This window comes from Endozoicomonas numazuensis, assembly GCF_000722635.1.
In the GTDB taxonomy this organism is placed as follows: domain Bacteria; phylum Pseudomonadota; class Gammaproteobacteria; order Pseudomonadales; family Endozoicomonadaceae; genus Endozoicomonas_A; species Endozoicomonas_A numazuensis.
In genome coordinates this window covers 1-57,671 of record NZ_JOKH01000008.1, presented here as the reverse complement: position 1 = coordinate 57,671, position 57,671 = coordinate 1, and the positions used below count along the sequence as shown (strand labels likewise).

At 48.0% G+C, this 57,671-nt stretch carries 48 protein-coding genes, 5 tRNA genes, 1 pseudogene and 1 riboswitch (1 of these 55 running past the window's edge); of the genes and pseudogenes, 25 read left to right on the top strand and 29 right to left on the bottom strand.

What is annotated here, in order from left to right; genetic code table 11:
* From GZ78_RS23320 to GZ78_RS23290, 7 genes are all read left to right on the top strand, one after another.
* Positions 1 to 946, top strand: partial view of a TRAP transporter substrate-binding protein gene (locus GZ78_RS23320; RefSeq protein ID WP_201772783.1) — the 3' portion only. 125 nt of this gene lie to the left of the window's left edge; only the last 946 of its 1,071 coding nucleotides appear in the window; its start codon lies off the left edge, out of view; the stop codon is at positions 944 to 946.
* Positions 947 to 979: 33 nt separating this feature from the next.
* Positions 980 to 1,528 carry a TRAP transporter small permease gene (locus GZ78_RS23315; protein WP_051786488.1) on the top strand — a complete coding sequence of 183 codons (549 nt, stop codon included), beginning with the start codon at positions 980 to 982 and terminating at the stop codon, positions 1,526 to 1,528.
* Complete coding sequence (locus GZ78_RS23310) at positions 1,525 to 2,829, top strand: TRAP transporter large permease (protein ID WP_034841697.1); 1,305 nt, start codon at positions 1,525 to 1,527, stop codon at positions 2,827 to 2,829. The genes GZ78_RS23315 and GZ78_RS23310 overlap by 4 nt, the downstream gene beginning before the upstream one ends.
* 74 nt (positions 2,830 to 2,903) lie before the next feature.
* A complete protein-coding gene (uxaC, locus tag GZ78_RS23305) occupies positions 2,904 to 4,316 on the top strand; it encodes a glucuronate isomerase (RefSeq protein WP_034841694.1) in 1,413 nt (470 codons plus the stop codon).
* Positions 4,316 to 5,824 (top strand): mannitol dehydrogenase family protein, encoded by a 1,509-nt coding sequence (locus GZ78_RS23300; RefSeq protein ID WP_034841692.1) that lies wholly within the window; start codon positions 4,316 to 4,318, stop codon positions 5,822 to 5,824. Before uxaC ends, GZ78_RS23300 begins: the two co-directional genes overlap by 1 nt.
* Positions 5,821 to 7,035: a mannonate dehydratase gene (gene uxuA / locus GZ78_RS23295; protein WP_330217629.1), complete on the top strand. Its 1,215-nt coding sequence runs from the start codon at positions 5,821 to 5,823 to the stop codon at positions 7,033 to 7,035. Before GZ78_RS23300 ends, uxuA begins: the two co-directional genes overlap by 4 nt.
* A 4-nt stretch (positions 7,036 to 7,039) precedes the next feature.
* Positions 7,040 to 7,993: a sugar kinase gene (locus tag GZ78_RS23290; RefSeq protein WP_034842084.1), complete on the top strand. Its 954-nt coding sequence runs from the start codon at positions 7,040 to 7,042 to the stop codon at positions 7,991 to 7,993.
* On the opposite strand, the gene GZ78_RS23285 is transcribed toward GZ78_RS23290, so the two are convergent.
* The 17 genes from GZ78_RS23285 to birA form a co-directional block, all read right to left on the bottom strand.
* Positions 7,978 to 9,690, bottom strand: coding sequence for a choice-of-anchor I family protein (locus GZ78_RS23285; RefSeq protein ID WP_051786486.1), 1,713 nt, complete (start codon positions 9,688 to 9,690; stop codon positions 7,978 to 7,980). The genes GZ78_RS23290 and GZ78_RS23285 overlap by 16 nt on opposite strands.
* Before the next feature lie 211 nt (positions 9,691 to 9,901).
* On the bottom strand, positions 9,902 to 11,305 hold the full coding sequence (gene nhaA / locus GZ78_RS23280; protein ID WP_081870012.1) for a Na+/H+ antiporter NhaA: 1,404 nt from the start codon (positions 11,303 to 11,305) through the stop codon (positions 9,902 to 9,904).
* Between the two features lie 315 nt (positions 11,306 to 11,620).
* On the bottom strand, positions 11,621 to 15,832 hold the full coding sequence (gene rpoC / locus GZ78_RS23275; protein WP_034841690.1) for a DNA-directed RNA polymerase subunit beta': 4,212 nt from the start codon (positions 15,830 to 15,832) through the stop codon (positions 11,621 to 11,623).
* Between the two features lie 66 nt (positions 15,833 to 15,898).
* A complete protein-coding gene (rpoB, locus tag GZ78_RS23270) occupies positions 15,899 to 19,975 on the bottom strand; it encodes a DNA-directed RNA polymerase subunit beta (protein WP_034841688.1) in 4,077 nt (1,358 codons plus the stop codon).
* Positions 19,976 to 20,383: 408 nt separating this feature from the next.
* Positions 20,384 to 20,761, bottom strand: a complete 378-nt coding sequence (gene rplL / locus GZ78_RS23265; protein WP_034841686.1) for a 50S ribosomal protein L7/L12 — start codon at positions 20,759 to 20,761, stop codon at positions 20,384 to 20,386.
* Positions 20,762 to 20,875: 114 nt separating this feature from the next.
* Complete coding sequence (gene rplJ / locus GZ78_RS23260; RefSeq protein ID WP_034841684.1) at positions 20,876 to 21,406, bottom strand: 50S ribosomal protein L10; 531 nt, start codon at positions 21,404 to 21,406, stop codon at positions 20,876 to 20,878.
* A gap of 346 nt (positions 21,407 to 21,752) precedes the next feature.
* Positions 21,753 to 22,448: a 50S ribosomal protein L1 gene (gene rplA / locus GZ78_RS23255; RefSeq protein ID WP_034841681.1), complete on the bottom strand. Its 696-nt coding sequence runs from the start codon at positions 22,446 to 22,448 to the stop codon at positions 21,753 to 21,755.
* Entirely contained in the window at positions 22,448 to 22,882 is a 435-nt protein-coding gene (gene rplK, locus GZ78_RS23250) for a 50S ribosomal protein L11 (RefSeq protein ID WP_034841678.1), read from the bottom strand. Before rplK ends, rplA begins: the two co-directional genes overlap by 1 nt.
* Positions 22,883 to 23,037: 155 nt before the next feature.
* Positions 23,038 to 23,571 (bottom strand): transcription termination/antitermination protein NusG, encoded by a 534-nt coding sequence (gene nusG / locus GZ78_RS23245; protein ID WP_034841676.1) that lies wholly within the window; start codon positions 23,569 to 23,571, stop codon positions 23,038 to 23,040.
* A gap of 9 nt (positions 23,572 to 23,580) precedes the next feature.
* Positions 23,581 to 23,952 carry a preprotein translocase subunit SecE gene (gene secE / locus GZ78_RS23240; RefSeq protein WP_034841674.1) on the bottom strand — a complete coding sequence of 124 codons (372 nt, stop codon included), beginning with the start codon at positions 23,950 to 23,952 and terminating at the stop codon, positions 23,581 to 23,583.
* A gap of 61 nt (positions 23,953 to 24,013) precedes the next feature.
* A tRNA-Trp gene (locus tag GZ78_RS23235) sits at positions 24,014 to 24,089 on the bottom strand.
* A gap of 146 nt (positions 24,090 to 24,235) precedes the next feature.
* Positions 24,236 to 24,311: transfer RNA gene (locus tag GZ78_RS23230), tRNA-Thr, on the bottom strand.
* Between the two features lie 17 nt (positions 24,312 to 24,328).
* Positions 24,329 to 24,402: transfer RNA gene (locus tag GZ78_RS23225), tRNA-Gly, on the bottom strand.
* Positions 24,403 to 24,469: 67 nt separating this feature from the next.
* Positions 24,470 to 24,553 (bottom strand) — tRNA-Tyr (locus GZ78_RS23220).
* A gap of 108 nt (positions 24,554 to 24,661) precedes the next feature.
* Entirely contained in the window at positions 24,662 to 25,360 is a 699-nt protein-coding gene (locus GZ78_RS23215) for an SPOR domain-containing protein (RefSeq protein ID WP_051786485.1), read from the bottom strand.
* A 231-nt stretch (positions 25,361 to 25,591) separates the two neighbouring features.
* Positions 25,592 to 26,332 (bottom strand): type III pantothenate kinase, encoded by a 741-nt coding sequence (locus tag GZ78_RS23210; protein WP_161787478.1) that lies wholly within the window; start codon positions 26,330 to 26,332, stop codon positions 25,592 to 25,594.
* 8 nt (positions 26,333 to 26,340) lie between these two features.
* Positions 26,341 to 27,345 carry a bifunctional biotin--[acetyl-CoA-carboxylase] ligase/biotin operon repressor BirA gene (gene birA / locus GZ78_RS23205; RefSeq protein WP_081870011.1) on the bottom strand — a complete coding sequence of 335 codons (1,005 nt, stop codon included), beginning with the start codon at positions 27,343 to 27,345 and terminating at the stop codon, positions 26,341 to 26,343.
* 235 nt (positions 27,346 to 27,580) lie between these two features.
* On the opposite strand from birA, the gene GZ78_RS23200 reads away from it, so the two are divergent.
* From GZ78_RS23200 to GZ78_RS23190, 3 genes are all read left to right on the top strand, one after another.
* Entirely contained in the window at positions 27,581 to 28,918 is a 1,338-nt protein-coding gene (locus tag GZ78_RS23200; protein ID WP_034831824.1) for an IS1380 family transposase, read from the top strand.
* A 294-nt stretch (positions 28,919 to 29,212) separates the two neighbouring features.
* Positions 29,213 to 29,458, top strand: a complete 246-nt coding sequence (locus GZ78_RS29680) for a hypothetical protein (protein WP_161787477.1) — start codon at positions 29,213 to 29,215, stop codon at positions 29,456 to 29,458.
* 341 nt (positions 29,459 to 29,799) lie between these two features.
* Positions 29,800 to 30,852, top strand: coding sequence for a pyridoxal phosphate-dependent aminotransferase (locus tag GZ78_RS23190; RefSeq protein ID WP_034841669.1), 1,053 nt, complete (start codon positions 29,800 to 29,802; stop codon positions 30,850 to 30,852).
* 10 nt (positions 30,853 to 30,862) lie between these two features.
* Here the strand turns inward: GZ78_RS23190 and GZ78_RS23185 are convergent, their stop codons facing one another.
* The 4 genes from GZ78_RS23185 to GZ78_RS23170 all read right to left on the bottom strand — a co-directional run bounded on the left by GZ78_RS23185 (position 30,863) and on the right by GZ78_RS23170 (position 39,681).
* Entirely contained in the window at positions 30,863 to 36,403 is a 5,541-nt protein-coding gene (locus tag GZ78_RS23185; protein WP_034841666.1) for a DUF2608 domain-containing protein, read from the bottom strand.
* 123 nt (positions 36,404 to 36,526) lie between these two features.
* Positions 36,527 to 38,254, bottom strand: a complete 1,728-nt coding sequence (gene thiC / locus GZ78_RS23180; RefSeq protein WP_034842070.1) for a phosphomethylpyrimidine synthase ThiC — start codon at positions 38,252 to 38,254, stop codon at positions 36,527 to 36,529.
* A 125-nt stretch (positions 38,255 to 38,379) separates the two neighbouring features.
* Positions 38,380 to 38,484, bottom strand: a riboswitch (TPP riboswitch).
* A 190-nt stretch (positions 38,485 to 38,674) separates the two neighbouring features.
* A complete protein-coding gene (locus GZ78_RS23175; RefSeq protein WP_034841663.1) occupies positions 38,675 to 39,343 on the bottom strand; it encodes a phosphohydrolase in 669 nt (222 codons plus the stop codon).
* Entirely contained in the window at positions 39,340 to 39,681 is a 342-nt protein-coding gene (locus GZ78_RS23170) for a metallophosphoesterase family protein (RefSeq protein WP_152558913.1), read from the bottom strand. Before GZ78_RS23170 ends, GZ78_RS23175 begins: the two co-directional genes overlap by 4 nt.
* 356 nt (positions 39,682 to 40,037) lie before the next feature.
* Here GZ78_RS23170 and GZ78_RS23165 point away from each other — a divergent pair, with 356 nt between their 5' ends.
* From GZ78_RS23165 to GZ78_RS23145, 5 genes are all read left to right on the top strand, one after another.
* Complete coding sequence (locus GZ78_RS23165; RefSeq protein ID WP_152558912.1) at positions 40,038 to 41,249, top strand: hypothetical protein; 1,212 nt, start codon at positions 40,038 to 40,040, stop codon at positions 41,247 to 41,249.
* Between the two features lie 229 nt (positions 41,250 to 41,478).
* Entirely contained in the window at positions 41,479 to 41,880 is a 402-nt protein-coding gene (locus GZ78_RS23160) for a hypothetical protein (protein WP_034841657.1), read from the top strand.
* 70 nt (positions 41,881 to 41,950) lie between these two features.
* A complete protein-coding gene (locus tag GZ78_RS23155) occupies positions 41,951 to 42,319 on the top strand; it encodes a hypothetical protein (protein ID WP_152558911.1) in 369 nt (122 codons plus the stop codon).
* A 203-nt stretch (positions 42,320 to 42,522) separates the two neighbouring features.
* A complete protein-coding gene (locus tag GZ78_RS23150) occupies positions 42,523 to 42,753 on the top strand; it encodes a type II toxin-antitoxin system RelE family toxin (protein ID WP_201772782.1) in 231 nt (76 codons plus the stop codon).
* A gap of 32 nt (positions 42,754 to 42,785) precedes the next feature.
* Positions 42,786 to 43,151: a helix-turn-helix domain-containing protein gene (locus tag GZ78_RS23145; protein WP_034841652.1), complete on the top strand. Its 366-nt coding sequence runs from the start codon at positions 42,786 to 42,788 to the stop codon at positions 43,149 to 43,151.
* Between the two features lie 129 nt (positions 43,152 to 43,280).
* On the opposite strand, the gene GZ78_RS30745 is transcribed toward GZ78_RS23145, so the two are convergent.
* The 4 genes from GZ78_RS30745 to GZ78_RS23135 all read right to left on the bottom strand — a co-directional run bounded on the left by GZ78_RS30745 (position 43,281) and on the right by GZ78_RS23135 (position 44,706).
* Entirely contained in the window at positions 43,281 to 43,412 is a 132-nt protein-coding gene (locus tag GZ78_RS30745; RefSeq protein WP_269078790.1) for a hypothetical protein, read from the bottom strand.
* Between the two features lie 26 nt (positions 43,413 to 43,438).
* The gene (locus GZ78_RS23140; protein WP_034841650.1) at positions 43,439 to 43,690 is read right to left on the bottom strand and encodes a hypothetical protein; all 252 of its coding nucleotides are present in this window, start codon (positions 43,688 to 43,690) and stop codon (positions 43,439 to 43,441) included.
* A gap of 86 nt (positions 43,691 to 43,776) precedes the next feature.
* Complete coding sequence (locus GZ78_RS30740; protein WP_269078789.1) at positions 43,777 to 43,911, bottom strand: hypothetical protein; 135 nt, start codon at positions 43,909 to 43,911, stop codon at positions 43,777 to 43,779.
* A 718-nt stretch (positions 43,912 to 44,629) separates the two neighbouring features.
* Positions 44,630 to 44,706, bottom strand: a tRNA-Ile gene (locus GZ78_RS23135).
* 257 nt (positions 44,707 to 44,963) lie between these two features.
* Here GZ78_RS23135 and GZ78_RS23130 point away from each other — a divergent pair.
* Positions 44,964 to 45,647, top strand: a complete 684-nt coding sequence (locus GZ78_RS23130; protein WP_034841648.1) for a transglutaminase-like cysteine peptidase — start codon at positions 44,964 to 44,966, stop codon at positions 45,645 to 45,647.
* Complete coding sequence (locus GZ78_RS23125; RefSeq protein WP_034841645.1) at positions 45,644 to 47,593, top strand: bifunctional diguanylate cyclase/phosphodiesterase; 1,950 nt, start codon at positions 45,644 to 45,646, stop codon at positions 47,591 to 47,593. The genes GZ78_RS23130 and GZ78_RS23125 overlap by 4 nt, the downstream gene beginning before the upstream one ends.
* Positions 47,594 to 48,021: 428 nt before the next feature.
* Here the strand turns inward: GZ78_RS23125 and GZ78_RS23120 are convergent, their stop codons facing one another.
* Entirely contained in the window at positions 48,022 to 48,360 is a 339-nt protein-coding gene (locus tag GZ78_RS23120) for a hypothetical protein (RefSeq protein ID WP_034841642.1), read from the bottom strand.
* A 183-nt stretch (positions 48,361 to 48,543) separates the two neighbouring features.
* Between GZ78_RS23120 and GZ78_RS23115 the strand changes: the two genes are divergently transcribed.
* From GZ78_RS23115 to GZ78_RS23095, 5 genes are all read left to right on the top strand, one after another.
* Entirely contained in the window at positions 48,544 to 49,596 is a 1,053-nt protein-coding gene (locus tag GZ78_RS23115; RefSeq protein ID WP_034841639.1) for a DUF2333 family protein, read from the top strand.
* A 64-nt stretch (positions 49,597 to 49,660) separates the two neighbouring features.
* Positions 49,661 to 50,251 carry an HD domain-containing protein gene (locus tag GZ78_RS23110; RefSeq protein WP_034842068.1) on the top strand — a complete coding sequence of 197 codons (591 nt, stop codon included), beginning with the start codon at positions 49,661 to 49,663 and terminating at the stop codon, positions 50,249 to 50,251.
* A gap of 8 nt (positions 50,252 to 50,259) precedes the next feature.
* The gene (gene yciH / locus GZ78_RS23105) at positions 50,260 to 50,574 is read left to right on the top strand and encodes a stress response translation initiation inhibitor YciH (protein ID WP_034841637.1); all 315 of its coding nucleotides are present in this window, start codon (positions 50,260 to 50,262) and stop codon (positions 50,572 to 50,574) included.
* Positions 50,575 to 51,173: 599 nt separating this feature from the next.
* Positions 51,174 to 52,550 (top strand): sodium-dependent transporter, encoded by a 1,377-nt coding sequence (locus tag GZ78_RS23100; RefSeq protein ID WP_051786482.1) that lies wholly within the window; start codon positions 51,174 to 51,176, stop codon positions 52,548 to 52,550.
* Between the two features lie 20 nt (positions 52,551 to 52,570).
* Positions 52,571 to 53,017 (top strand): YaiI/YqxD family protein, encoded by a 447-nt coding sequence (locus tag GZ78_RS23095; RefSeq protein WP_034841634.1) that lies wholly within the window; start codon positions 52,571 to 52,573, stop codon positions 53,015 to 53,017.
* Positions 53,018 to 53,168: 151 nt separating this feature from the next.
* Here the strand turns inward: GZ78_RS23095 and acs are convergent, their stop codons facing one another.
* The 3 genes from acs to GZ78_RS23080 all read right to left on the bottom strand — a co-directional run bounded on the left by acs (position 53,169) and on the right by GZ78_RS23080 (position 56,387).
* Positions 53,169 to 55,094: an acetate--CoA ligase gene (gene acs / locus GZ78_RS23090; RefSeq protein ID WP_034841632.1), complete on the bottom strand. Its 1,926-nt coding sequence runs from the start codon at positions 55,092 to 55,094 to the stop codon at positions 53,169 to 53,171.
* Positions 55,095 to 55,290: 196 nt separating this feature from the next.
* Positions 55,291 to 56,013: an LrgB family protein gene (locus GZ78_RS23085; RefSeq protein WP_034841629.1), complete on the bottom strand. Its 723-nt coding sequence runs from the start codon at positions 56,011 to 56,013 to the stop codon at positions 55,291 to 55,293.
* A complete protein-coding gene (locus tag GZ78_RS23080; protein WP_152558909.1) occupies positions 56,010 to 56,387 on the bottom strand; it encodes a CidA/LrgA family protein in 378 nt (125 codons plus the stop codon). The genes GZ78_RS23085 and GZ78_RS23080 overlap by 4 nt, the downstream gene beginning before the upstream one ends.
* 66 nt (positions 56,388 to 56,453) lie before the next feature.
* Between GZ78_RS23080 and GZ78_RS23075 the strand changes: the two genes are divergently transcribed.
* From GZ78_RS23075 to GZ78_RS29885, 3 genes and pseudogenes are all read left to right on the top strand, one after another.
* Positions 56,454 to 56,888 (top strand): Rossmann-fold NAD(P)-binding domain-containing protein, encoded by a 435-nt coding sequence (locus GZ78_RS23075; protein WP_051786481.1) that lies wholly within the window; start codon positions 56,454 to 56,456, stop codon positions 56,886 to 56,888.
* A gap of 22 nt (positions 56,889 to 56,910) precedes the next feature.
* A pseudogene (locus tag GZ78_RS28535) lies at positions 56,911 to 57,438 on the top strand (IS607 family transposase); the annotation flags it as partial.
* A 5-nt stretch (positions 57,439 to 57,443) separates the two neighbouring features.
* Positions 57,444 to 57,671 (top strand): hypothetical protein (locus GZ78_RS29885; RefSeq protein ID WP_034841625.1); only part of this gene is annotated, 228 nt, incomplete at its 3' end.

The following is a 57,671-nucleotide window of genomic DNA, read 5'->3' as shown; positions in this document are numbered from 1 at the left end:
CCATAACCTGAACCAGAAACACATGGTTCACAAAGCACTGATCTATATGGATCAACAACTGGATACCCTGTCTCAAGGAACACTTAGAATCCGAATCTATCCTGGAGGACAGATGGGAGACGCTGTAGATACACTGCAAATGCTGCAACATGGCATCATTGATATGACCAAAGGATCGGCCAGCGATCTAGAGCTGTTCGATAACACCTTCGCTATCTTCAACCTGCCCTACTTATTTGAAAGCCCCGAACATTTCAACAGAGTGGTCTATGGCCCTGTAGGCAGGGCCATTATGACATCACCTACCGACAAAGGCCTGTTTGCCATTGCTGCCTATGAGACCCGCTTTCGAAGTTTTTATGCTCGCAAACCTATTCACAGCCCCAAGGATCTCAAGGGGATGAAGGTTCGTGTACAGCCCAGCCCAACCACCATAGAAATGATCAAACTGATGGGAGGAATGCCAACCCCTATTCCATTTGGAGAAACCTATACAGCTCTGCAGCAGGGTGTGGTGGATATGGCAGAGAACAATGAACCTTCCTATATCGATACCCGTCACCATGAAGTAGCCCGTTTCTTTTCAGAAGATCAGCACAGCAGCATTCCAGACTATCTGATGATTTCGACCCATACCTGGAAAAACAAGCTGACCGAAGAACAGAGAAAAATGATTCGGGAAGCCGCAGAACGTTCAGAGAACTATCAAAAGACACTCTGGAACGAAACATTGAACGCAGCCCGGGAAACCGCTAAAAAATCCGGTGTCACGTTTATCAAGGTCGACAAGCAACCTTTTCGGGAAGCCATTCAACCTCTGTACCAGCAGTTTACCCGCCATCCCAGACAGGCAACATTGCTCGCAAAGATTCAGTCAGAAGCTCAGGGGATTCCAATACCCGGACCCACTTTGACAAATCAACCTACGTTCTCTACCCAACCATAATAATGGCACTCGACATCCACTGGTTCGCTATTTATGAATATCGAAAAAATCAAACGTCCTGTTGATCGATTTCTTGCTTTTCTTACTGTTACTGCCATGGTCGTATTAGTACTGTCAGTGCTCTGGCAAGCCATCAGTCGATTTCTGCCTTTTACCACCCCCAGTACATGGACTGAAGAATTGGCTCGTCACCTGATGCTCGCTGTCGCTATGCTGGGTGCCGCCTACACAACAGGCTTAAAGAAACACCTCGCTATCAATCTGTTTAGTGGGCAATGGAAAGGAAACAAAAAACGCTTTGCTGACCTGCTTTATCACTCATCGGTTGCTCTGTTTGCGTTGCTGGTTATGGTGTCTGGCGGACTATTGTTTGCCATGCGAACGTTGGCACTAGGACAAATGGCACCGGGACTCGACATCCCCATTGGAGTGGTTTACTTCGTCATCCCTGTCGCAGGCTGTTTCATTGTGTTCTATAGCCTTCTATTTATATCTGAACATCTCAGAGGAACACGTCACACGCCTCTTAACAAAACCCCGAATAACAAAAACCCTCTGAAACCCATAGTCAGGAACCCATGATGGAAATACTCGCTATAACGATTCTTTTTGGATGTTTCCTATTACTACTGTTTCTGGGGGTACCCATTTGCTTTGCCATAGGCATTGCAACATTGCTATCTGTGATGACCATGTTGCCTTTTGAAACGTCTCTGATTCTTATTGCCCAGAGATTGAGTACAGGTCTGAAAAGTTTTTCCCTGCTGGCGATCCCCTTTTTTATTCTTGCGGGCGTGTTAATGAACCAGGGAGGCATTGCCCGCCGGCTCATTAACTTTTCTCAGGTATTGGTCGGCACACTCCCCGGCTCTCTGGCTCATGTAAACATCATGGCTAATATGCTTTTTGGCTCAATTTCAGGCTCTGGCGCTGCATCGGCCGCTGCTGTTGGCAGCATTATCAGCCCGGTGCAAAAAAAGGAAGGTTACAATCCGGCCTTTTCAGCTGCCGTTAATGCGGCGTCCTGTCCGGTAGGTCTGTTGATTCCTCCCAGCAACGTGATGATTGTTTATGCTCTGACCAGTGGCTCAGTATCGATTGCTGCGCTGTTTATGGCGGGATACCTGCCAGGTATTCTGATGGGACTTTGCCTGATGGCCGTAACAGCCTGGATTGCGGCTGGACGTCATTACCCTCGAAATAAACGCCCACCGGTACAAACAATCTTCCGCGCTTTTCTGGAAGCCATGCCCTGCCTCTCTTTGATCATTATTGTTATGGGAGGCATTCTAAGCGGCATATTTACAGCGACAGAGGCTTCCGCTTTTGCTGTTGCCTACAGTTTTATTCTGGCCTTTTTCATCTATCGAGAGATCACTATTAAACAGTTGCCGTCCATTATTCTTGAGTCTGTCATCACGACCTCAATTGTTCTTCTGTTGGTTGCTGTCTCTGTCAGCATGTCCTGGGCGTTAACATCAGCAGACTTGCCCAACCTGATCAGCACCCATCTTCTAAAACTGTCAGATAACCCAATTCTGATTATTCTCGCCATCAACCTGTTACTTCTATTTATAGGCACATTTATGGATATGACGCCTGCAGTGCTGGTGTTTACGCCTATTTTTTTGCCTATTGCTACAGAACTGGGTATGAGCCCCCTGCATTTTGGCATCATGATGATTTTCAATCTCTGCATTGGCCTGATTACCCCACCCGTGGGTAATGCCCTGTTTATTGGTTGCAGCGTTGGCAAGGTGGATATTCATCAAGTCATCCGCCCCATGTTGCCGTTTTACGTGGTTCTCTTTCTGTTGCTAATGATCATTTCCTTTGTCCCTCAGATCTCATTATTTCTGCCACATCTATTTGGCTTGAATTAACAGAACGCCCGGCACACAGTGTTTTCCAGACTACACTGATGAATCCATTCGACAGGTCTTTTTGAGGTGACGTTATGACCAGTGAGCTCCTGCACCCTGACAGACTGTTCCCTGTAGAGCCTGCAGTCCGGCAGGTAGCCCGAGAGATTTATCAAACCATAAAAGCGTTACCTATCATCAGCCCACATGGGCATACCGAAGCCAGATGGTTTGCTGAAAACCTGCCTTTCGAAAATCCTTCAGCCCTGTTCATCACACCAGATCATTATGTCTTCAGAATGCTCTACAGTCAGGGAATTCCCATGGAAAACCTGGGTGTACCTGATGCATCCGGAGCCACTGAACTCAACCCAAGAAAAATCTGGCACACTTTTGCCCAACACTACCAACAACTCTACCGTGCCACACCCACTCGACTCTGGATTGATCACGCACTCCATGAAGTCCTGAGGGTTTCACACTCACTGAATGCAACCACTGCCGATCAAATCTACGATGAAATCAGTCATAAACTCAGCACACCGGCCTTTCTTCCCAGAACCTTATTCGAGCGCTTTAACATAGAAGTACTGGCAACCACTGAGTCAGCCGTAGATTCGCTGACATACCACCAACATTTGAATCAGTCAGAATGGAAAGGGCGGGTCATCACTACCTTCCGGCCAGACAGTGTGACCAACCCTGAACACCCTGACTTCCAGCAAGACATGCAGAAACTGGCCGAACTCACCGGGCAAGATCCTCACAACTGGCACCAGTACCTTGAAGCCCTGAGGGTTCGCCGTCGTTTTTTTGCGGAGTCCGGCGCAACAGCCACCGATCATGGGTTCCCGACACCTTATACGACAATACTTTCAGAATCTCAGTGCCAAAGGTTTCTTACCCAAGCACTGGAAGGAACCCTTTCTGCAGGTGAGGCAGAACAATTCAGAGGCCATATGCTGGTAGAAATGGCTCGCATGAGCCTCCAGGACGGATTGGTTATGCAGCTTCATACAGGCTCCTGCCGCAACCATAATGCACACGTATTCGATCGCTTTGGAATGGATAAAGGCTGTGACATTCCTCGCCCTGTTAATTTCGTTGAAGGATTAGAACCTCTGCTGAATGACGCAGGCAACCATCCTGAGCTTACCCTGATTGTCTTCACCCTCGATGAGTCCACTTACAGTCGAGAGTTAGCGCCACTGGCTGGTCACTATCCAGCCATGAAACTGGGCCCACCCTGGTGGTTTCATGACAGCCCTGAAGGCATGCTTCGCTACCGACAACAAACCACAGAAACAGCCGGCTTTTACAACACCGTGGGATTTAACGACGATACTCGTGCATTTCTCTCTATTCCGGCCCGCCATGATGTTGCACGAAGGATGGACAGTCGCTTCCTGGCTGACCTGGTCTGTGAACACAGAATGACGTTAGACGAAGCTATAGAAACAGCTCATGACCTGACGTATCGACTCCCTAAAGAGGCCTATAAACTCTGATGGATAACTCTGTAGCCAAAAGACTCAACAGTGACCTGACAATAGAACCCTGGATGAATGCCTTCAGCTATGATCGTAGTCAGTTAAAAACAGGCATTATTCATCTGGGACTGGGCGCCTTTCACAGAGCGCATCAGGCACTATATACCTGTGAAACACTCAGTGCCGGTGACGAAAAAGCCTGGGGGATTTGTGCAGCCAATATCCGCAGTAATCTAAAGCTGGTTGAAGCGCTTGATCAGCAAGACAACCTGTTCTCAGTGACCGAAGTCGATGCAAAAGGTCACCGCTCGGTCTCCATTTGTGGGGCACTGGTGAAATGTTTGTTTGCCCGAGTTGATCCAGTGCCTCTGATTCAACAAATGGCAGAGTTAGAAACTCGTATTGTTTCTTTAACCATCACTGAGAAAGGTTATTGCCTTGATCCTTCATCCGACAAGCTACTGACAGATCATCCCGATATACAGAATGATATTCATCATCCTGAACACCCTGTCACCGCGATGGGATTTATTATTCAGGCGCTTAAAATACGACAACAGAAGAGCAGACCCGCCTTCACGGTTCTGAGTTGCGACAACATTCCGGAAAACGGCCAGCGCACCCGAAGTGCTGTTTTACAGCTGGCAAAGCTTTCAGACCCTGAACTGGCCAACTGGATAGAGCAGAATGTTGCATTTCCAAACACGATGGTAGACCGTATCGTTCCCTCTGTTTCAGACAGTGATCTTGCTGACCTCGCTGAACAAAACAGTTTTTATGACTCTGCCGCCCTACTCACAGAGAACTTTCGTCAGTGGGTTGTCGAAGACAACTTTCCTATGGGGCGGCCCGACTGGGATCTGATTGATGGTGCCAAGTTTGTTGACGATGTCAGACCTTATGAAACGATGAAACTGAGGATGCTCAATGGATGCCACTCTTTTCTGGCTTATCTGGGCTACCTTGGAGGCTTTCAAACCATTGCACAGGTTATGAGCCACAGTGGCTACCGTCTTGCAGCTCGACGCCTGCTCTATGAAGAAGCCATGGTATCTCTGAGTATGCCAGAGGGAGTGGATCTGCATGCCTATGCCGATCAAATTCTGAGTCGATTCAGTAATACCTGTCTGAAACATAAAACCTCGCAGGTAGCCATGGACGGCAGTCAGAAAATCCCACAGCGATGGCTCAATACTGTGCGCTGGCACCTGAAACAAAAATCTTCCTTCAACTTTCTGGGTCTGGGGATCGCTGCATGGATACAATACGCCAGTGGCCAAAACCTTCTGGGAGAGAGGATCGAAGTCCTCGACCCTCTCAAACATGAATTTCTGAAAATCCATAACCGCTACCCAGATGATCCAGACCATTTTCTGGCCAATATGTTGAACCTGGAAACGGTGTTTGGTGAGGACTTGATCGTAAACACTGAGTTCAAGAAAGTTATAAGCAACGCTTATCACATCCTCTTGGAAAGTGGGGCTGAAGCAGCGGTCATATCTCTGGCGGAAAGAGGTTCATTATGATGGAGCAAACCTGGCGCTGGTTCGGCCCTGATGATCCAGTGACAATCAATGATATTCGACAAACGGGAGCTACTGGCATAGTTACAGCCCTGCATCATATTCCTAATGGAGAGGTATGGTCGCTTAAAGAAATCCAGAGACGTTGTCGGGAGATTGAATTCAACAACGACCAGCCAACCGGACTGAGTTGGTCAGTGGTAGAAAGTGTCCCCGTGACCGAAGCTATAAAGCTTCGTAATGGCGATTACCTCAGACATATAGAGAATTATCAGAAGACACTCGAAAACCTCTCCCAATGCGGCATCAAAACCGTTTGTTATAACTTCATGCCGGTTCTCGACTGGACCCGCACCGATCTGGCATATGAAATGCCCGACGGTTCCAGAGCCCTGCGTTTTGATGCGGTCGACTTTGCAGCCTTTGATCTCTTTATCCTTAAAAGACCGACAGCAAAGCAAGACTACAACGCTCAGCTTTACGATAAAGCTCAGCAACGTTTCAAGTCCTTGTCATCTGAATCCATTAAACGACTCACAGCTAACATTATTGCAGGACTACCTGGTTCTGAAGAAGATTACACCGTCCACCAACTCCAGAGCGCCATTGACCCATATCAGACAATCAGCAGTAAACAGTTAAAAGAAAATCTGGCTTTCTTCCTGAAACAGGTCATACCTGTTGCCCAAAGACACGACATCTGCATGGCTATACATCCTGATGATCCTCCCTGGCCATTACTGGGATTACCGCGCATCGCCAGTACTGAAACGGATCTTTCAGACATTCTTGAGATGGTCGATTCTCCGGCGAATAGCATCACACTCTGCTGCGGTTCTCTGGGGCCTGTGAAAGGCATTGATCTGGCAGGGCTGGTAGAAAGGCTGGGGCACCGCATCGGTTTTGTGCATTTACGGAATATCTCACGGGAAACTGACTCACAGAGTTTCCATGAAGCCGATCACCTTCAGGGCGACCACAATATGTTTCCCATTGTCCGCAATTTGTTGCTTGAACAGCGTAGAAGAAAACAGGAAGGTCGCTCAGACCACTGCATTCCCATGCGTCCTGATCACGGACACCAAATGTTGGATGACATGAATAAAAAGACCAACCCCGGTTATTCTTGCATTGGCAGAATGAGGGGACTGGCTGAGTTACGAGGCCTGATGACAGGTATAGAGCACTCACTAAGCCTGAGTAATGAGAGGTAACCTTATGATTCAGGCCATTGCCTGCATCGGAGAGTGCATGGAAGAACAACACTCCCAGCCATCGTTTAACGAACCGTTCAGATGCGGAGGTGATGTTTATAACACTGCTGTCTATATGAAACGTTCCCTGCACAATGGGGGAAAGATCAGCTTTATCACAGCACTGGGACATGATCCTCTTAGCTCAACTTTATTGGGCGAATGGCAAAAAGAAGACATTGACTGCGAGTTAGTGGGTTGTGTAGAAGGCAAGCAGCCCGGACAGTACCAGATACACCTGACAGCTGATGGGGAAAGAAGCTTCAGTTACAACAGAGACGACTCAGCAGCTCGCTATATGTTCACAGCAGGCCTTGAGCCGGAACAACGAGTAAAGCTACAGCAGTCTTTTGACCTCTATTACCTTTCAGGTATTACTCTGGCTATTCTGGATGACCACAGTCGTCGGTTATTACTGGATATTCTGCAGCAAGCAAAACGTCGCGGAGCCCAAATTGCTTTTGACAGCAATTATCGACCCACACTCTGGTCGTCCACTGAAGAGGCTCAACAATGCATCGCAGAAGTACTTTCTCTGACCCATACCGCTCTGCTTTCACAGGATGACGAAGCAGCACTGTATGGCGGTACAGAGCTATCTCAGATACTCAAACGTCTGGAGAACATTCCTGAAGTAGTTATTAAGCAGGGTGAAAGGGGGTGTTTTGTTAGATCCACTACAGTGGAGAAACAGATACCTGCAATCCCTGTAAAAAACGTCCTGGATACCACTGCCGCAGGTGATGCTTTTAATGGCGCCTATCTGGCTGCCAGGATAGCCAACAAATCAATAGAAAATGCCATTCACTGTGCACAGCAAATGGCATCTATCGTTGTTTCCTACCCTGGTGCGATCATTCCCAGATACTTGCCCAAGAATAGTCAGCTGAAAGGAAAAGATAATCAGTCGATCTGGTAAACCAGTGTAGAACCCGATACTTCATGGCCGATGATCAACAGAGGCTTTCCTGTGGGGCTTTCACCGGCATCCACAAACTTCATGCCCTCTGGAGAGACATCACCTGCTTTTTGGGGTTCTTTTTCAGTATCCACTGAGAAATCTCGATTGTAGACGTAACTGATAAACTCAGCTTCAGCAGGATTTGTTACGTCATACATAAGAACACCACCGGTTCTTTCTAAACCAATAAAGGCATACTGACGTCCATCCACCTCACCTAAAGCCAATGCTTCAGGCTCTGGACCTTTGTCATCACTGCGATTATCCCCTTTGGTCTCTTCATCGTTATTGTTAAAGTTTTCACCAAGAACAGCAGCGGTCACTTCTTCAAAATCACTACCAGAGTCATAAACCAGTTCACCTTCTTCATTCCAGATAGAGAATGAACGTGCACCGTATGAATAGAGCTGTTCAAATTGACCATCGTTATCGATGTCACCCAGGGTATTGGTGATCTTCAGACGAGCCAGCTTTTTCTTGTCTTTTGCCGCATCGGCATTCGGATGCTCCAGATCCACTTTGACCTTTTTGGTACGAACTTCTTCTGAGAAACCCAGACAACCGTCTTCGTCGTCGTATTTCAGACCACCGGATGCCAGACACTGGTCTTCTGAAGCTGCTTTGTACCAGTAGTCTCGAGCATCACCTTCATTTGCTGTCACTACATAGGTTTTACCTTCTACAGAATAGGTAGCAATCGTGTCTGGCTGATACATGCCATAAACACCACTCCACTTCTGGAGGTTTACACCGCCATCTTTATTACTGGCATCGATCGGGGACTGCCCATAGTCCTTGTAGCCAAGAGCCACTATAGAATCGACCCGGGCATTGGCAATATCAATCACAGCAAGAGCATTATTTTCCTGAAGAGAAACGTAAGCGATGTTTGAATTATCAGAAACAGCAATGTATTCAGGCTCAAGGTCCTGAGCTACAGAAGCATCACGACCGAATACCCTAACATCATCAGGCAGCTCACTGTTTCTGGAGTGGCCTTTATTGAAAGCCGTGAAAGTGGCATGCCGGGGCTCTTCCAGCTTGCCTTCCGATGTCACCTTGATAACACTGACTGAACCTTCCGGGTCATGCTTGTAATCAAATGAAGGTTCCCCCTCATTTGCACTCAGGAGATACTGTCCGTTTGGAGTGAATGAGACCATATCTGGCAGTGCACCGACGACTTTATAATCACTGAATACCGCCCCACCTTCAGCGTCCAACTTATAAAGTATGATGACGCCCTTCTTTTGTTTGTTACTGTTCTCAACAGCTACCGCCAGCAAATCACCATAAACGGCGACACTGTTAGCAGCGCCCAGCTCCATTTCATCCACACTGGATTGAAGATTGATCTTGCCTATCTTCAACAGATTCGAATCTTGTGTTGGATTAGCCAGAGGCTCACCTTTAAGGGATTTACCACTGAGAATATCGACGGTCTTATCACTGGCATTCACAACGTAGATAGACTGACTGGCGTTATGCCAGGCCACAATCTCCGCCGCACCTTTATGAAAACTGCCCGACGCATAACGACCGATAGGTTCCATAGTGGGGTGAGTGATTTCAGTGGTCTCCTGAACCGTTGAACAACCAGCCAAGACAAAAGGGGCAGCCAGAAGAAAGACGTTGCGGGCAAGTTTCAGTTCCATCGAGGTTCCTGATTCTAATAATTTAATCAGGGTTTTTTATAACGGTTGCAGATGACTGTTTGATGACATTTGTGACACAAGGAATAACTTCTTAGAGTGCGCAATAAGATATTGGTGAGTAACGTATATTTTAAAATTTGGTTAAAAATTCAGTAAAAAAATGCCCGGAGCATGCTACGGGCATTTTTCGTTAGGCAAACACAATCTGCCTTTATGCTTGTACTGAGTTTTCCTCTTCCACCGGTTTGGGCGAAGCTTTTGCAAGACAAATAAACCCTGCAATACCTGCAATCAGAGAAGCAACCAGAACACCCGCTTTTGCCAGCACCAGATCGTTAGGACTTCCGGCAAATGCCAGTTCTGATATAAAGATCGACATGGTAAAGCCTATACCTCCGAGGAAGGCGACACCGATGATATGCATAAAGTTGCATTTATGGGGCAACTCTCCCCAACCCAGCTTCCAGCCAACCCAGGTAGCTCCGGCAATACCAATCAGCTTGCCCAATACCAGTCCCAGGGTGACCCCCAACGTGATGTTGTTAAAGATCTCCGTATCCCCTGAAAATACATTAAAGGGAATGCCGGCATTAGCCAGGGCAAAAATAGGTATGACGATATAGGTGACCGGCAAATGTAAACCCGTCTCGATCCGTTGCAGAGGGGCTTCTGCTAACCGACTACCGTCTCCCAAAGCACGGACATACGCACGCATTTTTTCATTGCGCAAAACGTTTTCACCGGGTCGGTAACTGCTATCAAATCGACGGATCAGACTTTTTATCTGGTCACTGAACGCCACAGGATCATATTTCGGTTTTGCGGGTACGGCAAAGGCAGTGATGACACCAGCCAATGTTGCATGGATACCGGCTTCGTAAAGCTGGAACCAGAGCCCGGCACCCACCAGTAAGTACGGCAATGGGTTACGAATTCCAGAAGCATTAAGCACTGATAAAAGTGCTATAAAGCCAACGGCCCACATCAGTGCAACCTGGTTAATTTCATTAGTGTAAAAAATGGCAATAATAGCGATGGCACCCAGGTCATCCACAATCGCTAGAGCTACCAGGAAAGTGATCAGACTATTAGGGACTCGGCCACCTAAAAGTGCACAAGTACCAACGGCGAAGGCAATGTCTGTTGCCATCGGGATTCCCCAGCCATCGGCGGCAACCCCTTCCGGATTCAAACCTGCATAGATCAGAGCAGGCACTACCATTCCACCAATGGCTGCCATGATCGGCAGTACAGCATGCTTCAGATCCGACAGCTCACCCACCAGAAATTCACGCTTGAGTTCCAGGCCGACGTGGAAAAAGAAAAATGCCATCAGACCATCATTAACCCAATGGTGAATGGACATTTTCAGGCCACCATCGCCTATGGAAATGCCTGCATAGGTTTTCAGAATGTGTTCATAGGCAGGGTAAAGATTCGAATTCGCAATCACCAAAGCAATGACCGCGCAAATCATCAGAAGGATGCCACTGGTTGTCTGACGATGAATGAACTCTTCAAAAGGCGTGAGGATGCGATCAAATGCCTCCTCCCAGCGAGCGTTATAAACTTTGCCTTTCTTACCAATAAACTTTTTAAAATTATTCTCCGCCACAGCGACTCCTTGCGAGTGTCCAGCACTGACACCGTAGCCTACATCATGCGTCAGTGGATGTATCTGTATTTTTTATTACTCATCATTTTCTCACAGCACCCACTTTGGTACTGTACCTTTTCTTTCCCTTTAGCCGGTGCATGACAATTTTTTGCACCTTAAGAGTGCAATATTATATTACCGCAGGGATGTATCTCAAAAGTACAGTCTGCATCTATCCGTACAGATGAGTCATCTGCAAATTGTTTTCGATGCTCCAAACGCAAGAAAGGCTGCACAAGGCAGCCTTTCTTTAGTATCGGATAGCGTAAACTATCAGACTTCGCCGAAGTTAAGAGCTTCAGACAGAGCCGCTTCAACTTCAGAAGCAGATACCTTGCTCGGTACTTCGAACTCAGGCTCTTCACGACCCTTACGACGCTCTTCGTGGTAAGTCAGACCGGTACCAGCCGGAATCAGACGACCCACAACTACGTTCTCTTTCAGACCACGCAGATAGTCACGCTTACCGGTAACCGCTGCTTCAGTCAGTACTCGTGTGGTTTCCTGGAAGGAAGCCGCAGAGATGAAGGACTCAGTAGCAAGAGAGGCTTTGGTGATACCCAGCAGTACACGGTCGTACTTGGCAGGGATCTGATCCTGAGAAGCCAGCTTCTCATTCTCTTCCAGCACAGAAGTCAGTTCCATCTGATCGCCACGGATCAGAGAAGAATCACCTGTGTCACTCACCTCAACCTTACGCAGCATCTGACGCAGGATGGTTTCGATGTGCTTGTCGTTAATCTTAACGCCCTGCAGACGGTAAACGTCCTGGATTTCGTTAACGATGTAACGAGCCAGCTCACCAACACCCAACAGACGCAGAACATCGTGCGGGTTAGTAGGACCGTCAGAAATAACTTCACCCTTGGTAACCTGTTCGCCTTCGAACACGTTCAGGTGACGCCACTTCGGAATCAGCTCTTCATACGGATCGCTGCCATCGTTCGGTGTGATGACCAGACGTTTCTTGCCTTTGGTCTCTTTACCGAAGCCGATAGTACCGGTGATTTCCGCAAGGATAGAGTGCTCTTTCGGCTTACGGGCTTCAAACAGGTCGGCCACTCGTGGCAGACCACCGGTGATGTCCTTGTTACCGCCGGACTGCTGTGGAATACGGGCAACAACGTCACCAATTTCTACAGTAGTTCCGTCAGCCAGGTTCACCAGAGCGTTTGCTGGCAGGAAGTACTGAGCAGTTACGTCAGTATTCGGCAGCTTCAGTTCCTTACCGTTGGCATCCAACAACTGGATAGCAGGACGAATGTCCTTACCAGCAGAAGGACGATCCTTCGGATCCAGTACTTCGATGTTAGACAGACCCGTCAGCTCATCAGTCTGAGTCTTAACGGTAATGCCTTCTTCCATACCCAGGAACTTAACGACACCCGACAGTTCGGTCACGATTGGGTGCGTGTGTGGATCCCACTTCGCAACCACCTGACCGGCTTCAACACCTGCTTTGTCCTTAACAGACAGTACAGCACCGTATGGCAGCTTGTAGCGCTCACGCTCACGGCCGAATTCATCAGCAATAGCCAGCTGGCCAGAACGACTTACAGCAACCAGGTTACCGTCTTTACGCTCAACATGCTTCAGGTTCAGCAGACGTGCAACACCCTTACTCTTCACAGAGATGTTGTCCTGTGCAGAAGCACGGGAAGCAGCACCACCGATGTGGAAGGTACGCATGGTCAACTGGGTACCGGGCTCACCGATAGACTGAGCAGCGATAACGCCGACAGCTTCACCCTTGTTAACCAGGTGTCCACGACCAAGGTCACGACCGTAACAGCTGGAACAGATACCGTAGCGGGTATCACAGGTGATGGGAGAGCGAACATTAACTTCGTCAACGTTCATCAATTCCAGACGCTTAACCCAGGCTTCATCAATCAACGTACCTGCTGGTACTGCGATTTCGTTATCAGCGCCCGGCTTGAGTACGTCTTCAGCAACGACACGACCCAGAATACGCTCACCCAGAGGCTCAACAACTTCACCACCTTCGATGTGCGGAGTCATTGGCAGACCGCGAACTGTGCCACAGTCGTCTTCAGTAACAACCAGATCCTGAGCTACGTCTACCAGACGACGGGTCAGGTAACCGGAGTTAGCTGTCTTCAGAGCGGTATCCGCCAGACCTTTACGAGCACCGTGAGTAGAGATGAAGTACTGCAGTACGTTCAGACCTTCACGGAAGTTCGCAGTGATAGGTGTTTCGATGATCGAGCCATCTGGCTTGGCCATCAGACCACGCATACCAGCCAGCTGACGAATCTGTGCGGCACTACCACGAGCACCGGAGTCAGCCATCATGTAAACGCTGTTGAAGGATTCCTGCTCTTCCTCTTTACCGTCACGGTTAATAACGGTATCGGACTTCAGGTTGTCCATCATGCGCTTAGCCAACAATTCGTTAGCACGTGACCAGATATCGATCACCTTGTTGTACTTCTCACCCTGGGTTACCAGACCGGAAGCAAACTGGTTCTCAATCTCACGCACTTCTTCATTAGCGTCATCAATGATACGGCTCTTGTCACCCGGGATAACGAAGTCGTTAACACCGATGGAAGAACCAGAGATGGTTGCGTAATGGAAGCCCATGTACAGCATCTGGTCAGCAAAGATAACCGTTTCTTTCAGACCAACGTTGCGGTAACACATATTAAGCAGACGAGAAATCGCCTTCTTCTTCATGGTCTGGTTGACCAGTTCGAAAGGCAGTCCTTCAGGAACGATTTCCCACAGCAGGATACGACCAACAGTGGTATCTGCCAGAAAGGCATTGCTGTGCTCTACGCCGTCGTCGTCTTTATATCTTTCTGCTACACGTACTTTGATACGGGCATGCAGGTCAGCATGTCCGGTACGGTATGCACGCAGGGCTTCGTTAACATCAACGAAGGCCATGCCTTCACCCTTGGCGTTAATACGGTCACGGGTGATGTAGTACAGACCCAGTACAACGTCCTGAGAAGGTACGATGATAGGTTCGCCACTTGCAGGTGCCAGGATGTTGTTGGTGGACATCATCAGGGCACGGGCTTCCAGCTGAGCTTCCAGAGTCAGAGGCACGTGTACCGCCATCTGGTCACCGTCGAAGTCAGCGTTATAAGCCGCACACACCAGTGGGTGCAGTTGAATCGCTTTACCTTCGATCAGAACCGGTTCGAACGCCTGAATACCGAGACGGTGCAGAGTAGGTGCACGGTTCAGCATAACCGGGTGTTCGCGGATTACGTCAGCAAGAACGTCCCAAACCTCAGGGGTTTCACGCTCTACCATCTTCTTGGCAGCTTTGATGGTGGTCGCCAGGCCTTTGGCTTCCAGCTTGCCGAAGATGAATGGCTTGAACAGTTCAAGAGCCATTTTCTTAGGCAGACCACACTGATGCAGACGCAGGGTAGGACCTACGGTGATTACAGAACGGCCAGAGTAGTCAACTCGCTTACCCAGAAGGTTCTGACGGAAACGACCCTGCTTACCCTTGATCATATCAGCCAGGGATTTCAGAGGACGCTTGTTAGAACCGGTAATGGCACGGCCGCGACGACCATTGTCCAGCAGCGCGTCTACAGATTCCTGCAGCATACGCTTTTCGTTGCGGACAATAATGTCTGGAGCATTCAGGTCAAGCAGACGCTTCAGACGGTTGTTACGGTTGATCACACGACGGTACAGATCGTTCAGGTCAGACGTTGCAAAACGACCGCCATCCAGAGGTACCAGAGGACGCAGATCAGGTGGCAGAACGGGCAGAACGGTCAGAATCATCCACTCAGGGTTGTTACCTGATTTGTGGAAAGCTTCCAACAGTTTCAGACGCTTGCTCAGCTTCTTCAGTTTGGTTTCAGAATTGGTCTGCGGAATTTCTTCACGCAGCATTTCAACTTCTTCACCCAGCTCGATATCAGCCAGCAAAGCCTTGATCGCTTCAGCACCCATACGGGCGTCGAAGTCATCACCAAACTCTTCCAGAGCTTCGTAGTACTGCTCATCATTCAGCAGCTGGTTTTTCTCCAGGGTAGTCATACCCGGATCAATAACTACATAAGACTCAAAATAAAGTACCCGCTCAATGTCACGCAGGGTCATGTCAAGCAACAGACCAATACGGGATGGCAGGGACTTCAGGAACCAGATGTGGGCAACAGGACTGGCCAGTTCAATGTGACCCATACGGTCACGACGTACTTTCGCCAGAGCAACTTCTACGCCACATTTTTCACAGATAACACCACGGTGCTTCAGACGCTTGTACTTACCGCACAGGCACTCGTAGTCCTTAACCGGGCCAAAAATCTTGGCACAGAAAAGACCGTCACGCTCAGGCTTGAACGTACGGTAGTTGATTGTTTCCGGCTTTTTAACTTCACCGTAAGACCAGGAACGTACCATTTCTGGGGAAGCCAGACCGATACGAATCGAGTCAAACTCTTCAGTCTGGCCCTGGGTCTTGAGTAGATTCAGCAAGTCTTTCAAGATCGCATCTCCTCGTGCAGCCTGATGACCGGGTATTCAACCCGGCCATCAAACCTCACGTTTTCGTTATTCGGTGTCCAGCTCAATGTCGATACCCAGAGAACGAATCTCTTTCAACAATACGTTGAAGGATTCGGGCATCCCGGCTTCCATTCGATGATCACCATCGACGATGTTCTTGTACATCTTGGTTCGGCCAGCGACATCATCAGACTTAACAGTCAGCATTTCCTGCAGGGTGTAGGCGGCACCATATGCTTCCAGTGCCCATACCTCCATCTCACCGAAACGCTGACCACCGAACTGGGCTTTACCACCCAGCGGCTGCTGGGTAACCAGAGAGTAAGAACCCGTTGAACGTGCGTGCATCTTGTCATCAACCAAGTGGTTGAGCTTCAACATGTACATGTATCCAACAGTGACTGGACGGTCAAAGGCGTCGCCTGTACGACCGTCGTGAAGTCTTACCTGACCTGTGTCGCTGATATCAGCCAGACGCAGCAGTTCCTTCACTTCAGACTCTTTAGCACCGTCAAATACAGAAGTGGCCATAGGAACACCGCCACGCAGATTCTTGGCCAGTTCCATGACTTCTTCATCAGAGAACTTGTCCAGCTCTTCAACGCGACCGCCACCCACACCGTTATAAACCTGATCCAGGAATTCACGGATTTCAGCGACTTTCTTCTGAGACTCGATCATGCGGTTGATCTTATGACCCAGACCGCGTGCTGCTGCACCCAGGTGAGTTTCAAGTACCTGACCAACGTTCATACGAGACGGTACACCCAGTGGGTTCAGTACGATATCAACCGGGTTACCTTCTTCATCGTATGGCATGTCTTCAACAGGCATGATGATGGAGATAACACCCTTGTTACCGTGACGTCCCGCCATCTTGTCACCCGGCTGGATACGACGTTTGATAGCCAGATAAACCTTGACGATTTTCAAGACGCCTGGCGCCATGTCGTCACCGGTTTGCAGCTTTTTCTTCTTGTCTTCGAAGCGCTCGTCGAGCTGTGCACGACGTTCTTTCAGCTGTTCTCTAGCCAGATCAAGCTGTTCATTCAGAGCTTCATCAGACATGGACAGACGGAACCACTGCTCGTGTTCCAGACCATTCAGGAGCTCGTCAGTGATCGTATTGCCCTTGCTCAGACCTGGACCACGATCAACAGGTTGACCACGGAGAGCTTCACGCAGACGATCGAAGGTATCTTCTTCAACAATACGGAACTCTTCGTTCAAGTCTTTACGGTATTCGTCCAGAGCCGCCTTTTCGATGGCCTGGGCGCGGGTGTCTTTCTCAACACCGTCACGGGTGAATACCTGAACGTCGATTACGGTACCCTTCACAGAGGTAGGTACGCGCAGAGAAGTATCCTTAACGTCAGAAGCCTTCTCACCAAAGATCGCACGCAGCAGCTTCTCTTCTGGTGTCAGCTGGGTTTCACCCTTAGGGGTTACCTTGCCTACCAGAATGTCACCAGCACCAACCTCAGCACCTACATAAACAATACCGGCTTCATCCAGCTTGTTCAGTGCGGACTCACCTACGTTAGGAATGTCAGAAGTAATTTCTTCTGATCCCAGCTTGGTGTCACGCGCCACACAGGTCAGTTCCTGAATGTGGATCGTGGTGAAGCGGTCTTCCTGTACAACACGCTCGGAGATGAGGATGGAATCCTCAAAGTTGTATCCGTTCCAGGGCATAAACGCTACGCGCATATTCTGACCCAGAGCCAGCTCACCCATATCAACGGATGGACCGTCAGCCATAATATCGCCACGGGCGATCGTTTCACCGGCACGTACCAGTGAGCGCTGATTGATACAGGTGTTCTGGTTAGAACGAGTGTATTTAGTCAGGTTGTAGATATCCACACCTGCTTCACCAGGCTGCAGTTCATCATTGTTTACACGCACAACGATTTTGGCTGCGTCTACAGTGTCGATGACACCGCCACGTTGAGCAACAACACACACACCGGAGTCAGAGGCTACATTACGCTCCATGCCGGTACCTACCAGAGGCTTGTCGGCACGCAGTGTTGGAACAGCCTGACGCTGCATGTTCGATCCCATCAAAGCACGGTTGGCGTCATCGTGCTCCAGGAATGGAATCAGAGAAGCCGCTACAGAAACCACCTGTTTGGTGGATACGTCCATATACTGGACTTTTTCTGGCCCCATCAGGGTAAATTCGTTACGGTGACGTACGTTTACCAGCTCTTCTGTCAGGGTCTTGTTGTTGTCCATCTTGGCAGAAGCCTGAGCAATAACATACTCACCTTCTTCGATGGCTGACAGATAATCGATTTCAGTTGTGACCTTACCATCCACTACCTTGCGGTATGGCGACTCCAGGAAACCGTAATCGTTAGTACGAGCATAGGTCGCCAGAGAGTTGATCAGACCGATGTTGGGTCCTTCAGGCGTTTCGATAGGACATACACGACCGTAATGAGTTGGGTGTACATCTCGAACTTCAAAACCGGCACGTTCACGGGTCAGACCGCCTGGGCCAAGCGCAGATACACGACGCTTGTGAGTAACCTCGGACAGCGGATTGTTCTGATCCATAAACTGGGACAACTGACTGGAACCAAAGAATTCTTTGATAGCAGCTGCAACAGGTTTGGCATTAATCAGATCCTGAGGCATCAGGCCTTCAGATTCTGCCAGGCTCAAACGCTCCTTAACGGCACGTTCAACACGAACCAGACCTACACGGAACTGGTTTTCAGCCATCTCACCAACGGAACGGACACGACGGTTACCGAGGTGGTCGATATCGTCACAGATACCTTTACCGTTACGGATGTCTACCAGTGTCTTCAGAACGTCAACAATGTCGGAGTTATCAAGAACACCAGAACCAGTGTCAGCTTCCCGACCCAGACGACGGTTGAACTTCATACGACCTACTGCAGAGAGGTCATAGCGCTCTGGAGAGAAGAACAGATTACCGAACAAGGTTTCTGCTGCTTCTTGAGTAGGTGGCTCACCAGGACGCATCATACGGTAGATTTCTACCAGTGCTTCCAGACGATTCGTAGTAGTGTCAGTACGCAGGGTATCGGAAATGTATGAACCGCAATCCAGCTCATTGGTGTACAGAGTTTCAATCTGTTTGATCCCGGCAACCATCAGTTTTTCGTAGACTTCCGGAGTAATTTCAGTGTTGCATTCAACAATGATTTCACCGGTAGCAGAATGAATAACGGTCTTGCCCAGAACCTTACCGAAAATATAATCAATCGGAGCGTCAAGCTGGTCGATACTGGCTTTCTGGAGCTGACGGATGTGACGTGCAGTGACACGACGACCCTGCTCAACCAGAACATTGCCTTCACCGTCCTTAATGTCAAAGCTTGCAGCTTCACCACGCAGACGCTCAGGAGCGAATTCAGTGCTTACACTGTCAGCACTGATTTCGAAGTCAACAGTATCGAAGAAGTAGTTCAGGATCTCTTCATTACTCATGCCCAGGGCACGAAGAAGGATCGTAGCAGGCAGCTTACGACGACGGTCGATACGTACGTACAGCATGTCCTTCGGATCAAACTCGAAGTCAAGCCATGAGCCACGGTAAGGAATTACACGGGCAGAGTACAGCAGCTTGCCTGAGGAGTGAGTCTTACCACGATCGTGGTCAAAGAACACACCCGGAGAACGGTGAAGCTGAGAAACGATTACACGTTCAGTACCATTGATTACAAAGGTACCATTCTCAGTCATGAGCGGAATTTCGCCCATGTACACTTCCTGCTCCTTAATATCCTTAATTGCTTTGTTCGACGATTCTTTGTCATAAATGATCAGGCGCACTTTAACACGCAGAGGCACTGCGTAAGTCACACCACGAAGTTGACATTCTTTGACATTGAATGCTGGATTACCGAGCCTGTAGCTCACGTATTCCAGTGCCGCATTTCCAGAATAACTTACAATTGGAAATACGGATTTAAATGCAGCATGAAGACCAATGTCCTCACGTGCGGCCGGCTCTTTTCCGGACTGCAGCAGCTTGTGATATGAATCAAGCTGAATCGCCAGAAGATAGGGCACATTCATGACATGCGGCAATTTGCCGAAGTCTTTGCGGATGCGTTTTTTCTCTGTATACGAGTATGCCATCAGCGTTCCCCAGCTTGGTCACCTGGTTCTGGCATCAGACCGTCTGGTCTGGCCATCTAGGTTTATTGAGGGCGGGTGGCCCCCTTTTGATACCCAATTAAAAAACGGTGATTTCAACCGTTACCGTTGCATGAGCTTTAGCGTCCAGAACGAAAGTCATACTTTCATCCACTTCCTGCCAATGACACTGCAACTTTCTCAGATTGAAGGAGGTTTACTACTACGGCAGGAACACATATAGCCTGTGTTTCAACCGGGTGACTCCATCAATTTACTGAGCTATCGATCACAGCCATCCAGCATGGAACGATATAGCTCATACAACGGAAAAAGGCCGGTGCCATAAAGGCACCAGCCACCTGAGTCTATTATGCAATAGGCTCTGGATATTTCAACGCTGTCGTAGAATTACTTAACTTCTACGGAAGCGCCAGCTTCTTCCAGCTGCTTCTTCAGTTCTTCAGCTTCGTCCTTGCTCACGCCTTCTTTCAGGGGAGCAGGAGCAGCGTCTACAACAGCCTTAGCTTCTTTCAGACCCAGGCCAGTCGCAGCGCGAACAACCTTGATTACGTTTACTTTCTTGTCGCCAGCAGAAGTCAGAACTACGTCGAATTCAGTCTGTTCAGCAGCAGCAGCGCCAGCGTCGCCAGCAGCAGCAGGAGCAGCAGCAACTGCAGCAGCAGCAGTAACGCCGAACTTCTCTTCCATAGCTTCAACCAGCTCAACAACGTCCATTACGGACATTTCAGCGATTGCATTCAGGATATCTTCTTTAGACAGAGCCATTGTATGTCTCCAAAAATCTTTTGTTGGGTATAAACCCGGAATTCATTAAATAAGAAAGAAAAACCAGCCAGCAGGCTTTTTTTACCCGGTTAAGGGCTTCGCCTGCCAAGGGGCTTATGCGGCTTTCTTCTTCTCGTCGGCAACAGCTGCCACTACACGTGTAATGCTGGCAGGGAACTCGTTCAGAGTTCTTGCAAGCTTGGTTACAGGTGCAATCATTACACTCATCAGCATCGCGCGAGCCTGATCCAGAGTAGGCATCTTGGCCAGAACATCAATCTGTTCTGCACCCAGAACCTGTCCAGAGATGGACAGAGCCTTAACTTCCAGAGCATCATTCTCTTTAGCGAAGTCCTTCATCAGACGCGCTGCCGCGCCTGGGTCTTCCTGAGAGAAAGCCAGCACAGTTGGACCAACCAGAGACTCTTGCAGGCACTCAAAATCAGTACCTTCAACAGCGCGCTTGGCCAGGGTGTTACGTACAACCTTCAGGTATACGCCACCATCACGAGCCTGCTTACGCAGTTGAGTCATCTGGTCAACCGTGAGACCACGGTAGTCCGCGATTACAGCCGACAGAGCGCTTTGTGCAGCCTCGCTGACTTCGGCGACAATCGCCTTCTTGTCTTCGAGTCCTAACGCCATTGGCTTTACTCCAATTTATGAAGTTAACACCCAACTATTCAGCCACTGATTAGTTGGGCACTTACAATACGGTGAAGGGTCAAATAGCAAAATACTGAATCAGTTTTTCCTATTGCTCACCGTCTACGCAGGAAATTAAGCATTGATCTTTTTGTCAGGCCTCCTGGCCCAACCCTGATTTAACAGGCACAGATCTCAACACCTACGATCTTTGACGGTCTCCGAAAACCGGAGACCCCAAAGTCTTTCGGATACCTGCAGACATCCGGTCTGCAGCATTCCATTGTCTACTTAACAGCCCCAAGCTTTATCAACTCAAGACTGCTTTCAGCAAAAGCCGCGAATATTAGATATTCAGGGAGCTCATGTCGATGGTCAGACCCGGGCCCATAGTAGAGGACAGAGTTACCTTCTTCATGTAAACACCCTTGCTGGAAGAAGGCTTCAGCTTCTTCAGTTCAGCCAGCAGTGCTTCAGCGTTCTCTTGCAGAGAGCCCGCTTCAAAATCAATCTTGCCAATACCTGCATGAATGATACCGTTCTTGTCAGTACGGAAACGCACCTGACCGGCTTTAGCATTTTTAACTGCTTCAGCAACATTTGGAGTAACAGTACCAACCTTAGGGTTAGGCATCAGGCCGCGTGGACCCAGAATCTGGCCCAGCTGACCTACAACGCGCATCGCATCAGGAGAAGCGATAACTACGTCAAAGTTCATTTCGCCCGCTTTAACCTGAGCAGCCAGGTCATCCATACCAATGATATCAGCACCAGCTTCTTTAGCTGCTTCTGCGTTAGCACCCTGTGTAAACACAGCAACGCGAACGTCATTACCAGTACCAGCTGGCAGAACAGTAGAGCCACGAACAACCTGATCGGATTTACGAGGATCCACACCCAGGTTCACAGCAATCTCAACAGATTCCTTGAACTTGACACTGGATACTTCTTTCAGGACGCTTGCAGCTTCTTCGAAGGAGTATGCTTTTTCAGCAACAACCTTCTCAGCAATCATTTTGGCGCGCTTAGTCATCTTAGCCATTATTCTACACCCTCCACGTTGATACCCATGGAACGAGCAGAACCAGCGATGGTGCGGATGGCCGCATCTTCGTCTGCTGCAGTCAGATCAGGTTCCTTGATCTTGGCAACTTCCAGCAGCTGCTCGCGAGTAGCAGTGCCCACTTTTTCAGTGTTAGGACGGCCAGAACCTTTCTTCAGCTTCAGAACTTTCTTCAGCAGAACAGATGCAGGCGGAGTTTTGGTTTCAAAAGTGAAACTACGGTCACCGTATACGGTAATAATTACCGGAATTGGCATACCCGCGTCCATCTCTTGAGTTTTAGCGTTAAACGCCTTACAAAACTCCATGATGTTCACGCCGTGCTGACCCAGTGCAGGACCAACAGGTGGTGAAGGATTAGCTTTACCTGCAGGAACCTGCAGTTTAATGTAAGCTTCGACTTTCTTAGCCATATCAACCTCAACATTGGGTCACCGCCTCAACCAAGCTCATTAACTTTCGTTAACAACCTTCAGTGCTAGCTACCCATTCTGGACTTTCGCCCTTCAGATAAAAACCCTGTACCGCTTACGCAGGACAGGGTCTTGAATTCTTAAAGCCTTTAAACTCAGACTTTTTCGACCTGGACAAACTCCAGCTCAACAGGTGTAGAGCGACCAAAAATCATCACCGCAACATGCAAGCGACTCTTTTCATAATTCACTTCTTCCACCACACCATTGAAGTCCGCGAACGGCCCATCAATGACTCTAACCATTTCACCAGGCTCAAACAACGTTTTAGGACGAGGCTTTTCAACACCTTCCTGCACACGCTGCAATATAGCGTCCGCCTCTTTTTCAGTGATAGGAGCAGGCTTGTCTGCCGTGCCACCAATAAAACCCATCACTCGAGGAGTATCTTTAATAAGATGCCAGCTATCTTCGTTCATTTCCATCTGGACTAACACGTATCCAGGAAAGAACTTACGCTCACTTTTGCGCTTTTGGCCGTTTCGAATCTCGACCACTTCTTCTGTGGGAACCAGAATCTCACCAAAGAGATCTTCCATGCTATGAAGCTTTACGCGCTCGATCAGCGAACGCATCACCTGCTTTTCATAGCCGGAGTAGGCATGAACCACATACCAACGTTTCGCCATTATTAATCCCTATCCAATCAGGCTACTGATGATCCAGCCTAGCAGAGAATCAAGCGCCCACAAAATGAGCCCCATAATCACGACCACAGCCACAACAATAAGTGTGGTTTGAATGGTCTCCTGACGAGTCGGCCAGACTACCTTACGAATTTCAACCTTAGCTTCTTTGACGAGCGTCCAAAAAGCCTCACCTTTAACAGTTTGAAGCGCAACAAATCCAGCTATTACAGCCAGAGCCACCAAAGCCAACGCCCTATAGAGAACAGAGTACTCACCAAAGTACACATTCCCACCGACACCAGCAGCCAGCAGAACCGCCACTAGAGCCCAAACAAGCCCATCCATGCGTCCTTTAGGTGCTACTTCAGGTTTTCCACTCATCAGTTGACTATCTCTATTCGGAAAAGCTTTGCCAGAAACTAAGCTGACACAAATCTAGAAATGGCAGGCCAGGAGGGAATCGAACCCCCAACCCCCGGTTTTGGAGACCGGTGCTCTACCAATTGAACTACTGGCCTGTATCTTTGAGCAGTCTTTTGACACTCATCCCGATACAAGGAACGATCAATTATAATCGACCCTGATCAAGCTGAAAAGTCTTATTCTTTTTAAACCTCTTTTAAGAGGCAAAAAAAACAAGGGAAGACAAGCCTCCCTTTTTATCTGGAGCTCTTGAGCAGATTTGAACTGCCGACCTCACCCTTACCAAGGGTGCGCTCTACCAACTGAGCTACAAGAGCACTTAATCAGAATTTACTGGAGCGGGTAGCGGGGATCGAACCCGCATCATCAGCTTGGAAGGCTGAGGTTCTACCATTGAACTATACCCGCAAAGCAGGAGCTGCATCATGCATGCCCACTTCTCAAGCCAACTTACAAGAAAGAAGACTTAGGAAACTGGTGGTGGGGGCTGGATTCGAACCAGCGAAGCTTTCGCGTCAGATTTACAGTCTGATCCCTTTGGCCGCTCGGGAACCCCACCAAGTGCTGCGCTATTTTATTCAGGAGCTTAACAATGTCAAGCTTGTTATTCCTACTGGCTGAGCAGGAAGCTTGCTTTGTTTTGCTGCCCCCGAAGCGCAGGCGTATATTAGTGAATCGAATCGCCGGATGCAACGCTTTTGCAGTTTTTTTCCAGCATTTTCAAATCATTGTATTCGTCGGCCTGTTTCTCCCAAAAATCAGCACTCAGTTTGTCTGCTTCTGAATCGGCCATTTCCAACCAGAATGTTTCAGGCTCCCTGGGCAATTTTTTAATAGACGGCTCATATCCGGCTTCCTGCACACGACGACTGACTTCATTTGCCGAAGCCTCTTTGCTGAACAACCCCAGTGATATGCCATTTGCTAACTCACCCTGAGTGATCACGAAACTGTCTATACCCTGTCCCTGCAACTCTCTTAATAACCTTATTGCTGCCTGACGATTACTTCTTGGCGAGATATGCACCCAATAATCAGCCAAAACCACTTCATTATCAGAACGCTCTCTACTGGAAACGCCAAGCGAAAACAGTTTTTGCTGTAACTGATCTGCCTTCGTGGAAGATTCAAAGGGTCCCACCACCAGGCACTGAGCTTCAGGGGTTTGCTTTTGATTTTTTTTTGCAGCGGTCTGCCTGGATGGAGCTGTCGACATTTCTGACAACAACATCAATCTTTTACCTGCTTGAACAGGCACTTCAGAAATAGCTTTCACTGTCCGGTAGGGCTTATGTGACTGATGATAATAGCCCCAGACAAAATAGCCGGCATTGGCAAACAGAAGTACTAGAAAGATCCAGCGCATACTAAAAACCGAATTTTAAAAGTCATATTGTATGACTTTCCATTAATGATGAATCTGGAAGATCACCTGCAGTGAATAACACCAAGCCCGCCCTTATTATATTGTTGTTATTTGACAGGCCAAACTCTGGTTTACGTGATCGATAAATTTGCTACTTTCAGAAGCTGGAATGATTGATAGAGAGGTTTAGCACTCATTGATGTGCAAAACCGTCTCTTTCGTTCATAGTTGTTATTGTCCGTCAGAGGCGATCGAGAGTCCATCCAGAACCAGCTCTTCAATCAGAACCTGTTCTATTTCTTCCTTTATATAGGTCTGCACCAGTGATGCATCCCCCCCTGTTAATAAGAGGCGTGATCCTGGCCATTTAAGACAGGTTTCATTAATCAGAGAGACAGCCATAGCCAATACACCATGATTAATACACTCGGAAGTAACGGTTCCTAAAGCAGTAGCTTCTGCCGGATGCTCAATATTGTCCAGATTCGCCGTATTGACCGCCAGGGCTTTTTTCATCAATCGGATTCCCGGAACAATAAAGCCCCCCTGATGGTTTCCCATATTATCAATCACATCAACAGTCATGGCGGTTCCACAGCTGACCACCACTTTGCTATCTTCTGGAGAATAATCATGCGCGGCCAGCATAGCCAACCACCGGTCTACACCCAGCCTTTCTACTTCTTTGTAGACCACGGTTAAACCGGCATAACTTTTCTGAGTTTGTGCAATGAACGGCTCTAACCCTGTGGCCTCAGACAAAATACGTAACAACTGCCCCAAACGGGCATTTCCAGATACTGTTGATATAGCGACAGCATGGATAGGACCCAGCTCTTCGAAAAGCAGGGAAAGGATAATCTGCCAATCGGCATCATTATTAATAAAGCCGGATTTAACGGAGACTCCTCCTGCCATCAGACGCCATTTCAACCGGGTATTACCCGCGTCCAGTTGCAATTGCTTATCCATGGACTCATTCATGATTGACGTAACGATACCTCTCCACCATTAAAAACATGTATGCCAGAGCTGGTCTCAAGCAAAAGTCCCCCCTGCTCATCCACACCCATACAGCGGCCAGTCACCGAACGAGTCGAGGCCATCAACGTTACCTCTTTGCCACGAAAAGCATCATATTCACACCACTGTTCCCTGAATAGCCTGAATCCGCCCTGGCCAAAACCATCCAGCAAATGGGTTAAAGTATTGATTAATTGTCCAGCTACAGCATTTCGGCTCACAGACTTGTCGCATACTCTGAAAAGATCGACAGCAGGCTGGCCAATGGATTTCAGCTGTTCCTCACTTAAACGAACATTTATGCCCATTCCGATCACCACCTCACACTCACCAGTGGGATCACCATAAACCTCGAGCAACACACCGCAGAGTTTTTTTCCTTGCCAGAGAACATCGTTGGGCCATTTGAGTTTCAGATCTCTGGCTCCCAGAGTTTCCAGTGCTTTAACAACGGCCAAACCCACAGCAAGACTCAGCCCTTCCAGGGAAGCGGTACCTTCACCATTCTGCCATAACGCAGAAAGGCTGACGGTTGAACCAAAAGGACTTGCCCAGATACGACCTCTTCTCCCTCGCCCACTGGTTTGGTGCTCTGCCAGACAAAAGCGAGTTACACCACCAGAAGCTGCCCCCTGAGCACGCACCAGGTCATTGGTTGACTCCGTAATAAAGCAGGTATGAACGTCTACTTTACTATCAACGTCTGCATCCAGATAAGACTGAACCTTTACACTATCAAGGAGCTCTATACCACTGCCCAGCCGATAGCCTTTACCTCTTACAGAGTCGAGTGCCAAACCGAGTTCTTCAAGGGTTTTCAGTTTTTTCCAGACAGCGGCCCTACTGACACCCAGATGCTCACCCAACTCTTCACCAGAATGAAACTGCCCGTCGGCTAACAAACCCAGTAATTTATCCATCAACCACCCCACAACGATTGAGGCAAATGATATGCGCTTCATACCCTCTGCTCAAATCATTCAGGCCCATTTCCCATACCTGGCCTTCTTTAGATCACCGTAAATTGAGAACCCCGACTATTTTATAGGGTCATATCAGGACAAATTCATGCACAACGCGGTAATGATCCTGAATCCGTGACTTCATCAGCAATAAAAAAGCCTTAAAGCCATCCACCGAAAGGGGTGTAGGCTAAAATACGACCTACTCGTTTTTTCACTGAATAGGTGAATTTTTGTGGAACTCCATTTTGAGCAGTCTGATACGGAATTCTATACACCATTTGCTGGCCTTGCCTTTATTGGTCACGCCCTCAATAAAAAAACATCCCTCAAAAAATCACTCCGTAAGATTAAGAAGCGACATGGAATCGCCAATATTGATTTAGTGCGTGCTTATGTTGGCTTGCTGGCCCTCGGCAAAAATGACTTTGACGCCATTGACACCCTTCGCCATGACGATTGGTTCCAGCAATGCATGGGAATAAAACAGATGCCATCTGCCAGTCGATTGCGCCAGCGCTTTAATGAAGATGCTACCCAGCTTATTCCGCTGATTGAGGAAAGTCTTGCTGAGTTGCTTATAGAACTTGATGCTCCGCTTACACCACTTCCAAAAGAACTTGATCGCCAACAGCATATACCATTAGATATGGATGTCACGCCTCAAGACAATAGCAACTCCAAGAAAGAAGGAGTGAGTTGGACATATAAACACTTTTTCGGCTACTCCCCCATTATGGCTTACCTTGGGCAAGAAGGCTGGTGCATGGGGTGTGAGTTGCGACCAGGTTCGCAACACTCGCAAAATGATTTCATCCCATTCCTGGGTGCCGTTTTACAGAGAGTACGTCGTATAACGCAACAGCCGATATTGCTTCGGCTCGATAGTGCTCACGATGCTGAAGATACCCGCATGGCCGTTGCTCAACATGCTAACGTTGACCACATAATTAAATTGAATCCTCGCCAACAGTACACCTCCAAGGCCTGGCTACCTAAGTTTGAAGCAGCGAAGGTAGAGTGGCATGAGCTACGAGCAGGTAAGCACTATGCGACTTTGACTATTAACCATGAAGCTCACTATGGTCATCAGCGACTGATTATCAAAATGGTCAGACGAACGTCAGATGCCGTTGGTCAGATGTTTCTAACTCCAGACTACGAGCTGGAAGGTTGGTGGACAACATTGAATGAAGAAGAATACAGCGATAACGACGTTATTCTGCTGTATGAGAATCACGCCACCAGTGAGCAATTTCACAGTGAATTAAAAACCGATATGGATCTGGAAAGGCTTCCTTCTGGAAAGTTCGATACTAATGATTTAGTAATGTGTCTGGGCGCATTAACTTATAATATGCTGCGTTACATGGGGCAATCTTGTTTGCTGGGGCCGCAGTCACCTGTTCGTCATCAGGCAGCAAGGAGAAGAATAAAAACCGTCATGCAGGAGTTGATTTATCAGGCTGCCCGCTTTTTGGAGGCAGGCCGTCGCAAAATACTACGATTTGGCCGATATAGCCCGGCACTCCAGGTGTTTATGGGGCTTTATCCAGAAAAAATGCTTTGTTAGCCATCAATATTATTCTGTCTTTCTGAAATGAATGCCAGGTCTTGGTAGGTGATGCATCGCCTGAATTTCAAAATAATGACAAAAACAGCTGGGGTCTTTGCTGGATTGTTCTGTTATTTCCTGATCAAAGTAGTAATAAAGTGATTTGCGGTAAGGTTGGAGCTTAAATTACACGATTTTCTCGAGATTAATTAAGAACTCACTGATTCAGGATGATGTAATGTTCAAAAAGCTTTCTATGGCTGTCCTATTCAGTTATATAAAAAAGCAGCTTCTTCGGTAACCAGAAACTCAATGGAATCACTCCTGAGAGAACCGTTAAAAACTCCTTCAGCAACGGTAGGCCTGCTTCAAGTCAGAACCTGCGAACTGATTACATCTGCAGCAAAGACCAGCCGCTATTATACTTCAGGACGTGCCGTCAGCCAGAAGGATATTGATCAATACACGCTTTTGATACCGAAACACGAACTGTTCGGTCGCTTTGAAGATTCTGGCAGGGCCATTACCGTCTCTGATACCAAAAGCAGTGGCATATAAGACAATGAAGAAGTCCCGCTCATAGCCATAAGCCCTTTCGGCCTGAATGCTAGTGGCATCTGGTATATTACCGGCCTCACCGGCATGCATCCGGTATTCAAGAGTGTTCCTTACAATACCTACTGCGTCAGTCGGTGGCGATGAACTTTAGACGTCAGTCGGACAGACTTCATCCCTGAAAAACAGCAATGATATTCTGGTCGAACCTCGAACAACCTGAATATCGTTGCCTTACATCACTGATTCTGCTTGGCTTGCCCTCCATGCTCTGCATATACTGCCACTGCTAATCAACACTAAGAGTCTGTTGGACTCATAAAAAGCAAGCAGGAACATTTGTCATGAGTATTATTAAATCCCACATTGCCCAAATGGGAGCTTATAAACCCCCTCTGGAAGGGCGGGATCCTCATGATCATTTGCTACTGGACTTTAATGAGCGAACCTTGCCTGTCTGCCCTTCTGTAAAACAGGCCATGATTGACTTTATCCAGGACGATCGACTTCAGTGCTATCCATCCTACGGGAACATAACAGCCAAGATTGCTGAATACTGCGATGTTGACCCAGAGCAGGTCATGATTACCAATGGCTCCGATCAAGGCATTGAGATGATTATCCGCTCAACCTGTCGTGAAGGAGAAGAAGCGATTATTCCTGGTCCATCCTTCGCTATGTACAGCCAGGTTGCCAAAGTAGAAAACCTGAAGATCATTGAACCGTCTTTTTCAAAAGAAACAGGGTTTCCCAAGCAGAAGGTATTGGACGCCCTTTCTGATAAAACCCGGCTGATTGTCATTTCCAACCCAAACAATCCTAGCGGTACCATAGCTCCAAGGGAAGATATTCTGGAGATTGCAGCAGCAGCCCCTGATGCCGCTATTTTGGTGGATGAATGTTACTTCGAATACACAAGGAAGACCGTTGCTGATGCCGTTGACCAGCATCCAAACCTGCTGATCACCCGAACCTTCTCAAAAACCTGGGGTTTGCCTTCAGTTCGTTTAGGTTATGTCATCAGCCATGCAGAAAATATACGAGCACTGTTAAATGTGCGTGGCCCTTATGACATCAATCAGCTGGCTGTAGTTGCTATAGATGCAGCGCTTTCAAACCCTGGTTACACCGAGCGGTATGTAAAAGAAGTGATGGAAGTCTCCAAACCCCTGCTTGAAGCTTTTCTGAACGAGAAAGGCATTGATTATTGGCCCAGTGTCGCCAACTTTATCTGGACGTTCCCGGACAACCCGAATGAGATCGAAAAGCACCTTCGGGCTCACCACATTCTGATTCGACCAAAAGCTGATGAGAGTGGCAGAGTGGGGTTAAGAATTAATCTGGGGAATAAGGCTCAGACCGAAAATCTTATCCGAACCTTGTCCCAGATCATCTGATGATCAGAGCCTATAGCTCCTCGAAACCAATGACGGGTCTCCCCAAATTCCGGGGAGGCTGATAGTCTCTGGGGAGTTTATAGTTCCGCCATTCATAGTCCTGGCTGAACGCTCTCAGTCCATCAAACTTGTCCCTCATTAAACGGGACTCGTTTATATAGATCGCTTTCAACTGATCAGAACTCCAACCATTGTCATCGGACAACTGCTGCAACTCAATGAATCGCTCAAAGCTGATATCAGGACCTCGTCCATCTTCAGACATAAACGTTTCTTTGTTGGCAGCAAAATCCACTCTGTAGACCATCGGTTTAGCGCCGTAGAAGTGGAATGTTGTATAAGGTATGTCTCGTTGGTCAGCTGCCTTCTCAACAGACTCCAGCATACCTCGCACGTCATCCACCATGACGATGTGCTGAGCTGGATGCCGGGATTTGTCGAGGTAGTGATGCAAGCCCTGACCCTTGGTTTTCCATGGCCCCGTCTGGACTTTGACAGTAATCGCATCATCAAACAGATTTCTGTCGAGTTTTGTTTGCTCCAGCTTTGCTCTCAGAGAATCTTCTTCATTGGCGGTCAGCAGAATAATTTTGGCATTACCCGGGCCAGCCTTGGCTCGGATATCCTGAATAATTTTAGCTGTATCAGGGTTTACCACACGCCTCTCATGACGACCACCAGCCACTACATCTTTAGCGATGAGGGTTTCATCCAAGTCAAAACAGACGACAACGGGTTCACCAGGTTTGATGTGAGCCAGCACTTCCCTGATATTCTGCGCTCTCTCAAGTCTTCTTGATGCACGCACTACTACAGGTTCTGGCACAGCCTGCACCTCTTCCGGAGCTTTGACTTCAACAGGTGGAACGACAGCTGCCTGAACCGTTGGTACCTGTACATTCTGGCCCCAGGTCATAACCTGACGTCCACGACCCATCAGATTCAGCTTGATGTCATCTTTAACTTCATTTGCCCTGCCTCTGAGAGCCCGGTTTTGAATTTTCCAGTCATCACCCGGGAAGGCTTTTCTCAAGTTTCGTTCGATTTCAGTTGAAGAGAGCTTTAAATCAGGTCGAATTTGAGCCAGCTCTTGCGAGGCCAGCCTTAGATTATTGGCAGCACGATCAGAAGTCTTCAACATTTCATCCATTAGTGCTTTCATTTCTTCGGGTCTGGAGACTTGTGCCCAGTCCATTCTCATCTGCAGCGAGATCAGCTGACTGCGCTTCAGGTTCAATCCACCCCAGAGGAAGTCCCAACCACCTTCAGAGAAACATCTTGATAAATCCGCTTCCACTTCAACAGGATTCAACTGGAGGTCAGGTCGAATCTGAACCAGCTCTTCAGCAGCCTGTCTCCGGCTTTCGGATGCCCGTGGAGACAGCTGCCATAAATGATCCATGAGCTGCTTCATTGCGCCCGGATTACGGATCGGCTGGGCATTGATAACCCGCTGTTCAGCTCTATCGATATTACCCTGCACTCTCATATCGACTTCAGGGCCACAAAACTGGTTCCACTCCCGCTCTGTTGGAAACGCAGCATTAAAGTTGGTTTCCTGTACATCTTTCATAGCCTGATCAATCTCTGTGTTGCCTGCCCTGAGTCGCTGGAACGTCTCAAAAGCCATTCGGCGGCTACTTCTCTGTTGTGGAGTAAAATGCCCCATATTCTTTATCAAGAATCGGCACCACTCCTGTCCCTTCTTCGGATCGAAGGCATCAAACCTTCTCTTCAGAGGTTCAACTTCACTGGGTCTTTTCAGCTGGTAGGTTCCATCCCATAGAGAAGGCCAGAGGTCACGACCCGGAGCTCTTTCCAGACCTTTGATGATTTCAGCTCTAACCGGCGCCTGCCCCACACTCCTGGACAACCAGTCTGCCGCATCTTCGATACTTCCCTGATACTGTTTAGGCACCTTATCCAGATGGTTAAATATGCCTAGCAGGTGACTATAGTTTCGATCACTGGCCAGACAAAGGTTGGCCCCCTTGATCTCAAGGTCGTAATTTTCGTCACGGACATATTCGGGTGAGTATGCCTGAACCGACACATTGTTGAAGAACGCCTTGGCTTCGTCAGTCGGTGTTCCATCAGGGTTAAGAACAGGGAACATCTGTCTGTTTTGAGCATCCAGTACAATAAAGCGTCCGGATGACTTAAGCCTTTGTACGAAAGTGTAATGTCCAGCCCCCCCCCCAGTACCTGACTTCAATACAACATAGCGGTCACTGTCAAAAGCCTGAGCTAACGGCCTTTTGGCTGCACCTGGTCGTCTTTGCTGTCCTTTTTTGATGGCTTCGAAAAACTCTCCCACACGATTCTGAAATTCGTGGTGATAATGCTTTTCCTCAATACCATCGACCTGAACCCAACCCACAATAGGCGTCGTTTGACTGGTATCAAATGGAAGCTCTACAGCGACTGAAACTGCCTGAACCTGGTTATACCCCCTGCCTCTGGCAAAATGCTCAAGAGAGTTGGCAAAGCCCTGACAGTTGGAGTTACCTGCAGCCTGTCTTTTATACATTTCAGTGACAACATTATTGAGAAGTTCAAACTCAGCTTCTTCTTCGGCAGAAATAAGGGTCTGCTTATAAGGCGTCAGTCTATCCAGCTCTTTAAGATGATCCTCTCGCTCAACAGCAAAGCTTCTCTCTGATATCTGTCTCTTGGCTTCGTCCTTATTAATTCGCCCGAACTGGTATTCAAGCTTGATTCTGGAACAGTTATGAGCACGCTCCATTTCTGTCTTAATCTGGAGATACAAATCCGGCTCCATCTCCCTTTGCATACCTGCAAGCAACTGTTGATGCTGACCTTCCAGATCCTGTTCAGCTACCTCAAAGGAGCCTGCTTTTACCGCATGCTTGTTAAACTTCTCGCTGACAACACGATCAGGTTGCTGGCGGGATGACTGAACACGATCCCACTGGGCTTTCATCCTCAAGAACTGTTGTTGAACCTGAGGGGTGTCGTCCATCCCCATACTCATCAACAGCTGATCCATTCTCAGCGACTGCACTGGAGAAGGTTCCAGCGGTCTGGCTACCACAGGAGGAGCCACAGGTTGCCTGGGAGGAATAGGAGGAGGTGTCGTTACGGTTTGCTGAACTGCAACCGCTCCACCTGTTGTTGGAAGACCTTTTTTAGCTTGAATAACAATGGCTCCTGAAAATTCACGAAGGAAATCTTGCCGCTTACCACCTGGCGTCAAAACCCCATTCGCCAGACGTTGATCGGTATTTAAAACATGAACCGCCGCAGCCAGGTCGGTATCCTTTATATCTTTGTTGAATGACTTGGCTTTTCTGAAAGCTTCTAACTGTTCAGCTGTAGCTGTCACTTGTTGCTGAGGAGTCGCTAACGGGGTTGCTACAGATGGTAGAACAGGTTCTGGCTCTCTATATTCCAACAAGTCTTCCTGACGAAGAGCCGAAAGTCCTCCGTTTAACGAGTTCAAGCTCATTTGCCAGTTATCATCATCCCATTCATCCCTGTAGTTATAAGACTCAGGAGAAGGCCTTCTCAGGTTCTGTATTAACTCCTCCATATTGGCAAATACAGGCGGAGGCAGGTCATCAGGATCAGGCATAGAGCCCTTGGCAGAGACTGAAGCAGACTGAAACTCGCCAAAATCATCATCCTTGGTTCTGACCTTATAAGGGAATTTCGCTTCATGAAGCTCACGACCCAGTGCATTCAGCTGAGGATCATCAAACTTCATGTTATCCAGACAAGCGTTGACCATTGCATCGGTCATTACTTTGTCTCGACAGGCTTTTTTCATGTCTTCAAAGGTCAAACCATACTGGCGATCACCCAGAATACCCACAAATAGATGACAGGCTTCGTTGATCAGTTTCTCTCTGAGTTCCGGAGGCGTATTTGGAGACAGTCGTTTAGTATCAACCACCGCTTTTTGTGGCTGTTGTGCGTTTTCCCTGAGTCCCAATATTTCCGTATGGAAAGTAGCAAAGGCTATATCCTGTTCGAAACTCCACGCTCCCAGAGCCAGTTGAACAAACTGTGGATTCAGAAATCCAGCCTCTTGAGCTCTCCTGAAATCATCCATGCTCAATGGATCGTCTTTTAGCTCAGAGCCATAGTAAGAGTTGCCATAGGCTTCGAAGGCTCTCAGTCGGTTTTCTTCTGAATTCTGACGTTTCAGAACAGGCGGTGGTGCAGTGACAACAGGAAATGATGGTCTTTTTTCGAGTGATGTTGCTTCATGCTCAAAGGAAAAAGCATCCCTGTGCATACCGCCTTTGAACTCACCTAACATCCTGTTCATTAACTCAAACTGTTCTTTTTTATTAGTACCTCTGTTGGCTGCTGCCATAAAGTCTTCGTTTAAAAGTCCAGTGTTGAAGGCCAGCTGAATATCATCAACGGTACTTTCACCAAAGTTATGTCCTGAACGCAGGAAGACCTGAAATGCCCTTTTCATTTCTTCTGTTACACCTGGCTCCTGAGCAACAGCCCCAAGTGTCTCCAGCTGGTGCATAGGAGGAGGCAGTGGTGATTCTGCTCTATGTTGAGGAGGGACAGGTACTTTTTGTGGACCTACTTCGAAGGGTGCAATCTCTGGCATAACCTGAGGATTTTTTCTGGCTTTCAGGAAATCAGCGGCCAGGCCTAAGTGATAATTAACATCACCGTCCACTTCCCCCAGAATCACTTGTACCGACTCTTCGGCAAAAACATCGTCTTTTTGTGCCAGACGGATATCTCTGGCTTCAAGACCACCCCTCCATTGTGACTGCATGACTTTTTCAAAGGCAGCACTATGGCGGGCTTTTATTCTGTCTTGCCGTGTATATTCAACTTCTCTTGGCGGGTTTGCCTTGAAATCATCTATGGCACGATCAAGAGATTTAAGTTGATCATCAAAGCCTTTAAGATGATCGGAATAGACTGCCCTGCTCTTTTTAGGCTCTCCGGGCTTACTTCGATCAACCCCAACTCCCGGTTTCTTTCCTTCTGGATCAAGGTGAACAGCCACCTGAATCCTGATATCCTGCTTTTCCAGCTCCATAAAGTCCCGTAAATGAGACTCCCAGTCACCTCTGTCCCTTGTTTTAGTGGTCAGACAAAATTTTGAAATGAGATTTTCAACCGCTAACTTAATTTTTTCCTGCGGGGCCTTGCTCAATATCAGCTGAACCAGCTCGACCTCAGCCTCATGCAATACCGTTAAACTGGCCTGGTTTACGGTCACAAATTCATTATTCCACTCACTGGCCTTTTTTGGGTTGCCTGGATCAGTGATCGAAACATCTCTTTTGTGGAGCGGAGTTTTAACATCTCCTATAGCTGATCTGACCTCTCGGCTGACACCCACCAGCTCAGGCTTGTCCATGAGTTCATTTTCTCGCTCATAAAATATTTTTACAGAGCGGCAAAAAGCATTGTACTTTTCAGATGGCCCCTTAACCCAGCCAACTTTCTCTGACGATAACCGCCCTTCTTCAAGGATGGGGTACTGGCCTTCAACGCCTTCATGCGATTGATAGAAATCGAGGAATGATTGAGGAGAAAATGGAACCACTATGACCTCCTTGTCAGTGGGACAGCAATGCTAACTTTCCTCCAGAATAGCAATGAGTCGATCCGCCATTTCTTAGACAGGTTAAAGGGAGTCAGGCCATGAGTTGACTCCCGGCGTTTATTTTCAGGCGGTTTCTTCCAGTTCACGCACGTCCTGGGTCATACGCATTGGGCAGAAATCAGGACCACACATTGAGCAGAACTCTGAGTCCTTGGCGCCATCCTGCGGCAAAGTCTCATCGTGATAGGCTTTGGCGGTATCCGGATCCAGCGCCAGATTGAACTGGTCCAGCCAACGAAATTCAAAGCGAGCCTTGGACAGGGCATTATCCCGAACCTGAGCATTAGGATGACCTTTGGCCAGATCAGCAGCATGAGCGGCAATTTTATAAGCGATCAGCCCCGCTTTTACATCATCACGATTGGGTAAACCCAAATGCTCTTTAGGTGTTACATAACAAAGCATGGCGCAACCATACCAACCCATCATGGCGGCACCGATACCCGAAGTAATATGGTCATAACCCGGTGCTACATCCGTGGTTAAAGGCCCCAGTGTATAAAAAGGCGCTTCATGGCAATGCTCCAGCTGCATCTCCATATTTTCTTTGATGAGATGCATGGGCACATGACCAGGCCCTTCGATCATGACCTGAACATCGTATTCCCAGGCAATTTTTGTGAGCTCCCCAAGGGTTTTCAATTCGCCAAACTGCGCTTCATCATTGGCATCGGCAATAGACCCCGGACGCAGACCATCTCCCAATGAAAGGCTGATATCGTATGCCTGACACACCTCGCACAGCTCCCGGAAATTGTCATAGAGAAAGTTCTCGGCATCGTGCATTTCTGCCCATTGCCCAAGAATGCCTCCACCTCGAGAAACAATGCCTGTCACTCTGTTTTTGGTTTTGGCAACATGCTCCCTGAGAACCCCGGCATGGATCGTCATGTAATCCACACCCTGCTCAGCCTGCTCAATAATCGTGTCTTTCATGACCTCCCAGCTCAGATCTTTCACCTTGCCCTTAACTTTTTCCAGAGCCTGATAAATAGGTACAGTTCCAATGGGCACTGGAGAGTTTCGGATCATCCACTCACGGGTTTCATGGATATTCTTGCCTGTGGATAAGTCCATCACGGTATCGCCACCCCAACGAACAGACCAGAGCATCTTTTCGACTTCTTCTTCAATGGAAGAAGTCACCGCCGAGTTACCAATATTGGCATTGATTTTCACCAGAAAGTTGCGCCCAATAATCATGGGTTCAGACTCAGGGTGATTAATATTGGCTGGGATAATGGCTCGGCCTTCGGCGACTTCTTTTCTGACGAACTCAGGTGTGATGTGTGAACCTTCGGAACACCCCATATTCTCACGAAGCGCAATGTACTCCATTTCCGGAGTAACAATCCCCTGTCTGGCGTAATAAAGCTGGGAGACATTTTGACCAGTCTTAGCTCTGCGAGGTGTTCTCAGAGCTTTAAAACGAATGTCTTCCAGGCGCAGGTCAAACTGACGGGAACGTGCAAATTCTGATGAACGACCATCAAGCAGCTCGGTGTCCGCTCTTTCTTCGATCCATTTTGAGCGTAAACCAGGCAGCCCCTGATTCAAATCATGGGGAACACCTGTCTCTGTGTAACTGCCAGACGTATCATAAATCCGAACCGGTTCATTCCTGCCGCCACCAAATCGTTCAGGTGTATCGTGCAGATGAACCTCTCTCATGCCGACACGAATGTCTTCACGACTGCCTGTTACATAGGTTTTTTGAGAGTTAGGAAAGGGACTACAGGCATCAATCAGCAATTGCCGGTCAAAATCAGACGTGTTGTTTTCGCAAGCCATCGTTTTCAGTGTCCTTCGATTCAAGTTCATGACTGTTTCGATATGGCTTGCCGGATTGGCCAGACCCGGTCTTTCAAAATGGAAAGACCTTTGGAAGTGAACAGAAAGCAGCTCTACTCACTCCCAAAATGGATCTTCTTGTTCCCTTCGCAGGTTTTAGCCTGATCAGGTTCTACGGATTCCGATAAACATCATTTCGGTCTCAGCACATGGCGCTCCGACAAGATTGCCGGAAAGTATATACCCATTGGATTTCAAGATGCTACTAGGCGACAAGTGAGCGAAGCCCTGTGAGCCTACGAGTAGTAAGTGATCAGGGTGAGCGAACGCTGGCAACAACGTAGCATCTTGAAAGGCGATGGGTATAAGTAGATTTCTCAAAGGTTAACAGTAGAAAGGCATAGCCAAGCTCTGGTTTATTCAGCTGTAATCGCCAGAAAGCTCCCTGCACAACTGAATTCTGAACGATTGCAAAAAGTCACTATGGCGGGCGGCCATTTTACGACCGGGCTCTGTCTTCATCGTTTTTTGAATCTGTAACAACTTGATTTCAAAATGATCCAGAGAATACTGACGATCGTTCAACTCCCGATTTTTCCCCATGGGATCTTCCGGATCAAACAGTTTCTGCCCTAATTTTCCGCCCGTATAAAAACACCGGGCAATTCCGATGGCTCCCAAGGCTTCCATCCTGTCTGCATCCTGAACAACTTCAGCTTCCAGAGTCTCAGGAGTAATATTGGCAGAATAACTGTGCGTTTTAACGGCATGACATACTGCATTGATCAACTCGACAGGAAACTGCAGAGAGTTTAAGCAAATCTCTGTTTCTTCAGCCGCCAGAGCAGAAGCCTTTGAACGTTCCGGGTGATTTTTAGGCAGCACAATAATATCGTGGAAGTAACAGGCAGCCAGAACCACCAGCCGGTTAATATCAAACTCACCTTCATCGATTAGTTGTTGAGCTGTTTTCCAGACCCGCTGAAAATGGGAAACATCATGCGACGCATCATCAGAATCCCGGTCTTTCAGGAATTCGACAAAACGTTCTTCCCAGTGTTTCAGAAGTGCAGGTTCATTAAAGTTCATGAGTCAGGATCCACAGGCTTTTGGTAGCGTTGAGAGGTTCTGCTGTTAATAGCGGGAGAATCATGCAGAAAATTATGGGCGTGTACAACTACCCTGTCGGAATGCAGCTCCACCAGATTATAAACCGGCGGTTCTGGCGAAACATAGCCGGGCTTGGGGTTATCAAAATCAAAAGGAGTCTGGTGCACCAGAGAAGGTGGACATGAAAAACTAATACCCTGGTAGCTACCTGACACAGAGCGGTGCAAGTGCCCAAAAAACAGATGCCTGACCTTATCTTTGTAGGGATGAATGACTGACCAGAATGTTGAGGCATTTATCAGATTGTCTCGGTCCATACTTGCCAGCCCAGCTTCAAAGGGAGGGTGGTACATAAACAGACAAACCGGCTTACTTGAAGCGTTCAGTTCACTTTTCAGCCATGCAAGCCTTTGTTCACATAAAATACCGCTACGCTTGCGGTCATCCAACGTATCCAGACAAATCAGATTAGCCGGCTCTGTCTCGACCGTGAACTATATCGTGAACTATATAAAGCCTTCCTGTTGCCCTGGGTGGTCAAAAAAAACATCGCGAAAACTCCTCCTGTCATCATGACCCTAATTATTTTCAGCTTAAAAAATTATTGAACTATCCTTCTGCGTGGGTTTTTCAACGAAGTGCTGTTACAAACATGCTGTTCCATGAGTTTACCGTGAAAATTTTTTCGCTCCCAAGAAAGGCAATCATTCATTTCATTCGCTCATGGCTGTTCAATGTTTTCTGGGGCTTTGCGATCACACTGTCCCTGAGTTCAAGCACCTCTTTTGCTGACGAGTTTTCTGATGCTTTGGAAGTCAGGAAAGGAATGATCTCTCCCTGGTATATTTATACGCCACCGGGCAACAACGATAAACACTGCAACATCCATGTTCGAATAGGTGTAGACGGTGGTGCCAGCACTATCCGGGTACGGGCTGAAAGCACTTCTTTAGGTCACTATATCCCTACACTGAAAGTCGATTTAGTGGCTGAAGCCAACGGCAAGATCGTCATTGCACCTGAAATAGTGGCCAGAGATACCCAGCATTTGATTGATGACAGCCTTAATCAATTAGCAGTAAAAGGAACTCTGCCCACTGACTCAATCTGTTACTCCGCTGTTCTGGGCATGTCTGGCTCAGAGGATCTGGTGAGTATACGAACCTTTCTGGAAGAGCTTGCGAAAGATCGCAGGCTGCAAAAAGCAGTAGTGGTGTCCGATGCCGAAACTGTCTGGCACGATGTGTTTAAAAAACAAGGCATTGTCATTATTATTGGCACAGGGCATGTCATTCGTGGACGGGCTGCAGAACAGCCAGATAAGCAAATCAGTGGATTTTCAGCCCCCTCTTCCGACAAACCTTCAGCTGCTCGCTTTACGCATGACTACGATGACTGTATGGACGAAATCACCCTTTTCAGCAGTAACAAAATTAAGCTTTTCCATAAAAAGTCTATTTACATCGGCCAGAAAGAATTTCAACTTTTTCCCAGAGCAATTCCCTTCTTCTTTGCCCAACAGATGCAAAGTGGAAAATCTGACGTGGAACAACGAGCGTTCTTCTCCATGGTTCAGGTTCAGAACAATAAAAAATACGCCGCCAGAGCCAAAGAAATGAATGACTACAGAACGAATCCGGAATCCAGCCCTGATTTCTGTGTCGAGTATGCCTGGAATAAAGCCAAGTATGATTTTCTCAGAAGGTTTGACGATATTGCTGAAGCCGGCATGGGGAATGTCCCTTTTGTTATCCAGGGCAGTATGGCCGAGCCACTGTGGGATGATTTGTCTCCCGATGAAAAATCTTCTCTCGAACCTTTGAAAATCAAGAAAAAGCCCGATGCTCTGGGTGGCGCTTTGAAGATTGCAAAACAGCTTTTCTAACTTCTAAAGGCGCGGCCAGGAGTAACACAGAAGAAAAGTAAGAAGAGAGGCTTTCAGCACCCTGTATGAGGGTAAAAGTGTTTCTCATTCTAAAGCTAAAAAGCGGCTTGTATCACTCAAGTCGGAATTTTGTGACACCAACACCCTTTTTTGGTGCTGTGACACCCTTATGACACCCAGACACGAAAAGGCCCGAAGCGCTTAAAATACGGACGTTTCGGGCTTTTGTATGATGGGCCTTCCGGGACTCGAACCCTGTAGCCTGTTTCTGTTGACGGGTGCCGCTTCAGGTGAAGGTAAAAGCATTACCAGTACCATTCTGGCAAGTGACCTGAAGCAATCCACACTCAATACAGACTTGCAATATCAGCAACAACGCTCTGATTATGACATTGCTCTGAAAGCAGAGACCAACCTGATTCGGATAGCCGCAACACTGGCTGTCTGGAACAATCCTGACGCTAGTGAAATTTCCCTGAATTGCACGCATAAAAAAATGACTGGGCGCGGCGGTTTACGTTCAAACTTTGAAAACCTTTTGATGCTCCATGCCCCACAAGGGATACAGACCTATCTATACTCATTCTGTTGTCTAACCCTTGTGAATATGAACCATGCCTGCACCCCGTAAACCTATGCTTATGCACCAGTTACACGGCACTTATCAGCCTTGCAGACATGCTAACCGGAAGGATTCAGTCATGATCAGCAAGCAGCGCCGCACCATACCGTCATGGCTATCGGATGAGGTGAAGGCCATCTATCGCAAGCTGGCTGAGCCATTGCCACCACTGGATAGCATTGATGAAACCACATTGTCACAGCTGGCCATGCTCAAGCACCAGCTACAGGCTGACCAGGATGACTTCACAGCACAGCAACACAGCCAGCTCAGGCAATTAACGGCCATCGTTCGGCAGTGGGTTACGCCTGAGACTGAGCCTGAAGAAGTGGATGAATTTGAAGCCTTTGAGCAGAAACGAAAACAGAGGCGGTCAGAGCAAGGTGGCTTGACGGGCTGGATGAAGGACAGGGCAAGATTGAAAGAACAGTACCCGGCGATTCGGTGACAGGGCAAAGTACAAACTTTACCTTGAAATCGGATATCCGGCTTTGGATAGTGCCCTGAATTTAACTCAACCTGAGTTAAAATCCATCTGCCAAGGGCTATAGGCTCATTACCCAGCTAAACCGCCAAAATAAAATCACTAAAAGTAAACTTATTGCTAACTTATAGTAATCTTTCTGCTATTCTATACCCATGTTCAAGGTGATGTACACAAGGCGAGCGGTTAAGGCTCTTCGGAAGATTCCAGAGCCACACCGTAGCCGGGTTCAGAAAGCTATCAATGAACTGCCTGAAGGTGATATTAAGAAGCTGACAGGTGAACCGGGTTACAGATTGAGGGTTGGGAATTGGCGCATTATCTACGACATTGAGCACGATCAGCTCATCATTGAAGTGATCAACATGGGTCCGAGAGGGAAAATTTACAAGCATTAGATAGAGGGGGCTGCCCCCTCAAGGGTTTACAGATGGCTGAAATACTAAAACATGATGGAAAACCGGCCTTTGTGGTCATGCCCTATTCAGAGTATCAGGCGATGCTTGAAAAGCTGGAAGACCAGGAAGACTCTGAAGCCTACAGAGAAGTCCGTAGTAGCCTGAGCCGTGGTAAGGATGAGTTAATACCTTCTGAAGTGGTTGACAAGCTTCTGACAGACAATCCTGTCAGGGTTTGGCGTGAGTATCGGGGTATGAAACAAAAGGAACTGGCTGAAAAGGCTGGGCTCAAGCCTTCTTACTTAAGCCAGATAGAAAGTGGTTCAAAACAAGGCTCTTTAGAAACATTAAAAAATATTGCCAAGGCTCTGAGAGTCGACCTTGATGACATTACCTGATAACAAACCGTCCGATATACAGCCCGGCTAGCCTGGGCTTTTTTGTGCATACCTTATCAAAAGTGCCAGAATCAGGAAGATTCAAACACCCATTTTTCAGGGTGCTTAAGGTTACAGTAAGAAGTGAATTCAGATGGACAACTCAAGCTGTCGGCAGTTACGGGCTATCTGTGCTGCGTGGTTCTGTGAACAGCGTAATAGCTGGCGAATCTCACGAACAGAAGGTTTCTTGATAAGTCCGTCGTAGAGTGCGTCAAACACGGCCCGGACTTCAGGCGTGGTCTGGGTCAGGGCGGGGGTACCGGTTCTTCTTTGGCTGTATCGAGATGGTGACTGTTTTCTATGACAGAGTAATGAGGCTGAGTTACACTGTGACGGTTGAGCAGTACCACCGACAAATCCAGCAGAAACGCCAGCAGAGTAATAAAGGCTGTTACCAGTAAAGTGTCTTCTATCCCGGTAACGGTTTCTACTCGCTGAGCGGCTGAAGCCAGTGGCGTTACTTCTATTTCGGGCAGTGCTTCAAGCTGTTTTCGCACTTCAAGCCCTTGGTGATATACCCGGCTTCAAGATAGCCGTCCACAGACTTCTGAAGAAAAGTTCTTTCAGTCATAGCCGAAGCCGATTATTCATAGCTGCCGGACAAGGTGGCGACACTGGCCGTCATGGACAGCAACAAGGCCGCCACAATCACACCGCCATAGAGCAATATCTCTAATCCTAAGTCCTTCTGTCTGGCCTGCTTCAACCTGTCAGGCATGAGCAACAACGCGCCTGCCTGAATCAGTACCAGCGATACCGCAAAGAGTAACGCGGTTACCCCTGTAGCTAGGAGCCTGTCGGACTTAAGACAATTTCGGCCTGAAATCCAGAAAGAACGGCCATCTTTTCCACTGAATTTGCTTAAATAGGTCAACTATTCGCACAAATTCAGTGAAAAAGCTGACTCGTTCTACTGAATTTTATGCTCGGACGCTATTTTCGGTCAGGCTCCTAGGGAAAAACCAAACAGGCCCGTCATACCAAACGACACTAGCGCTAAGGCATGGTGAATATGCTTTTGTGTGTCCATTGCCTTAACCCTGTGCTTCGCTAAGTGCGGTTTCGAGTGCTTGCCAGCATCTTAATTTCTTGAGGTGACGCAAGCTGACCTTGATTTCTCGTTTCTGAATTGCAGTCAGGTGCTGGTACTGCTGCCGCGTTTTTGTGTTTTTGTGCAATGGGAATCGAGTTCTACGCAGCGGGGTATACCGGATAAACGCAGATACTACCGGGGTGTGCAAGAAGCTTGCACAGAGAGAATATGGCTAAAAATCGCTGAGAGCTTTGATATAAGTGCGTTGCTTCGGTTTTTTTCTTTGCGTTATGGCTCAAAAGCTGGTGACACTTTTGTGACATAAACACCCTTTATTGGGTTGTGATGCCCAGAAATGAAAAAGCCCGAAGCGCTTTAAATACGGGCGTTTCGGGCTTCTGTATGGTGGGCCTTCCGGGACTCGAACCCAGGACCTGCCGATTATGAGTCGGATGCTCTAACCAACTGAGCTAAAGGCCCCAATCACCAAGTTATCACCCTTTGATACAGAGAGTGGTCCAGCCTTTCTGGGCGTGGAATCTTAGTGGGGGTGAATTATAAGCATATCAGGGGGCTCTCGCCAACCCTCTGATTTTAATAAAGCTTTTTCTCATCAAAAAAGGTTCTTTAAAGGTGCCTGAATTGTCAGCAAGACGCCTTTAAACATCGAGCCTGCCTCAGTGCTTACTGCTTTTGGCCGAAATAATAGCCATGCATCTGTTTCTGACCGGGATGTCATGTTTAAACACTTTTTTACGCCCTGGTTACTGGCTTCCTGTCTGGTTTTTGCTTTTGCCGGTGATTTTTATGTGGGTAAGGCGTTGTTGGAGAACGTTCGAAAACATTATGGTGATAAGGCCGGCAAGCGTATGCAGGCCTGGCAAAATCTGCTCGACGGAAGCAGAGGGTTGTCTGAAGCTGCAAAGCTGGAGAAAGTGAACCAGTTTTTTAATCAGCTCCGTTTTATCAGTGACCTGCGTCATTGGGGAGAAGAGGATTACTGGGCCACACCTGTGGAGTTCCTGGCCAGTGGTGGCGGGGATTGTGAAGACTTCTCTATCGCCAAGTATTTTACCTTGAGAGAGCTGGGAGTGGCGGATGAGAAATTACGGATCACTTATGTAAAAGCCCTCAAGCTAAACCAGGCTCATATGGTACTCAGTTACTATGCCAAGCCGGATGCGGAGCCGTTGATTCTGGATAACCTTGAAGGTGATATTCTCAAGGCCGGGGCCCGCAAAGATCTTCAACCTGTGTATAACTTTAACGGTGATGGTCTCTGGCTTGCCAGACAGAGAGGTAAAGGGGTAAGAATAGGGAAGGCTGACAGAATCAGCTTGTGGATGGATTTACGAAAACGCCTGCGGTTGTCAGTGGAGCAGGGAGAGACCGGCAATGCCGGTGCAGGGGCAAAACCATGACATTACTCAGGGAACTTGCAGCCTATTTGACCATACTGCTGTTCATGTTGTTCGGCGGTAGTCTGGTGATGAGCATCAACGACAGCAGGAGTTATCTGCAGCAACAGCTGGAATCTCATGCCCAGGACACCGCCACTTCACTGGGCCTTTCTATTGCGGCGACTGAAGCAGGTAACATTGCCACGGTCGATTCCATGATTGATGCCATTTTCGATCGGGGTTACTACCGAATAATTCGCTTTACCGATCCCGAAGGTGAAGTGCTGGTGAACAGTGAACATGACCTGGTTCTGGACGATGTTCCCAGCTGGTTTGTCTCACTGGTGGCTCTGAACGCGCCAGAAGTTTCTACAGAAGTGAATCGTGGCTGGAATCTTGCCGGAACGCTCTATGTATCCAGCCATCCAGGCTACGCCTATCGCAGTTTATGGAACAAAACCCTGCACAGTACCTGGCTGTTCGGTTGTGGTTTGCTGTTGGCCATTATTGGTTTGAATATTCTTCTCAGAATTACCCTTCGCCCCTTGAAACGCCTTGAACAGCAGGCGGATGCTATCTGCCAGAAACGTTTCGATGTTCAGACTCGACTGCCGAGAAGCCGGGACTTGCGCAGGGTGGTGGAAGCCATGAATCGAATGGTGAGCAAGTTGGAAGTGCTGTTTAATGAAAAAGTGATTCTGACTGAAGAGTTACGCAGACAGTCGGTGAAAGATCCTCTGACCGGAATTCTTAACCGTCGAGCTTTTGATGACAGGCTATCCAGTGAGCTGGTCAGCAAGGAGCGAGGTGAGTCGGGTGGCAGTTTGCTGCTGCTTCAGATCAGTGGGCTGGATGACTATAACCGTCAATATGGAAGAACCCAGGCCGACCGGCTTTTGGTGGATATGGCTCGTAATCTTTGTAAACCCATTCAGCGCTGGCAGGAATCGTTTGCTGGACGGCGCAACGGTTCTGAGTTTTCAGTGTTTGTTCCTGCTTGTGATCTTGAACAGGCAAGACAGGTCGCCGAAGTCTGTTTTCGTTCCATTGTTTCTCTGCCATTTTTTTCCAGTGATGAAGGGGAAAAGAGTCTGCATCTTGCGATGGTGACTCATCTTGGACGAATTGATCAGGAAGAACTGTTGCATCAAGCGGACCAGTTACTAAGAAGTGTGCAGCATAATGGTGGCAATAACTGGCAGGTGCGGGAAGTCGACGTTCAGGATGGCCAGCCATACAGCCAGTGGAGTGAAGGCCACTGGCAGGAATCACTCAGGCAGGTATTAAAAGCTCAGGAAGTTGAGTTGTTTGCTCAGCCTGTATTGGATTTTAAAGGGAACCTGCTGTTCCGTGAAGTCTTTACTCGCTTGAGACTACTGGGTGAACTCGCTTCGGCTGAAGCTTTTTTACCCATGGTGGAACGCTTTGATCTGTATGCTGATTTTGACAAGGTAGTGGTGGAAGTCTTACTGGTGAAAATGCGGACTAAGCATTTGGACGAACGATACTGTCTGAACCTGTCCCCCCGCTCGCTGCTCAATAAAGAGTTTTATGACTGGTTTCTGTCAACGCTCAGGGCAGTACCGGATTTATGCAGCAGGCTGGTTCTGGAAATTCCTGAGCGCACATTGTTATTGGCCGGAGACAGGTTGTCTGGCATTATCAACGAGCTGATGGCTACCGGGTGTCGTTTTTCGGTTGATCATTTTGGTATTGCCAGCCGTACCTTATCCTGTCTCCATTTGTTGAACCTTGATTACATCAAGGTTGACGGCAGTTTTGTACGGGGCATTGCTGAAAATAAGGGGAACCGTTTCTATATTCGCACATTGGCCATGCTGGCCAGCAGTCGGGATATCCAGCTTCTGGCACAAGATGTAGAAGATGAGAAAGACTGGTTACAGCTGAAAGATCTGGGTGTTCAGGGTGGTCAGGGGTTCTACCTGGGCCACCCTGAGCGGTTGTAAGAGAGGAATTATTTGTCTGGAGACTCTATCAGTCCCCATTCTTTTGCTGTTGTTATTGCGTCGAAAGACTCAGTATTTCTCTTGATCAGCGCCTCAAGCTTTCCTTCGCCAAGCTGGTTTGAAAGCTTCAGTTTTTCTTTTGTGTCTGGTATCAGTTCTATTAGACTATCGATGACACTATTTAATTGTTCTCGATTTCCAGTATGAGCAGCCTTTTCTACTTCATTGATCAGGTCAGCTGAGTAATTTGGCTTCTCGCAGTAATATGCGTTATGGCGAGCTAAAAAAGCAGTACTTTTTTTTGAGTTTCAGTACTTTCCTGAAGCAGCCAGTGATCATCAGGTAGTTTAAGGGATCCAGAGTTACATTCTGTGGAACCAGCGAAAGTTTGCAAGGAAAGTATGGTTGATAACGAAAATAAAAGTGTTTTAACGAGTGACATTAGATACACACTCCCAAAACTTTTTATCATCTCCCTTGTGAGGGTTCATCAGAAGTTCATATTGTGCAATATCACCAATAAGTTCTCGATGAATGTAGGCAATTGATTTCAGCTGTGCAGAAAAGCCTTCCCAATCGTAAGCAGCAATATCATAAATTGTTTTTTCGCGTGTGCCCGGACTGGCAAAAAGTTGAATCAGTGGGGTAGTAGCAATATGCATAAGTTGCTTTGAGAGTAACGCTTTTTTTTCGATCTTTTTTAAAGCCTTCAACGTATATGCATTTGGCACAAACGCATCAATGGCGCAATATTTTGCAACACCCACATCTATATCTTTATTCTGATTACAAAGGGTGATGTCATGCTAACACTACACTGCTGACCGGTAAATTGAAGAGAATGGCTTGATTTCCGGCTTATAGTGTATAGAGCGCAGGCTATGTGGCTTTAATACCCACCCTGAATAGAGGATAATGATCCTGACTCAGATTGGGGCAATGAGGAATCTATGGCTCTGGAAATGATAAAAGAGCGCGTGTCGTCAGTAATTGAAGGTGTCGCGAATACCCTTAGGGGCAGTAAGCTCAGAGGCAAAGGTATAGCAGTTGCTGCCGGTGTCGTCGTGATTGGGCTGACTGCTCTGGGCATGTACTGGAGCAGCGAGCCGGAAACCTTCTCTGTGAAAGCCAGTGCCGATCAGATAGCACAGGCTAATGGTCAGGAGGTGGTGGTTGGTTATACGACAACAGCTACTCTTTATCGTATTGCAGAGACCTTGCTAAATAAGCCTGGTGGTTATACCCGTAATGATATTGGGCCTCCCGGTGTATTCATGGACAATATGCCCAGCTGGGAGCTGGGAGTATTGATTCAGGTGCGTGATATGGCGCGCTCTCTGCGTAAAGATCTAAGCCGTTCACAGTCCCAGTCTCAGGAAGATCGTGATCTGGCTATTGCCGAGCCCCAGTTTAACTTTGACTCCAAGAGCTGGATTTTACCATCCAGTGAAAAAGAGTATCAGCGTGGTATCGACAAACTCGGTAACTATATGCGTCGCCTGCCTGATAAACAGGACCGCGCCCAGTTTTATGCCCGTGCCGATAACCTGACCCGCTGGCTGACCGATGTAGAAACCCGTCTGGGCAGCTTATCCCAGAGGTTAAGTGCCAGTGTGGGCAAGCCCCGTATCAATACCGATCTGGCGGGTGACGCAGAGGCTTCCCAATCCACCGAAGCTGAAGCGCTGGTGGAGGTGAAAACACCCTGGACCAAGATCGATGATGTTTTCTATGAAGCTCGTGGTACATCCTGGGCTCTGATTCATCTGATGAAAGCAATAGAAGTGGATTTCGCTGATGTACTGGACAAAAAGAATGCGACCATCAGTCTGAAGCAGATTATTCGTGAGCTGGAAGCTACTCAGGAAACGGTTTGGAGTCCATTCATACTTAATGGCGACGGATTTGGCATACTGGCTAACCACTCATTGGTTATGGCTAATTATATTTCTCGCGCCAATGCTGCAATCATTGATCTACGCCGACTGCTGGAGCAGGGGTAAGATCGAATATCTTGTTTATAAACGGCCTTCCTTTTGAAGGCCGTTATTGTTTGTGCTGGGTGATATGGAAAATTTAAATCAACAGATCGACTTTATTATGGAACTGGATCGTCTGAAGGCGATCCAGCGTCGGTGTCGAATAAAGTGTGATGACAACCGCTTTGAAAACAGTGCCGAGCACAGCTGGCATATTGCCCTGATGGCTCAGGTGCTGTCTGTTTATGCGGATGAACCCGTAAATCTGGATCGGGTAGTGACAATGTTGTTGATTCACGACATTGTAGAAATTGACGCTGGCGACACCTTTGCCTTTGATACGGCTGGTCAGGAAAGTACGGTAGATATAGAGGCTGAAGCAGCAGATCGTATTTTTGGACTGTTGCCAGAAGCGCAGGCAAAAAGCTATCGCACGCTCTGGCAGGAATTTGAAGATGCCGAAACGGCCGATGGCCGATTTGCCAAAGCCATGGATCGAATGTTGCCCTTGTTGCAAAACTGCCGGAACGAAGGCGGTAGTTGGGTTGAACATGATGTTTCGCGCTCTCAGGTCATCAAACGTAATGAATATCTCAAAGGGTTAGTACCCAGGCTTTGGGACTATGCTTTGAATGAGATTGATCAAGCCACGGATAAAGGCTGGCTGAAAAGAGATTGAGGTATGAAATGAGCAGCAAGCTTGTTTATTCGACCGATATGGGTCGTATCAAGGAAGAGAAAACCACAGAAGCCGAAGTGGGTGATGGCAATGTGCGTGTCCGGCCGGAAAAGAAAGGCCGTGGTGGCAAAGTTGTGACAGTAATCAGTGGCTTGCCACTGGCAGGTAACGACCTGAAGGCTTATGCCAAGTCACTGAAAAAACGCTGCGGTGGAGGTGGTGCTGTAAAGGATGGCAACATTGAACTGCAGGGAGATCATGTAGATATCATGGTCGATGTGCTCAAAAAAGCCGGATACGATGCCAAGCGTTCAGGGGGCTGATCTCCTGAGAGAGTTTCGCCGGATACTGTTCTGGTATCCGGCAGTTGAATATTGTCTGAATTAAATCGCTCTTGGCAAAAGAATTAATGCGCGTCGTCCTGACGAAGCAATAGTGCTTTAGGAACACCGGAAATAACTTCCTTATTTGAACACACCCGTTCGGGCTTAGCCTGTCGAAGCCCAGAGCCACCACCCTTCGACAGGCTCAGGGTGAACGGAGCCCATGCTCTAATAGGGAATTTATTTTGAGACAAACACTTAGAGTAAAACGCTCTTTTTATCTTTTGATGTTCTTCTTTTTTCTTCTGTTCAAAAATTAATCATCGCAATCTGTTTATTTTGTATAAACTGGAAAAGTGCTGTCTGTAATTTATGAGTGCGACCGTTCGGTAACGCTTGTGGTACTTAGGTGCTGGTTGCTTATGGCACTCTGGGGGAAGCAAACTGTAAGGACGTTTGTCTAAAGAAAGGTTTCATCGCGGGCTGATGAAACCTCTCACACTATAAACTGCTATGAGCGAAGGAAAATATTTTGCGTCAGCTTTAAAAATGAAAATACGCAGCAAAATGTTTTTCACGGTATAAAAAGGTAAATGTGAATGAGCCAAGAAAACACCGTGTATGACAGACCATTAGAAAATGTTCCCCAATTTACTTCCCGACTGGGCTTCTATCTTGCCGCTGTCGGTTCTGCTGTTGGTATAGGAAATATCTGGGGTTTCCCTACCCAGACCGCCGATAATGGTGGTGCAGCTTTTGTTCTTATCTACCTTTGTTTCTCCTTTCTACTTGCCTGGCCCATGCTGGTGGCTGAGCTGGTGATTGGCCGATACGGTCGTTCTGATCCGGTGACTACGCTTGAAAGTGTCAGTGATAAATCAGTTTTCAGATTTTTAGGTAAACTGACCGGTTGGACTTCGACGATTACGGTTCTGCTGATTTATAGCTTCTATGCCATCATTTCTGGTTGGATTATCTGTTTCGGGCTGGCTCCCATCGCGATGTCTATGGGAATGGACAGTCTGGCTTCTTCATTAACTTCATTTAAACCCCTTCCCACAATGATTGCTGCAGGTGCATTTATGGCAATGGTAGCAGCGATAGTGTCTGGTGGTGTGGCTGACGGTATCGAAAAATGGTGCAGTCGCCTGATGCCCATGTTGGTCGTACTGATTCTATTGCTGATTGGTTTTACCATGACTCAGGATGGTGCGCTGGAAGGTCTCAAGTATTTTGTTCTGCCTGATTTCTCCAAGATCCTCAGTAAGGATCTTTTGATCAGCGCACTTGGCCAGTCGTTCTTCTCCATGTCTTTGGGGGTGGGTATCATGGTCGTTTATGGTGCTTATCTGACCCGAGACAGCAATATACCTGTGATGGCTGCCAGTGTTGCAGTCACGGATACGCTGGTGGCCGTCATGGCGGGGCTGTTGATCATTCCTGGTATGTTTGTCGCTTTGAACCATGGTATTGATATCTACACGGCGGAAGGCGCACTGAAAAGTGCAGACAAGCTGGTATTTGATGTACTGCCTCAGCTCTTTCTTCAGTTTGGCCCGCTGGGCATTGTGTTTTCTCTGGGATTTTTTCTCTTATTGACCATCACCGCTCTGACCTCAGCGGTCTCCATTCTGGAAGTACCGGTAGCGGTTTTTCAGAGACGACACATTGCTCACAGGACTGCCAGCTCCTGGCTGATCTCCCTGATTACTTTCGGGGTCAGCATCTGTGTCATGATCTGGTTTGAGGTACTCTTTGACTTTGTGGTCAACCTGACGACCCGTTATGCTATGCCTCTGTTGAGTCTGGTCGTGTGTATTTACGCCGCCTGGATATGGTCCAGAGACCAAAAGCTGAAAGAACTGCAGAAAGGGTGTCCGGATATTGAGCACAGTCTCTTCTGGAAGATCTGGCCCTGGTACATCCGTTTTGTCTGCCCGTTCATGGTGATGGTCCTGATCTTTTTTACTTTTTGATTTGAGAGCTTTCTCACGGAATGAAAATTTGGGTTGATGCCGACGCCTGCCCGGTGGTGATCAAGGAAATTCTTTTCAGAGCCGCCGACAGAACTGAAACTCCTCTGACCCTGGTGGCGAATCAGCCCATCAGGGTTCCCGGATCTCGCTTTATAAAATCCATACAGGTGGCTTCTGGCTTTGATGTAGCAGACGATGAAATTGTAAAAAGAGCGGAAGCCGGGGAGCTGGTAATTACCAATGATATTCCCTTGGCAGCAGAAGTGATTGAGAAAGGGTGCATAGCTCTTAGTACACGCGGGGAGCTTTTTACGGAAGATAATATCAAGGCCCGTCTTAATATGCGGGATTTTCTGGATACCTTGCGGTCTAGTGGAATTGAGTCTGGAGGTCCTCCGGCATTGAGTCAGAGTGATCGTCAGCAGTTTGCTAACCAGCTGGATAAGTGGCTGGCCAGCAAACGCTGAAGCTTAAGGCATAATCCGGAAATAACGCCCTTCTTTGACCTCACTCCGTTCGGGCTGAGCTTGTCGAAGGGTTATAGCATTGGGCTTCGACAAGCTCAGCCCGAACGGATTTTGAGCAGATTTGAATAAAGAAATTATTTTGGGACCACTCCTAAGCCTGATCCAGCAGATGTTTAATTACCGTTGGATCAGCCAGCGTGCTCAGGTCACCCAGATTATCTCTTTCTCCCTGAGCCAGCTTACGCAAGATGCGTCTCATGATTTTTCCAGAGCGTGTCTTGGGCAGAGCAGGGCATGGGTGGAGTATTTCCGGACGAGCAAATGATCCGATCTCACTGGCTACCAGATTTGAAAGTTCCTGTTTCAGGTCATCGGTGATTTCAACTCCATCCATAGGGGTTATAAAGGCGTAAACACTTTCGCCTTTCACTCGGTGAGGCACTCCCACGACAGCCGCTTCGGCAATGGCTTCGTGTAATACCAGAGCACTTTCTATTTCAGCAGTCCCCAGACGATGCCCCGCTACATTAATCACGTCATCCATTCTACCTGTGATTTGGTAATAGCCATTTTCATCTCTGCGAGCACCATCACCTGTAAAGTAATAGCCGGGGTGCTGACTGAAGTAAGTGTCGACAATCCGCTGGTGATTGCCGTAAACCGTTCGGATCTGGCTTGGCCAGGAGCCGGTGATCACCAGGCTGCCCTGACCTGGGCCGACAATCTCATTGCCATCATGATCCAGAATGGCAGGACGAATACCGAGAAAAGGCAGAGTAGCAAAGCCGGGTTTTAAAGCGGTAGCTCCCGGCAGTGGTGTAATCATCATGCCGCCCGTTTCCGTTTGCCACCAGGAATCGATAATCGGACAGCGTTCTTCACCCACACTCCGGTAATACCATTGCCAGGCTTCCGGGTTTATGGGCTCGCCGACTGTTCCCAAAATTTTCAGACTCGCACGTGAAGTCCGTTTAACGTACTCATCACCCTTGGCCATTAAAGCGCGAATTGCAGTGGGCGCTGTGTAGAGAATATTAACCTGGTGACGATCCACGATTTCCCAAATTCTCGCGGCATCAGGCCAGAAGGGGACACCTTCGTGCATGACCATGGTTGCGCCATTAGATAATGGGCCATAAACGATATAGGAGTGTCCTGTAATCCAGCCAACGTCGGCGCCACACCAGTAAATATCACCTTCGTGGTAATCAAAAACGTAATGGAACGTGACGGTGGTGTAGAGCAGATACCCCGCTGTGCTGTGCAGAACTCCTTTAGGTTTTCCGGTTGACCCAGAGGTGTAGAGAATGAACAGTGGGTCTTCAGATTCCATGACCTCAGGTTCACAGATGCTGGACTGGCTTGTTGTCAGTGCCTTATAGGAAATGTCGCGTCCTTCCCGCCATTCAATCTCGGCTCCGGTTCTTTCGTACACCACTACGGTGGTGACATCAGGGCACTCTTTCAGGGCTTCATCTGTATTCTGCTTGAGAGGAATATGTTTTCCTCCGCGAACGCCTTCGTCAGCGGTGATAACAGCACGACAGCCGCAGTCGAGAATACGGTCACGAAGTGAGTGAGGAGAGAAGCCTCCGAATACCACAGAATGAACTGCTCCAATGCGAGCGCAGGCGAGCATGGCATAAACGGCTTCAGGCACCATGGGCATGTAAATGCAAACTCTGTCGCCTTTGTTAACCCCTTGGGCCTTCAAACCATTGGCCAGCTTACAGACCTCATCATGAATTTCCTGATAAGTAATCTTGCGTTGCAGGTCCGGTGTGTCACCTTCCCAAATGATGGCTACCTGATCCGCTCTGTTCTCCAGATGCCTGTCTATGCAGTTGAAGCTGGCGTTCAGTTTGCCACCTTTAAACCAGCTTACTTCACACTTTTTGAAGTCGCCTTCATAAACAGAATCCCAGGGGCGGTACCAGTCCAGATAACGTTCAGCCTTACTACCCCAGAACGCTTCCGGATTCTCCAGAGAGTAGCGATACAGCTCCTGATATTTTTCTTCGCTCATCCATGAGTCTTTAAAAGACTCGGGAACCGGATAGTTTGTTGTCTGGGTCATGGCATCTCACCTGCCTCATCTTTTTAAAAGTTAATCCAGTATAGAAGCCAGTGTGTTGCTGAGAGGTTAATTCAAAATTCTTCGTATAGAAAAAGTGAATTCATTTGCTTGTACTAGGATGCTGATCATGCGCTTCGACAGGCTCAGGGCGAACGAAATCCAAGTTTCAATTGGGAGTGTGTTTCGAGACAAATCCTTAACTGATCCAGCTTAGTACCCATGGTACTAGCCATGGAGCCAACAGAGCACTGATACTGGCAGAAAGCACCAGTGCCAGAGCACTGTAGGCACCTTCCTGTAATGAGTTTTGGACAATTCTGGCTGTACCCAATGCATGGCAGGCTGTTCCCATCGCGATGCCTCTGGCTTTGGGGTCCGTGATTTTCAGCAAAGAAAGTAACGGCAAGCCAAAAATAGCCCCCATAAGACCGGTCAGGATCACCGCAATAGCGGCAAGAGATGGGACACCATTCAGGTTATCCACAATCATTACCGCAATCGGAGTTGTGACCGATTTGGGTGCCAGGGAAATAGCCACCTGCCCATCAGCACCGGCCATTACCGCCAGAACTACTGTACTGACAAGGGCAAACAGGCTGGAGACAAACACCACCAGAATGACACCGGGCAGCTCCCGATGTATCTCTCGCATCTGTTGATAAAGAGGAACGCCCAGCGAGACTACAGCCAGTCCCAGCAGGTTACTTAACCAGTCACCTCCCTGTTGGTAGTCTGAGTAGGGAATGTTGCCAGCAAGAAGAATACCCGCAAGTACCAGAATACTGATCAGTACCGGGTTGAGCAGAGAATGCTTGAAACGATTCTGAAGTTTCCAGGCAATCAGATAGACGGCCACTGTCAGAGAGCAGTAAAGCAAGCCTTTCATGGGTGAGATTGAATACATTGGAAATGACATCATCGCTGGGTTCGCTCCAGCCATTGAAATAACCACCCTGCAATGGCCATGATGATGACTGTTCCCAGTATACTGGTCAGCAACAAAGCGCCAAGGCTGTTAGCCAGCAAGTCCAGCTGATCGACGACACCGACTCCGATAGGAACAAACAACAGGGACATCCAGCGCACCAGAAAACCGGCGCCGACTTCAACCCAGGATAATCGAATCAGACCACTGCCCAGCAGGGTAGCCAGAAGAAGCATTCCGATAATGCTGCCCGGAAGGGCATGGCCAATCCAGACGCTGACCAGATCACCTGTCCACAGACAGGCCATCAGAATAATGACACTGCTTAGCCAGGCTGCCATACGTCGGCATACAAAGGCTATCTTCACTAAAAAACTCCGCTATGATTCGAAGAGGCTCATGGCAGCCGCCAAAGAAAGGAAACTGGACCGACCATGAAAATCCGCATCTTTAATGCCAAAAAATACGATCGTGAATATTTGCACCAGTGTCATGCCGGCTTTGGCTTTGAACTGGAATATTTTGATATTCACCTGGATGAAAAAACCGCTCACCTGGCCAGAGACGGTGATGCAGTCTGCGCTTTTGTTAACGACGATCTCAGTCGGCCCGTTCTGGACGTACTGGCTGGGCATAATATCAGACTTCTACTCATGCGCTGTGCGGGATTTAACAATGTTGACTTAGAAGCAGCAGCCGATTTGGGAATGACCGTTGCGAGAGTTCCGGCTTACTCTCCTGAAGCTGTGGCAGAGCATGCCATCGCTCTCATCATGACCTTGAACCGGAGAATCCACAAAGCCTACCAAAGAACCAGAGATGCAAACTTTTCCCTCGAAGGGTTCGAAACAGCATCGATTAATCTATGATTATCTACCACAATCTATCATTATGGATAAGAGATTAGTTAAGATTGGTGAAGCCGCTCGCTTGCTGGGTACTGACCACTCAACATTGAGAAAGTGGATTGAGAAAGTGGGAGAGCACGGGTGAGTTGCTCCCAGCCAGAAAGACCAAAGGCGGTACACGTTATTATGACGTGGCTGAACTCATGGGATTCAGCAACGAAGCTGCACCTACACTTTGCTACTGCCGTGTATCCAGCCACGATCAAAAAGCCGATCTGGATAGACAGCAAGAACTACTGGAGGCTTATTGCTCTGCCAAGGGCTGGCGAACGCAAGTGATCCGTGATCTTGGCTCCGGCATGAACTACCGGAAGAAAGGTCTGAACCATCCCACAAGGACAGACTGCTTCGGTTCGGTGCCGAGTGGGTCTTTTCGCTCTGTGACATACAGGGCATTGAAATTATCATCATCCACAAGGGCGACCAGCCATCGTTTGAAGAGGAGCAGGCTAATGATGTGCTGGAAATCATTACCGTGTTTAGTGCGAGGCTCTACGGTAGCCGAAGCAGATACTTGTGGAGACCCAAGACTACGACCCTAAAGCACAAAGCTCAGAATCCGTCGGCGTTGATTTTGGCATCAAAGATTTGGCTATTTGTTCGAATGGCAAAACCTTTGCTGCTAACCAGAAGTTAAAGCACTCCCTGAAACGTCTGGCCATTCTGCATGAGGTCAGTGATTATCTGACGGCAAACTTCAGCGTTATCGCTATTGAAGACCTGAATGTACGTGGCATGACGAAG

What these genes read in the sequence shown, in the direction of transcription:
- GZ78_RS23315 (WP_051786488.1), top strand. Translation starts at nt 980, where the DNA reads ATGAATATCGAAAAAATCAAACGTCCTGTTGATCGATTTCTTGCTTTT.
- GZ78_RS23310 (WP_034841697.1), top strand. Translation starts at nt 1,525, where the DNA reads ATGATGGAAATACTCGCTATAACGATTCTTTTTGGATGTTTCCTATTA.
- uxaC (WP_034841694.1), top strand. Translation starts at nt 2,904, where the DNA reads ATGACCAGTGAGCTCCTGCACCCTGACAGACTGTTCCCTGTAGAGCCT.
- GZ78_RS23300 (WP_034841692.1), top strand. Translation starts at nt 4,316, where the DNA reads ATGGATAACTCTGTAGCCAAAAGACTCAACAGTGACCTGACAATAGAA.
- uxuA (WP_330217629.1), top strand. Translation starts at nt 5,821, where the DNA reads ATGATGGAGCAAACCTGGCGCTGGTTCGGCCCTGATGATCCAGTGACA.
- GZ78_RS23290 (WP_034842084.1), top strand. Translation starts at nt 7,040, where the DNA reads ATGATTCAGGCCATTGCCTGCATCGGAGAGTGCATGGAAGAACAACAC.
- GZ78_RS23285 (WP_051786486.1), bottom strand. Translation starts at nt 9,690, where the DNA reads ATGGAACTGAAACTTGCCCGCAACGTCTTTCTTCTGGCTGCCCCTTTT.
- rpoB (WP_034841688.1), bottom strand. Translation starts at nt 19,975, where the DNA reads ATGGCATACTCGTATACAGAGAAAAAACGCATCCGCAAAGACTTCGGC.
- rplL (WP_034841686.1), bottom strand. Translation starts at nt 20,761, where the DNA reads ATGGCTCTGTCTAAAGAAGATATCCTGAATGCAATCGCTGAAATGTCC.
- rplJ (WP_034841684.1), bottom strand. Translation starts at nt 21,406, where the DNA reads ATGGCGTTAGGACTCGAAGACAAGAAGGCGATTGTCGCCGAAGTCAGC.
- rplA (WP_034841681.1), bottom strand. Translation starts at nt 22,448, where the DNA reads ATGGCTAAGATGACTAAGCGCGCCAAAATGATTGCTGAGAAGGTTGTT.
- rplK (WP_034841678.1), bottom strand. Translation starts at nt 22,882, where the DNA reads ATGGCTAAGAAAGTCGAAGCTTACATTAAACTGCAGGTTCCTGCAGGT.
- nusG (WP_034841676.1), bottom strand. Translation starts at nt 23,571, where the DNA reads ATGGCGAAACGTTGGTATGTGGTTCATGCCTACTCCGGCTATGAAAAG.
- secE (WP_034841674.1), bottom strand. Translation starts at nt 23,952, where the DNA reads ATGAGTGGAAAACCTGAAGTAGCACCTAAAGGACGCATGGATGGGCTT.
- GZ78_RS23215 (WP_051786485.1), bottom strand. Translation starts at nt 25,360, where the DNA reads ATGCGCTGGATCTTTCTAGTACTTCTGTTTGCCAATGCCGGCTATTTT.
- GZ78_RS23210 (WP_161787478.1), bottom strand. Translation starts at nt 26,332, where the DNA reads ATGGATAAGCAATTGCAACTGGACGCGGGTAATACCCGGTTGAAATGG.
- birA (WP_081870011.1), bottom strand. Translation starts at nt 27,345, where the DNA reads ATGAAGCGCATATCATTTGCCTCAATCGTTGTGGGGTGGTTGATGGAT.
- GZ78_RS29680 (WP_161787477.1), top strand. Translation starts at nt 29,213, where the DNA reads ATGGAATCACTCCTGAGAGAACCGTTAAAAACTCCTTCAGCAACGGTA.
- GZ78_RS23190 (WP_034841669.1), top strand. Translation starts at nt 29,800, where the DNA reads ATGAGTATTATTAAATCCCACATTGCCCAAATGGGAGCTTATAAACCC.
- thiC (WP_034842070.1), bottom strand. Translation starts at nt 38,254, where the DNA reads ATGGCTTGCGAAAACAACACGTCTGATTTTGACCGGCAATTGCTGATT.
- GZ78_RS23175 (WP_034841663.1), bottom strand. Translation starts at nt 39,343, where the DNA reads ATGAACTTTAATGAACCTGCACTTCTGAAACACTGGGAAGAACGTTTT.
- GZ78_RS23170 (WP_152558913.1), bottom strand. Translation starts at nt 39,681, where the DNA reads ATGGACCGAGACAATCTGATAAATGCCTCAACATTCTGGTCAGTCATT.
- GZ78_RS23160 (WP_034841657.1), top strand. Translation starts at nt 41,479, where the DNA reads ATGATGGGCCTTCCGGGACTCGAACCCTGTAGCCTGTTTCTGTTGACG.
- GZ78_RS23155 (WP_152558911.1), top strand. Translation starts at nt 41,951, where the DNA reads ATGATCAGCAAGCAGCGCCGCACCATACCGTCATGGCTATCGGATGAG.
- GZ78_RS23150 (WP_201772782.1), top strand. Translation starts at nt 42,523, where the DNA reads ATGTACACAAGGCGAGCGGTTAAGGCTCTTCGGAAGATTCCAGAGCCA.
- GZ78_RS23145 (WP_034841652.1), top strand. Translation starts at nt 42,786, where the DNA reads ATGGCTGAAATACTAAAACATGATGGAAAACCGGCCTTTGTGGTCATG.
- GZ78_RS30740 (WP_269078789.1), bottom strand. Translation starts at nt 43,911, where the DNA reads ATGCCTGACAGGTTGAAGCAGGCCAGACAGAAGGACTTAGGATTAGAG.
- GZ78_RS23130 (WP_034841648.1), top strand. Translation starts at nt 44,964, where the DNA reads ATGTTTAAACACTTTTTTACGCCCTGGTTACTGGCTTCCTGTCTGGTT.
- GZ78_RS23125 (WP_034841645.1), top strand. Translation starts at nt 45,644, where the DNA reads ATGACATTACTCAGGGAACTTGCAGCCTATTTGACCATACTGCTGTTC.
- GZ78_RS23115 (WP_034841639.1), top strand. Translation starts at nt 48,544, where the DNA reads ATGGCTCTGGAAATGATAAAAGAGCGCGTGTCGTCAGTAATTGAAGGT.
- GZ78_RS23110 (WP_034842068.1), top strand. Translation starts at nt 49,661, where the DNA reads ATGGAAAATTTAAATCAACAGATCGACTTTATTATGGAACTGGATCGT.
- yciH (WP_034841637.1), top strand. Translation starts at nt 50,260, where the DNA reads ATGAGCAGCAAGCTTGTTTATTCGACCGATATGGGTCGTATCAAGGAA.
- GZ78_RS23100 (WP_051786482.1), top strand. Translation starts at nt 51,174, where the DNA reads ATGAGCCAAGAAAACACCGTGTATGACAGACCATTAGAAAATGTTCCC.
- GZ78_RS23095 (WP_034841634.1), top strand. Translation starts at nt 52,571, where the DNA reads ATGAAAATTTGGGTTGATGCCGACGCCTGCCCGGTGGTGATCAAGGAA.
- acs (WP_034841632.1), bottom strand. Translation starts at nt 55,094, where the DNA reads ATGACCCAGACAACAAACTATCCGGTTCCCGAGTCTTTTAAAGACTCA.
- GZ78_RS23085 (WP_034841629.1), bottom strand. Translation starts at nt 56,013, where the DNA reads ATGATGTCATTTCCAATGTATTCAATCTCACCCATGAAAGGCTTGCTT.
- GZ78_RS23075 (WP_051786481.1), top strand. Translation starts at nt 56,454, where the DNA reads ATGAAAATCCGCATCTTTAATGCCAAAAAATACGATCGTGAATATTTG.